General features: G+C 70.0%; 58 protein-coding genes (2 of these 58 cut by a window edge). 22 read left to right on the top strand and 36 right to left on the bottom strand.

The window, feature by feature from the left end:
- Positions 1-599, bottom strand: the 5' portion of a protein-coding gene (gene moaA, locus PKE84_RS15260) for a GTP 3',8-cyclase MoaA (RefSeq protein WP_271178123.1). It extends 502 nt beyond the left edge of the window; 599 of the gene's 1101 nt are visible here — the first part of the coding sequence; its start codon is at positions 597-599; the stop codon falls past the left edge of the window.
- 46 nt (positions 600-645) lie between these two features.
- Here moaA and PKE84_RS15255 point away from each other — a divergent pair, with 46 nt between their 5' ends.
- The 5 genes from PKE84_RS15255 (at position 646) to PKE84_RS15235 (ending at position 5919) form a co-directional block, all read left to right on the top strand.
- Positions 646-1239 carry a sulfite oxidase-like oxidoreductase gene (locus tag PKE84_RS15255; RefSeq protein ID WP_271178122.1) on the top strand — a complete coding sequence of 198 codons (594 nt, stop codon included), beginning with the start codon at positions 646-648 and terminating at the stop codon, positions 1237-1239.
- Entirely contained in the window at positions 1236-1976 is a 741-nt protein-coding gene (locus tag PKE84_RS15250) for an FAD-binding oxidoreductase (protein WP_271178121.1), read from the top strand. Before PKE84_RS15255 ends, PKE84_RS15250 begins: the two co-directional genes overlap by 4 nt.
- A complete protein-coding gene (locus tag PKE84_RS15245; RefSeq protein WP_271178120.1) occupies positions 1973-2248 on the top strand; it encodes a DUF6510 family protein in 276 nt (91 codons plus the stop codon). The genes PKE84_RS15250 and PKE84_RS15245 overlap by 4 nt, the downstream gene beginning before the upstream one ends.
- 67 nt (positions 2249-2315) lie before the next feature.
- The gene (locus tag PKE84_RS15240) at positions 2316-3875 is read left to right on the top strand and encodes an SDR family NAD(P)-dependent oxidoreductase (RefSeq protein WP_373877153.1); all 1560 of its coding nucleotides are present in this window, start codon (positions 2316-2318) and stop codon (positions 3873-3875) included.
- A gap of 46 nt (positions 3876-3921) precedes the next feature.
- Positions 3922-5919 (top strand): APC family permease, encoded by a 1998-nt coding sequence (locus PKE84_RS15235; RefSeq protein ID WP_271178119.1) that lies wholly within the window; start codon positions 3922-3924, stop codon positions 5917-5919.
- Here the strand turns inward: PKE84_RS15235 and PKE84_RS15230 are convergent.
- Positions 5888-6607, bottom strand: coding sequence for a LysR family substrate-binding domain-containing protein (locus PKE84_RS15230; protein ID WP_271178118.1), 720 nt, complete (start codon positions 6605-6607; stop codon positions 5888-5890). The genes PKE84_RS15235 and PKE84_RS15230 overlap by 32 nt on opposite strands.
- Before the next feature lie 43 nt (positions 6608-6650).
- On the opposite strand from PKE84_RS15230, the gene PKE84_RS15225 reads away from it, so the two are divergent.
- Complete coding sequence (locus PKE84_RS15225) at positions 6651-7046, top strand: DUF5997 family protein (RefSeq protein ID WP_271178117.1); 396 nt, start codon at positions 6651-6653, stop codon at positions 7044-7046.
- A gap of 69 nt (positions 7047-7115) precedes the next feature.
- On the opposite strand, the gene PKE84_RS15220 is transcribed toward PKE84_RS15225, so the two are convergent.
- Positions 7116-7517 (bottom strand): DUF1622 domain-containing protein, encoded by a 402-nt coding sequence (locus PKE84_RS15220; RefSeq protein ID WP_271178116.1) that lies wholly within the window; start codon positions 7515-7517, stop codon positions 7116-7118.
- A 41-nt stretch (positions 7518-7558) separates the two neighbouring features.
- Here PKE84_RS15220 and PKE84_RS15215 point away from each other — a divergent pair, with 41 nt between their 5' ends.
- Positions 7559-8902 (top strand): alpha-hydroxy-acid oxidizing protein, encoded by a 1344-nt coding sequence (locus PKE84_RS15215; RefSeq protein ID WP_271178115.1) that lies wholly within the window; start codon positions 7559-7561, stop codon positions 8900-8902.
- Here PKE84_RS15215 and PKE84_RS15210 read toward each other — a convergent pair.
- The 5 genes from PKE84_RS15210 to PKE84_RS15190 all read right to left on the bottom strand — a co-directional run bounded on the left by PKE84_RS15210 (position 8857) and on the right by PKE84_RS15190 (position 12437).
- On the bottom strand, positions 8857-9264 hold the full coding sequence (locus tag PKE84_RS15210) for a hypothetical protein (protein ID WP_271178908.1): 408 nt from the start codon (positions 9262-9264) through the stop codon (positions 8857-8859). The two genes, PKE84_RS15215 and PKE84_RS15210, sit on opposite strands and share 46 nt — an antisense overlap.
- Entirely contained in the window at positions 9261-9689 is a 429-nt protein-coding gene (locus tag PKE84_RS15205; RefSeq protein WP_271178114.1) for a DUF1761 domain-containing protein, read from the bottom strand. Before PKE84_RS15205 ends, PKE84_RS15210 begins: the two co-directional genes overlap by 4 nt.
- 51 nt (positions 9690-9740) lie before the next feature.
- Positions 9741-10667, bottom strand: a complete 927-nt coding sequence (locus PKE84_RS15200; protein WP_271178113.1) for an NADP-dependent oxidoreductase — start codon at positions 10665-10667, stop codon at positions 9741-9743.
- Positions 10668-10710: 43 nt separating this feature from the next.
- Positions 10711-11739 carry a 6-phosphofructokinase gene (locus PKE84_RS15195; RefSeq protein WP_271178112.1) on the bottom strand — a complete coding sequence of 343 codons (1029 nt, stop codon included), beginning with the start codon at positions 11737-11739 and terminating at the stop codon, positions 10711-10713.
- A 77-nt stretch (positions 11740-11816) separates the two neighbouring features.
- The gene (locus PKE84_RS15190) at positions 11817-12437 is read right to left on the bottom strand and encodes a CYTH domain-containing protein (protein WP_271178111.1); all 621 of its coding nucleotides are present in this window, start codon (positions 12435-12437) and stop codon (positions 11817-11819) included.
- Between the two features lie 75 nt (positions 12438-12512).
- On the opposite strand from PKE84_RS15190, the gene PKE84_RS15185 reads away from it, so the two are divergent.
- Positions 12513-12905 carry a DUF3224 domain-containing protein gene (locus PKE84_RS15185; RefSeq protein WP_271178110.1) on the top strand — a complete coding sequence of 131 codons (393 nt, stop codon included), beginning with the start codon at positions 12513-12515 and terminating at the stop codon, positions 12903-12905.
- A 72-nt stretch (positions 12906-12977) separates the two neighbouring features.
- Positions 12978-13181 carry a hypothetical protein gene (locus PKE84_RS15180; RefSeq protein ID WP_271178109.1) on the top strand — a complete coding sequence of 68 codons (204 nt, stop codon included), beginning with the start codon at positions 12978-12980 and terminating at the stop codon, positions 13179-13181.
- A 9-nt stretch (positions 13182-13190) separates the two neighbouring features.
- Here the strand turns inward: PKE84_RS15180 and PKE84_RS15175 are convergent, their stop codons facing one another.
- The 5 genes from PKE84_RS15175 to PKE84_RS15155 all read right to left on the bottom strand — a co-directional run bounded on the left by PKE84_RS15175 (position 13191) and on the right by PKE84_RS15155 (position 19133).
- Positions 13191-15350 carry a DEAD/DEAH box helicase gene (locus PKE84_RS15175; RefSeq protein ID WP_271178108.1) on the bottom strand — a complete coding sequence of 720 codons (2160 nt, stop codon included), beginning with the start codon at positions 15348-15350 and terminating at the stop codon, positions 13191-13193.
- A gap of 183 nt (positions 15351-15533) precedes the next feature.
- Positions 15534-15875 (bottom strand): DUF6804 family protein, encoded by a 342-nt coding sequence (locus PKE84_RS15170; RefSeq protein ID WP_271178107.1) that lies wholly within the window; start codon positions 15873-15875, stop codon positions 15534-15536.
- 132 nt (positions 15876-16007) lie between these two features.
- The gene (locus PKE84_RS15165) at positions 16008-16433 is read right to left on the bottom strand and encodes an RbsD/FucU domain-containing protein (RefSeq protein ID WP_271178106.1); all 426 of its coding nucleotides are present in this window, start codon (positions 16431-16433) and stop codon (positions 16008-16010) included.
- A gap of 256 nt (positions 16434-16689) precedes the next feature.
- Entirely contained in the window at positions 16690-18912 is a 2223-nt protein-coding gene (locus PKE84_RS15160) for a heavy metal translocating P-type ATPase (protein ID WP_271178105.1), read from the bottom strand.
- Positions 18909-19133, bottom strand: coding sequence for a heavy-metal-associated domain-containing protein (locus PKE84_RS15155; protein ID WP_271178104.1), 225 nt, complete (start codon positions 19131-19133; stop codon positions 18909-18911). The genes PKE84_RS15160 and PKE84_RS15155 overlap by 4 nt, the downstream gene beginning before the upstream one ends.
- A gap of 61 nt (positions 19134-19194) precedes the next feature.
- On the opposite strand from PKE84_RS15155, the gene PKE84_RS15150 reads away from it, so the two are divergent.
- The 3 genes from PKE84_RS15150 to PKE84_RS15140 are packed head-to-tail and all read left to right on the top strand — an operon-like array spanning position 19195 to position 21375.
- Positions 19195-19473 carry a metal-sensitive transcriptional regulator gene (locus PKE84_RS15150; RefSeq protein ID WP_271178103.1) on the top strand — a complete coding sequence of 93 codons (279 nt, stop codon included), beginning with the start codon at positions 19195-19197 and terminating at the stop codon, positions 19471-19473.
- A gap of 2 nt (positions 19474-19475) precedes the next feature.
- The gene (locus PKE84_RS15145; RefSeq protein ID WP_271178102.1) at positions 19476-20003 is read left to right on the top strand and encodes an O-acetyl-ADP-ribose deacetylase; all 528 of its coding nucleotides are present in this window, start codon (positions 19476-19478) and stop codon (positions 20001-20003) included.
- A gap of 4 nt (positions 20004-20007) precedes the next feature.
- A complete protein-coding gene (locus PKE84_RS15140) occupies positions 20008-21375 on the top strand; it encodes a M20/M25/M40 family metallo-hydrolase (RefSeq protein ID WP_309297491.1) in 1368 nt (455 codons plus the stop codon).
- A gap of 28 nt (positions 21376-21403) precedes the next feature.
- Here the strand turns inward: PKE84_RS15140 and PKE84_RS15135 are convergent, their stop codons facing one another.
- The gene (locus tag PKE84_RS15135) at positions 21404-21982 is read right to left on the bottom strand and encodes a GDSL-type esterase/lipase family protein (protein WP_343881204.1); all 579 of its coding nucleotides are present in this window, start codon (positions 21980-21982) and stop codon (positions 21404-21406) included.
- 91 nt (positions 21983-22073) lie between these two features.
- On the opposite strand from PKE84_RS15135, the gene PKE84_RS15130 reads away from it, so the two are divergent.
- Positions 22074-22631, top strand: coding sequence for a P-loop nucleotide/nucleoside kinase family protein (locus PKE84_RS15130; protein WP_271178100.1), 558 nt, complete (start codon positions 22074-22076; stop codon positions 22629-22631).
- On the opposite strand, the gene PKE84_RS15125 is transcribed toward PKE84_RS15130, so the two are convergent.
- The 4 genes from PKE84_RS15125 to PKE84_RS15110 are packed head-to-tail and all read right to left on the bottom strand — an operon-like array spanning position 22628 to position 27031.
- Positions 22628-23488, bottom strand: coding sequence for an aldehyde dehydrogenase family protein (locus tag PKE84_RS15125; RefSeq protein ID WP_271178099.1), 861 nt, complete (start codon positions 23486-23488; stop codon positions 22628-22630). The genes PKE84_RS15130 and PKE84_RS15125 overlap by 4 nt on opposite strands.
- Positions 23485-24984 carry an aldehyde dehydrogenase family protein gene (locus tag PKE84_RS15120; RefSeq protein ID WP_271178098.1) on the bottom strand — a complete coding sequence of 500 codons (1500 nt, stop codon included), beginning with the start codon at positions 24982-24984 and terminating at the stop codon, positions 23485-23487. Before PKE84_RS15120 ends, PKE84_RS15125 begins: the two co-directional genes overlap by 4 nt.
- Positions 24985-24998: 14 nt before the next feature.
- Positions 24999-26024 (bottom strand): deoxyribose-phosphate aldolase, encoded by a 1026-nt coding sequence (gene deoC / locus PKE84_RS15115; protein ID WP_271178097.1) that lies wholly within the window; start codon positions 26022-26024, stop codon positions 24999-25001.
- A complete protein-coding gene (locus PKE84_RS15110; protein WP_271178096.1) occupies positions 26021-27031 on the bottom strand; it encodes a sugar-binding transcriptional regulator in 1011 nt (336 codons plus the stop codon). The genes deoC and PKE84_RS15110 overlap by 4 nt, the downstream gene beginning before the upstream one ends.
- A gap of 91 nt (positions 27032-27122) precedes the next feature.
- On the opposite strand from PKE84_RS15110, the gene PKE84_RS15105 reads away from it, so the two are divergent.
- On the top strand, positions 27123-28064 hold the full coding sequence (locus PKE84_RS15105) for an ROK family protein (RefSeq protein WP_271178095.1): 942 nt from the start codon (positions 27123-27125) through the stop codon (positions 28062-28064).
- A gap of 110 nt (positions 28065-28174) precedes the next feature.
- Here PKE84_RS15105 and PKE84_RS15100 read toward each other — a convergent pair whose 3' ends face one another.
- From PKE84_RS15100 to PKE84_RS15075, 6 genes are read right to left on the bottom strand one after another with little or no spacing between them, the layout of a single operon-like run.
- Positions 28175-29395, bottom strand: coding sequence for an MFS transporter (locus tag PKE84_RS15100; RefSeq protein WP_271178094.1), 1221 nt, complete (start codon positions 29393-29395; stop codon positions 28175-28177).
- Complete coding sequence (locus PKE84_RS15095; protein WP_271178093.1) at positions 29395-30336, bottom strand: bifunctional riboflavin kinase/FAD synthetase; 942 nt, start codon at positions 30334-30336, stop codon at positions 29395-29397. Before PKE84_RS15095 ends, PKE84_RS15100 begins: the two co-directional genes overlap by 1 nt.
- A complete protein-coding gene (locus PKE84_RS15090) occupies positions 30333-30830 on the bottom strand; it encodes a hypothetical protein (RefSeq protein ID WP_271178092.1) in 498 nt (165 codons plus the stop codon). Before PKE84_RS15090 ends, PKE84_RS15095 begins: the two co-directional genes overlap by 4 nt.
- Positions 30831-30855: 25 nt before the next feature.
- On the bottom strand, positions 30856-31224 hold the full coding sequence (locus PKE84_RS15085; RefSeq protein WP_271178091.1) for a hypothetical protein: 369 nt from the start codon (positions 31222-31224) through the stop codon (positions 30856-30858).
- On the bottom strand, positions 31221-32129 hold the full coding sequence (gene truB, locus PKE84_RS15080; RefSeq protein WP_271178090.1) for a tRNA pseudouridine(55) synthase TruB: 909 nt from the start codon (positions 32127-32129) through the stop codon (positions 31221-31223). The genes PKE84_RS15085 and truB overlap by 4 nt, the downstream gene beginning before the upstream one ends.
- Complete coding sequence (locus PKE84_RS15075; protein WP_271178089.1) at positions 32126-32740, bottom strand: TetR/AcrR family transcriptional regulator; 615 nt, start codon at positions 32738-32740, stop codon at positions 32126-32128. Before PKE84_RS15075 ends, truB begins: the two co-directional genes overlap by 4 nt.
- Before the next feature lie 104 nt (positions 32741-32844).
- Between PKE84_RS15075 and PKE84_RS15070 the strand changes: the two genes are divergently transcribed.
- Together PKE84_RS15070 and PKE84_RS15065 are read left to right on the top strand one after the other, a co-directional pair.
- Entirely contained in the window at positions 32845-34332 is a 1488-nt protein-coding gene (locus tag PKE84_RS15070; protein WP_271178088.1) for an MFS transporter, read from the top strand.
- A gap of 49 nt (positions 34333-34381) precedes the next feature.
- The gene (locus PKE84_RS15065) at positions 34382-35383 is read left to right on the top strand and encodes a ketopantoate reductase family protein (protein ID WP_271178087.1); all 1002 of its coding nucleotides are present in this window, start codon (positions 34382-34384) and stop codon (positions 35381-35383) included.
- A 50-nt stretch (positions 35384-35433) separates the two neighbouring features.
- On the opposite strand, the gene PKE84_RS15060 is transcribed toward PKE84_RS15065, so the two are convergent.
- Entirely contained in the window at positions 35434-36021 is a 588-nt protein-coding gene (locus tag PKE84_RS15060; RefSeq protein WP_271178086.1) for a nucleoside/nucleotide kinase family protein, read from the bottom strand.
- Positions 36022-36144: 123 nt separating this feature from the next.
- Here PKE84_RS15060 and PKE84_RS15055 point away from each other — a divergent pair, with 123 nt between their 5' ends.
- Positions 36145-37008, top strand: a complete 864-nt coding sequence (locus PKE84_RS15055) for an iron-sulfur binding domain-containing protein (RefSeq protein WP_271178085.1) — start codon at positions 36145-36147, stop codon at positions 37006-37008.
- Between the two features lie 48 nt (positions 37009-37056).
- Here PKE84_RS15055 and PKE84_RS15050 read toward each other — a convergent pair whose 3' ends face one another.
- The 4 genes from PKE84_RS15050 to PKE84_RS15035 all read right to left on the bottom strand — a co-directional run bounded on the left by PKE84_RS15050 (position 37057) and on the right by PKE84_RS15035 (position 41082).
- Positions 37057-37347, bottom strand: a complete 291-nt coding sequence (locus PKE84_RS15050; protein ID WP_271178084.1) for a YciI family protein — start codon at positions 37345-37347, stop codon at positions 37057-37059.
- A 35-nt stretch (positions 37348-37382) separates the two neighbouring features.
- Positions 37383-37823 (bottom strand): 30S ribosome-binding factor RbfA, encoded by a 441-nt coding sequence (gene rbfA, locus PKE84_RS15045; protein WP_271178083.1) that lies wholly within the window; start codon positions 37821-37823, stop codon positions 37383-37385.
- A 71-nt stretch (positions 37824-37894) separates the two neighbouring features.
- Complete coding sequence (gene infB / locus PKE84_RS15040) at positions 37895-40720, bottom strand: translation initiation factor IF-2 (RefSeq protein WP_271178082.1); 2826 nt, start codon at positions 40718-40720, stop codon at positions 37895-37897.
- Positions 40721-40803: 83 nt separating this feature from the next.
- Positions 40804-41082 carry a YlxR family protein gene (locus PKE84_RS15035; RefSeq protein ID WP_271178906.1) on the bottom strand — a complete coding sequence of 93 codons (279 nt, stop codon included), beginning with the start codon at positions 41080-41082 and terminating at the stop codon, positions 40804-40806.
- Positions 41083-41211: 129 nt separating this feature from the next.
- On the opposite strand from PKE84_RS15035, the gene PKE84_RS15030 reads away from it, so the two are divergent.
- Positions 41212-43695 (top strand): cell wall-binding repeat-containing protein, encoded by a 2484-nt coding sequence (locus PKE84_RS15030; RefSeq protein WP_271178081.1) that lies wholly within the window; start codon positions 41212-41214, stop codon positions 43693-43695.
- Positions 43696-43842: 147 nt separating this feature from the next.
- Here the strand turns inward: PKE84_RS15030 and nusA are convergent, their stop codons facing one another.
- Positions 43843-44850 carry a transcription termination factor NusA gene (nusA, locus tag PKE84_RS15025; RefSeq protein ID WP_271178080.1) on the bottom strand — a complete coding sequence of 336 codons (1008 nt, stop codon included), beginning with the start codon at positions 44848-44850 and terminating at the stop codon, positions 43843-43845.
- A gap of 105 nt (positions 44851-44955) precedes the next feature.
- Between nusA and PKE84_RS15020 the strand changes: the two genes are divergently transcribed.
- Positions 44956-45741: a DUF1206 domain-containing protein gene (locus PKE84_RS15020; RefSeq protein ID WP_271178079.1), complete on the top strand. Its 786-nt coding sequence runs from the start codon at positions 44956-44958 to the stop codon at positions 45739-45741.
- A 67-nt stretch (positions 45742-45808) separates the two neighbouring features.
- On the opposite strand, the gene PKE84_RS15015 is transcribed toward PKE84_RS15020, so the two are convergent.
- Complete coding sequence (locus PKE84_RS15015; RefSeq protein ID WP_271178078.1) at positions 45809-46684, bottom strand: endonuclease domain-containing protein; 876 nt, start codon at positions 46682-46684, stop codon at positions 45809-45811.
- Between the two features lie 150 nt (positions 46685-46834).
- Positions 46835-48598 carry a proline--tRNA ligase gene (locus PKE84_RS15010; RefSeq protein WP_271178077.1) on the bottom strand — a complete coding sequence of 588 codons (1764 nt, stop codon included), beginning with the start codon at positions 48596-48598 and terminating at the stop codon, positions 46835-46837.
- Positions 48599-48632: 34 nt separating this feature from the next.
- Here PKE84_RS15010 and PKE84_RS15005 point away from each other — a divergent pair, with 34 nt between their 5' ends.
- Both PKE84_RS15005 and PKE84_RS15000 read left to right on the top strand, forming a co-directional pair.
- Positions 48633-49334 (top strand): YoaK family protein, encoded by a 702-nt coding sequence (locus PKE84_RS15005; RefSeq protein ID WP_271178076.1) that lies wholly within the window; start codon positions 48633-48635, stop codon positions 49332-49334.
- Between the two features lie 9 nt (positions 49335-49343).
- Complete coding sequence (locus PKE84_RS15000) at positions 49344-50771, top strand: RNB domain-containing ribonuclease (RefSeq protein WP_271178075.1); 1428 nt, start codon at positions 49344-49346, stop codon at positions 50769-50771.
- Positions 50772-50832: 61 nt separating this feature from the next.
- Here PKE84_RS15000 and ispG read toward each other — a convergent pair whose 3' ends face one another.
- From ispG to PKE84_RS14980, 4 genes are all read right to left on the bottom strand, one after another.
- Positions 50833-51987, bottom strand: a complete 1155-nt coding sequence (gene ispG / locus PKE84_RS14995) for a flavodoxin-dependent (E)-4-hydroxy-3-methylbut-2-enyl-diphosphate synthase (RefSeq protein ID WP_271178074.1) — start codon at positions 51985-51987, stop codon at positions 50833-50835.
- Between the two features lie 109 nt (positions 51988-52096).
- A complete protein-coding gene (locus PKE84_RS14990; protein WP_271178905.1) occupies positions 52097-53419 on the bottom strand; it encodes a M50 family metallopeptidase in 1323 nt (440 codons plus the stop codon).
- Positions 53420-53524: 105 nt separating this feature from the next.
- Positions 53525-54604, bottom strand: a complete 1080-nt coding sequence (locus PKE84_RS14985; RefSeq protein ID WP_271178073.1) for a 1-deoxy-D-xylulose-5-phosphate reductoisomerase — start codon at positions 54602-54604, stop codon at positions 53525-53527.
- A 54-nt stretch (positions 54605-54658) separates the two neighbouring features.
- A complete protein-coding gene (locus tag PKE84_RS14980; RefSeq protein WP_271178072.1) occupies positions 54659-55636 on the bottom strand; it encodes an FKBP-type peptidyl-prolyl cis-trans isomerase in 978 nt (325 codons plus the stop codon).
- A 91-nt stretch (positions 55637-55727) separates the two neighbouring features.
- On the opposite strand from PKE84_RS14980, the gene PKE84_RS14975 reads away from it, so the two are divergent.
- Positions 55728-55910, top strand: the 5' portion of a protein-coding gene (locus PKE84_RS14975; protein WP_271178071.1) for an aminotransferase class III-fold pyridoxal phosphate-dependent enzyme. It continues 1155 nt past the right edge of the window; 183 of the gene's 1338 nt are visible here — the first part of the coding sequence; it begins with the start codon at positions 55728-55730; its stop codon lies off the right edge, out of view.

Raw genomic sequence — 55910 nt, 5'->3', positions numbered from 1 at the left:
ACGGCGTTGATCTTGAGTGGACTGAGCCCGGCCTCGTGCGCGGCACGGATGCCGGCGAGAACGGCCGGGAGGCGATCCCGGCGGGTGAGGGCGGCGAAGTGCTCGCGGTCGATCGTGTCGAGCGAGACGTTGACCCGCGTGAGCCCCGCCTGCACCAGCTCGCCGATGCGGTGGTCGAGCCCGATCCCGTTGGTGGTGATCGAGAGGTCGACCCCGGGCGCCGCGTCGGCGGAGCGGCCGATGATCTCGGCGAGGTCCGCCCGCATCAGGGGCTCTCCCCCCGTGAATCGCACTTCGCGCACCCCGAGGTCGCGCGCACCGATGCCGACGAGGCGGGCGATCTCCGCCGCGCTCAGCAGGTTCTCGCGCGGGATGGCAGGCAGTCCCTCCGCCGGCATGCAGTACGTGCAGCGCAGCGAGCACTTCTCGGTCACCGACACCCGCAGGTCGCGCGCCACGCGGCCGAATCGGTCGACGAGTTCGGCGGTCTCCGGTCGGCCCGCCGTGTCCGGCGGTCCGTACGGGCTGTCCGGGCCGGCCACACCGGCCGCGCCGGCCGCGCCGGACCGAAGCGGCAGTCCGAGATTCACGGCGGTCATCTGTTCACCATAGACCGGTGCGCCGGCCGAGGAATATGCTGCGGCCATGGGAATCATCTCTTCCGGCTTCTCCGGCCGCCGACGCACCGATGACCCGCGACTTCCTCCGGGTCAGTACAAGACCGACGGGTTCCCCGTGCTCTCCGCCGGTCCGACACCACGGGTCTCCCACGACGAGTGGGCCTTCACGATCACCACCGAGAAGGGGACCGTGCACCGCTGGAGCTGGGACGAGTTCCTCGCCCTCCCCCAGGACGACGTGAGCACCGACATCCACTGCGTCACGAGCTGGTCGAAGCTCGGAACGTCGTGGCGCGGCGTGAAGCTCGACACGCTCTTCGAGGGCGTCGACACCGACTACGAGTACACGATGGCGCACTCGTACGGCGGGTACACGACGAATGTGCCGCTGGCCGACCTGCTCGACGGCAAGGCCTGGGTGGCGCACACCTTCGACGGCTCTGCGCTCGCTCCCGAGCACGGAGGACCGGCCCGGCTGCTGGTGCCGCACCTGTACTTCTGGAAGAGCGCCAAGTGGGTTAGTGGCCTCGAAATGCTCCCGAAGGACGCTCCCGGCTTCTGGGAGAGCAACGGCTACAACATGTACGGCGACCCCTGGCGCGAAGAGCGCTACTGGTGAGCACGGTCTGGCACGTCGCCGATGTCGTGGGCGCCCACTTCGAGACGCCCACCGCCCGCACCCTGCGGCTGCGCATCCCCGGCCTGCACGGCCACCTCGCGGGTCAGCACGTCGATGTGCGCCTCACCGCGCCCGACGGCTACCAGGCGGTGCGGTCGTACTCGATCGCCTCGGCGCTGGGCGGCGACGAGCTCGAGCTCACGGTCGAGGAGCTCGCCGACGGCGAGGTGTCGCCCTACCTCGTGCGCGGGGTGGCCGTCGGCGATCAGCTCGAGGTGCGCGGGCCTGTCGGCGGCTGGTTCGTCTGGCGCCCGGGCGACGAGACCCCCGTTCAGCTCATCGCCGGCGGCTCCGGCGTCGTGCCGCTGATGTCGATGGCGCGCGCACATGCGGCGGCGGCCAGTTCCGCAGACTTCCGCCTGCTGTACTCCGTGCGCACCCCGGAGTCGGTGTACTACCGCGACGAGCTCGGGATGCTCGAGCACGACGAGTCCGCACCGTTGCGGGTCTCGTACGTGTACACCCGCGAGGCGCCGTCCGGCTGGCCGGTCGCCGCCGGGCGCCTGACCGAGCAGACGCTGTCCGACAGCATCCTGCCGGCATCGACGATGCCGACCTTCTTCATCTGCGGGGCCACCGTGTTCGTCGAGACGGTGTCCGACTGGCTCGTGGCCGCCGGGCACGACCCCGCCCGCATCAAGACCGAACGCTACGGCGGAATCGGAGGCGCGCCATGAGCGACCTGACCGACATGGGCTATCTGGACGGCAACGCGGCGGCGGGGCTGCTGTCGGAACTGTTCGCCGTCGACGTCACGAGCGCGCGCGGCCGGTGCGCGCACTGCGGCGACATCGCGGTGGTGGCGCGGGCGCGCGTGTACCCGAACGACCACGGCCTCGTGCTGCGCTGCTCGATCTGCGGCGACGTCCTGGCGAAGGCCGTCGAAGAGCCCGGCCGGGTGTGCATCGACCTGCGCGGCCTCGAATGGCTGGAGCTCGCGGTGGAGTGAGCCGGCACCACGCCGCCTGATCGCCGCTCACGGACTGCTCCCACCCGCGATCGCCTAGAATTCTCCGGTGCTCCCCGACTCCCCCTCCTCGAACGCCGACGCCTCCGATCTGACCGTCGACGCGCTGACCGCTGCGGCGAACTCCGCGTCCATCGACCCCGATGACCTCGCGACGACCCTCCGCGTGCTGGCCGACCTCCACCTGCTCGACGAGGAGCACCCCGACTTCGTGAGCGTGCGCCACGCCACCGCCCGGATGTTCAAATCCGTCAAGCAGGAGCGCCGTCGTCAGATCCGCGCGGCCGTCGCCGAGAACGACAAGGCCGTCGTGGCGGCGACCGCCACCGGCGCTCCCGACCGCATCGACGACGAGACGCGCGGCGCCGACCTCACCACGAGCGCCAGCGGATCGTCGGCGGGCACCCTGCTCAAGTCCCGCGCCTGCTACATCTGCAAGCAGCACTACACGCTCGTCGACGCGTTCTATCACCAGCTCTGCCCCGACTGCGCAGCGCTCAGCCACGCGAAGCGCACCGCTCGCACCGACCTCACGGGCAAGCGCGCGCTGCTCACGGGCGGCCGCGCCAAGATCGGGATGCACATCGCCCTGCGCCTGCTGCGCGATGGTGCCCACCTGACCATCACCACCCGGTTCCCGCGGGATGCCGTTCGCCGGTTCTCCTCGCTCCCCGACGCGGGCGACTGGCTGCACCGCCTGCGCGTGGTCGGCATCGACCTGCGCGACCCCGCCCAGGTGATCGCCCTCGCCGACTCGGTCGCCACGCAGGGCCCCCTCGACATCCTGATCAACAACGCCGCCCAGACGGTGCGGCGTTCCCCCGGCTCGTACTCGTTGCTCGCCGAGGCGGAGTCGAAGCCCCTGCCCGACGGCCCGCTGCCCGAGATGGAGACCTTCGGTCACACCAACGACCCGCACCCGCAGGCGCTCGAGGCCAGCGTGGCGTCGCATCCGCTGCTGTCCGTGGCGAGCCTCGCGGGCACCATCGCGGAACAGGCGGCGCCGTCCGCACTCACCGCCGACGACCTCGCCGCCCTTGCGATGGCTCCCGGCTCGTCGTCCCTCGCCCGTCACGCCGACGGCAGCGCGATCGACGCCGGCGGTCTCGTGCCCGACGTCAACCGCGTCAACAGCTGGACGCAGGCCGTTCAGGATGTCGACCCGCTCGAGATGCTCGAGGTGCAGCTCTGCAACACCACAGCGCCCTTCCTGCTGATCAGCCGCCTGCGAGCATCGATGGCCGCGACCGAGGCCGGGCGCGCGTACATCGTGAACGTCTCGGCGATGGAGGGCGTGTTCAGCCGCCGTTACAAGGGCCCGGGACACCCGCACACCAACATGGCGAAGGCCGCCCTCAACATGCTCACGCGCACGAGCGCCGGCGAGATGTTCGAGACCGACGGCATCCTGATGACGAGCGTCGACACCGGCTGGATCACCGACGAGCGCCCGCACTACACGAAGGTCCGGCTGGCCGAGGAGGGGTTCCACGCGCCCCTCGACCTGGTCGACGGCGCCGCCCGGGTGTACGACCCGGTCGTGCGCGGCGAGGCCGGGGACGACCTCTACGGCGTCTTCCTCAAGGACTACCGCATCTCCCCCTGGTGAACGGGTACGCTGAGGCTCAGTTGTAGGCCGGTCGACGAAGGATCTCATGTCCAGCACTTCCACGGGCCAGCGGCCCGAGGTCCCCGTTCCCGGCCAGGCGCACAATGTGGCCCGGCCGGCCAAGGTCGGCGTGTTCCGGCACTGGCTCCTCTCCGGCCTCATCGACGAACGCGGCGAGCACCAGGGCCCGCACGCCCGGCGTCCTGAGCGCACGCACTCGTGGTGGCAGGTCATGTGCCTCACCGGCGTCGACTACTTCTCGACGCTGGGCTACCAGCCGGCCATCGCGGCTCTCGCAGCCGGACTGATCTCGCCCTTCGCAACGGTGGTGCTGGTGGCGCTGACGCTGCTCGGCGCCCTCCCGGTGTACCGCCGCGTCGCCCGCGAGAGCTTCAAGGGCTCCGGATCGATCGCGATGCTCGAGCGCCTGCTGCCCTGGTGGGCCGGCAAGCTGTTCGTGCTCGTGCTGCTCGGGTTCGCCGCGACCGACTTCATGATCACGATCACGCTGTCGGCGGCGGACGCCTCCGCGCACGCCATCGAGAACCCGTACACGCCCGAATGGTTCCACGGCAATCAGGTGGGCATCACTCTGTTCCTGCTCGCCCTGCTGGCCGCCGTGTTCCTCAAGGGCTTCCGTGAGGCGATCGGCATCGCCGTCGTGCTCGTCGCGGTCTACCTCGCACTGAACGTCGTCGTCGTGACCACCTCGATCGTGCAGGTGTTCCAGCACCCCACCGCCGTCACCGACTGGTGGTCGGCGCTCTTCACACAGCACGGCGACCCGATCATGATCGTGGCCATCGCTCTGCTCGTCTTCCCCAAACTGGCCCTCGGCCTGTCCGGCTTCGAGACCGGCGTCGCCGTCATGCCTCAGATCAAGGGCAAGGCCGACGACGATCCTGCGCGCCCGGCCGGCCGCATCCAGGGCGCCCACCGCCTGCTCACCACCTCGGCGCTGATCATGAGCGTCTTCCTGATCACGTCGAGCTTCACGACGACGCTGCTCATCCGGCAGAAGGACTTCCAGCCCGGCGGCCCGGCGAACGGCCGAGCGCTCGCGTACCTCGCCCACGAGTACCTGGGCAACATCTTCGGCTCGGTCTACGACCTGAGCACCATCCTGATCCTGTGGTTCGCCGGCGCCTCGGCGATGGCCGGCCTGCTCAACCTGGTGCCGCGCTACCTGCCCCGCTACGGGATGGCACCCCAGTGGGCGCGGGCCGTGCGACCGCTCGTGCTGGTGTTCACCGCCATCGCGTTCATCATCACCCTGGTGTTCCAGGCCAGCGTGGACGCCCAGGGCGGGGCATACGCGACCGGCGTGCTGGTGCTCATCACGTCGGCGTCGCTCGCGGTCGCCCTGTCGGCCTATCGCAAGAAGCAGCCGAGGCGCACGGTCGTCTACGCGATCATCACCGCGATCTTCGTCTACACGACCATCGTCAACATCTTCGAGCGGCCCGACGGCCTGCGCATCGCGACGCTCTTCATCATCGGCATCCTGGTGATCTCGATCGTCTCGCGCATCGGTCGCTCCTTCCAGCTGCGCGCCACCAGTGTCACCTTCGACGTGACGGCCCTCGACTTCATCCTCGAAGACGCCGAGGAGGGCGAGATCCGCATCATCGCCCACGAACCCGACGTCGACACCGACAAGGAGTACGCGCAGAAGAACAAGGACGAGCGCAAGTTCAGCCACATCCCGCAGCGGGCGCGCACGATCTTCCTCGAGGTCTACCCCTCCGACTCGTCCGACTTCGAAGAAGACCTGGAGGTGCACGGCGTGGTGAAGCACGGCTACCGCGTGCTCCAGGTGAAGAGTGGCAATGTGCCGAACACGATCGCGGCGGTGCTGATGGAGATCCGCGACGTCACCGGGGTCGTACCGACCATCTACTTCGAGTGGGCGAAGGGGAACCCGATCTCCAACATGTTCCGCTTCCTCATCACGGGTGTCGGCGATGTGGCGCCCGTGACCCGCGAAGTGCTGCGCGAGGCGGAGAAGGACGTCAAGCGCCGCCCCGCCGTGCACGTCTCGTGACCTGACCGCGCGGCGAGCCCGGCTTCTTTCCGCCGCGCGCTGCTGCGCCTTTCGTGCCGCCGCTCTTGCTGCCGCCCTTCGGCTGCGCGGCCGCCTTCGCGGCTTTCTTCGCGCCCTTCTTGCCCTGCGCTGCCTCCGTCGCCGCCACCTCCGGATTGCGGGAGCTGTGCGCCGTGCGGCCGCGGACGATCCCGATGAACTCGTCGACGAGCGGATGCTGACCCTCGCGCGGCCACGCCAGCCCGACGCTGCTCGGCTCGGCGTCCTCGAGCGTCATCGCGACGACATCTCTACGCCGGAACACCTTCGCGACGGACTGCGGGAGCACGGCGACCCCGGTGCCTCCCGCGATCGTGCGGAACAGCCCCTCCGAGGGGTCGTCGTCGAGCACCGTCTGGTCGGCGAGGTCGGCACGATGCAGCTTCTTCTCGAGCGTGAGGAGGTGCTCATGGCTCATCGCCACGACGATGTCCTCCGCATACAGCGGGATGAGGTGCAGTCCGTCGGTGTCGAGCGGTTCGCGCACGAACGCCATGTCGGCGTCGCCGCTGACGAGCATCCGGTGCTGATCGGCGAGCTCCATGCGCACGACCCTGAGTTCGACGGAGGGGTGCCGCTGCTCGAACACCCTGGTCCATTTGCCGACCGTCACGCCGAGCGGGAAAGCGATCGTGAACGTGGACACCATGCTCGTAAGGGTACCGGCCCCGCCGGACGATACCCTTGGAGTCATGAGCGCGGAGAAGAAGTCCCAGACGATGAAGGCGGCCACGGCGGCCAAGAAGCTCGGGATCTACCTCCCTGCGGCCCCCGAGGAGTTCCGCGACCGCGAGGTGAGCCGCAGCGAGCTCGCCGAACTGACGGCTGCCCCTCCCGCGTGGCTCGCGACCTTGCGCGCCGACGGCCCGCACCCGCGCGAGGTGGTCGCTCAGAAGCTGGGCATCTCGATCAGCGGTCTGGCACGCTCCGGCGTCGACCAGGCGCTGACCACGGCGGAGATCAAAGACCTCCTCGCCGCTCCCCCGGCCTGGCTCGTGCAGGAGCGCGCGACGCAGGCGGCGGTACGCGCGGAGAACGCCCGCGTGAAGGCCCGCAACGCCGAACGCGCGGCTCGCACCGAGAGCTGATATCGGCGCCGGCTGACCTGGGCGCGGGCTGAGCCCGGCGCCGGCCGGCATCGGCGCCGGCCGATCGGTTCAGGCCGTCGCGTCGCCCGACCGCTTCGCAGCCCTGGCCATGACCTCGGGGCCGGTGACGAGCGCGCGCCGCCATGGCGCCACCCCGTCGATCTCGATCTGAAGCGAGAAACTGAGCACGGTCCTGATCAGCACGATCAACGCGAGCACGAAGGCATCGGTCAGCGAGGGCGTCGACGTGACGGTGCGCACGAGATCGGCGGCCACCAGGATCTCGAGCCCGAGCAGGATGACCCCTCCGAAGCTCTCCCGCAGGGTGCGGAAGCCGATCGCCCCGTCCTTGGTGCGGATCCACGCGCGCAGCGCGATGGCCACGGCGACGACGAACCCGATGACCATCGCACTGACGCCGACGATCTCGAAGCCGATGGCGATCGCCTGGAAGAACGGTTGAGCGGTCATGGGTTCATGGTGACACATGCGCGGCGGTGCACAATGGTGCCATGACCGCCAGTGCCGGACGCGATGCCCAATCGGAGATCTATCGCGCCGGCGTCGCCGGCCGCACCCCGCGCATCCCGACCGGGTTCCGCGAACTCGAGCGCCTCGCACGGCGCCGGATGTCCCGCGCCGCGTTCGCCTACGTGGCGGGCTCGGCCGGGCTCGAACGCACAGACGGCGCCGATACCGCCGCGTTCGGGCGCCACCGGATCGTGCCCCGCGTGCTCCGCGACGTGGCCGACCGCGACCTGAGCATCGACCTGTTCGGCCGTCGCCGCGCGACCCCGCTGCTGCTCGCGCCGATCGGCGTGCTCGACCTGGCGCATCCCGGTGCGGATGCCGCCGCCGCCCGCGCTGCCGCCTCACTGGGCGTGCCGGTGGTGCTGTCGAACCAGGCCTCGACGCCCATGGAGACGGTCGCCTCCGCGATGGACGAGGTCTCCCCCGGCTCCGCCCGCTGGTTCCAGCTCTACTGGAGCTCGTCGAGCGATCTGGTCGCCAGCCTCGTCGAACGCGCGGAGCGCTCCGGCTGCGAGGCCATCGTCGTCACCCTGGACACGCACGTGCTCGGCTGGCGACCCCGCGATCTCGATCTCGGCTACCTGCCCTTCAGCCGCGGCCGCGGCATCGCGCAGTACACCAGCGATCCGGTGTTCCGGCAGCTCGTGAAGGCGCGCGTCGACGCCGGCTACACCCGCGCGCGCACCGCGGTCACACCGGCGACGATCGGCTCGTTCGCGAGCATCCTGCGCCGCCATCCCGGAACCATCAGGCAGAACCTGCGCTCGCCCGAACCGTTGGCCGCCGTCGAGACCTTCCTCGATGTCTTCGCGAACCCCGCGCTCACCTGGGGCGACCTGGCGTTCCTGCGCGAACGCACCCGCCTGCCGATCATGCTGAAGGGCATCCTGCACCCGGATGACGCGGAGCGCGCGATCGACGCCGGGATGGATGCAGTGCAGGTGTCGACGCACGGCGGACGGCAGATCGACGGCGAGGTGGCCTCGCTCGACGCCCTCCCCGCGATCGTCGAGCGGGTCGCAGGGCGGCTCCCCGTGCTGTTCGACAGCGGGGTGCGCGGCGGTGCCGACGTGCTCATCGCGCTCGCGCTCGGGGCCACGGCGGTCGCGATCGGCCGCCCCTACGTCTACGCGCTCGCGGTGGCAGGCGAGGCCGGCGTGCGCGAACTGCTGCGCAACCTGATCGCCGAGCTCGACATCACGCTCGGGCTCGCGGGCGGCCGTGCCGTCGCAGAGCTCTCGCCGGCGGTCCTCGCCCCGCCCCGGCATCCCGTCTCCCGTCAGGAGACGGTGGCCCCGATCAGCGAGAGCAGCGCGCGGCCGTAGGCTGTCGCGGCGTCCTCCTCGTCGAAGTACCGATCCTCTCCGGCCAGCAGGATGGTCACCCGATAGCCGTCGGACGTGCGGGCGAGATGACGGAACGATCCGCCCAGCAGCTCCCGCAGCTGGTCCTCGCGCGGGATCCAGAGTGCGTCCTCCAGCGCGAGCGAGTCGAGCGCCCACTCGGTCGTGCCGTTGAAACCGAGGATCGTGCCGGTGTCGAATTCGTGGGGCTCGATGGTCATCTCGCTGACGGTGAAGCGGTCGCCCGCCAGCTCGGAGCGATCGATCGCGAAGGTGTCGCCGGAGACCGGGTGCCAGCTGAGCCCGGCGGCCCGCAGCTCGCGGGCCAGCTCGTCGGCGATCATGCGCCCGCGGGCGGCCACACGCCGATGATGATCGCCATCACGACGACGGTCACCAACTCGTGTGCCAGGTTGAGAACGGTCAGGCTGCTCGGCCTCCGGTCGAACGCGTCATGGGTGACCATCCTGGCCGCGGTGAAGCCGGCCCACAGCACGCCGGCGGTGAGTACCGCATTCCAGAAGAACGAGCCGCCGTAGAAGTGGAAGGAGATGTCGGTCGCACCGGCGAGCACCCACGCCGTGATGAAGCTCACGACCACGGTGATGATGAGCGGGAACGCCGCCCCGCGCCGCATCGACTCCTCGTCGTGGCCGACCAGCCGCATCCAATAGGCGCCGAACACGCCGCGTGCGTACCAGATCGAGCCGACCACCATGCTGGAGGCCGTGGCGATCAGGACCGCCCAGTAGTTGATGGCAGGTACCATTCGTGCTCCCTCTTCGAGACTGCTCGGAGTCTAACGCCGCGCTCCGACGCGCTACTCGGTGACGACGACGATCTTGCCGCGCACGTGGCCCGCCTCGAGTCGGCTGTAGGCCTCGATGACGCGCTCGATCGGGAAGATCGAGTCGATCGGGAGCACCAGTTCGTTCTCGGCGAGGAGCTCGGCGATCTCGCTCATGTCGTCGTTCGTGGCGGAGGACCCCCCGACGGTGTGCGCACCGCGTGCGGCGGGCCCGAACGCGGCGATCGTGTTGATGCGGTCGACGGGAACGCCGAGCTCGATCGCCGTGTCGATCGTGTCGGGGCCGTGGTTGTCGAGCACCGCCGTGACCCGGTCGCCGTCGTCGAGCACCTCGCGCACCCGGTCGGCGAGGCCGTCGCCGTACTCGACGGGGATGATGCCGAGCCCCTCGAGGAACTCGTGGTTCTCGACGCTCGCGGTTCCGATCACGGTCGCTCCGGCGCGCACGGCCAGCTGCGCGGCCAGGATGCCGACCCCGCCTGCCGCCGCACTGACCAGCACGGTGTCATTCTCGCCCAGTCCGAGCGAGCGCGCACTCGCCATCGCCGTACGCGCGACGACGCCGAGCGAGCCGCCGACCTCGAACGTGACCGGATCGGGCTTCACCACGACCTGACCGTCCTCCTGCACGATCGCGAAGTCGGCCATCGAGGCGAACGGCGCCGTGCCGAACACGGACTGCCCCACCGTGAAGCGGGACACACCGTCGCCGAGCTCCTCGACGAAGCCGGCGAAGTCCTGACCCATGCCGCTCGGCACCGTGACACCCATGCGCCCGGCCGCGCGTTCATCCCGATACGCCTTCGTGTCCATCGGATTGAGACCCGCCGCCATGACCCTCACCAGGATCTGGCCGGGCCCCGGCCACTGTCGCGGCCGGTCGACCACCTTCAGGGCATCGCGCGAACCGAACTCGTCGAACTGAACGACTCTGGGCACAGGAGCTCCTCTCGTCTGTGACGGTGAGCCTAGTCCCCTGCGATCAGCCGAAGAGCAGTGCAGCCTCGTCGTACCGCGCCTGCGGAACGGTCTTCAGGCCGCCGGTCGCGTCGGCGATCGAGACGTTGACCACGTCCGTGCCACGCAACGACACCATCGAACCCCAGCGGCCCTCGTACACGGCGTCGATCGCGGCCATGCCGAGACGCGTCGCGAGCACCCGGTCGTAGGCGCTCGGCACTCCGCCGCGCTGCATGTGACCGAGCACGGTCGCCCGCGACTCGATGCCGGTGCGCTCCTCGATCATCGGAGCGAGCATCTCGCCGATGCCGCCCAGGCGCGGCCGGTTGAAGGCGTCGAGGCCCTTGTGCGAGTGCGCCTCCTCCATCGTGTCGAGGTGGAAGCCCTCGGAGACGACGATCACCGGAGCACGCCCGCGGTCGCGCACCGATTCGACCCACTCGACGATCTGCTCGATCGACTGCGGCTGCTCCGGGATCAGGATGGCGTGGGCGCCGCCGGCCATGCCGGAGTGCAGCGCGATCCAGCCGACGTGGCGTCCCATGACCTCGACCACCATGCAGCGCTGGTGCGATTCCGCGGTGGTGCGCAGCCGGTCGATCGCCTCGGTCGCGATCTCGACCGCCGTGTCGAAGCCGAACGAGTAGTCGGTGGCCGCCAGGTCGTTGTCGATGGTCTTCGGCACGCCGACGATCTTGAGACCGGCGTCGGTCAGCCGACGCGCGGCGGTGAGGGTCCCCTCGCCGCCGATGGCGATGATGGCGTCGATACCGTGCTGGTCCATCATGCGCTGGATGTTCTCCGGCCCGCCGTTCTCGCCCTCGAAGGGGTTCGTGCGACTCGACCCGAGGATGGTCCCGCCCTGCCGCGAGAGCCCGCGCACGCTGTGACGGTCGAGCGTCATGATGTCGCCGTCGACGACACCGCGCCAGCCGTAACGGAAACCGGCGAACTCCGAGTCGAACACGCGGTCGCCCTTGAGGACCGCTCCGCGGATGACCGCGTTCAGTCCGGGGCAATCGCCGCCGCTGGTGAGGATGCCGATCTTCATGCTGCTCCCTGGGGTGTTATTCCTACGTGTGAATCATGCCCGACGCCTCGCCCCCAGCACAAAAGCGCCGGATGGCGTCAGAGCCCGAGCGCCCGGGCGAGCTTCGACGAGCTGGCCGAGACGACCGCGCCGGCGTCGAGGAGACGCTGCTCGATCTCGTCGAGAAGAACCGTCCTGCCCTCGCGGGTGTCCGGCGCCCCTCCGAGCAGCTCGACCTCCCACTCTCTCCACTGCCGCACCCCGCCCGTACTTAGATTCTCGCTGGCTACGTGGTCGTCGCAGAGTTCTGCGACGGCGAAGCCGGCGGCATCCTGCAGAATCACGGTGGTGCGCAGATTGGTGACGCGGGCGATCGGCTGAAGGCGTGCATCCCCGATCCTGTCGCGGAGCGTGGCCAGCAGTTCCGCCGGCGGATCGTCGCTGTCACCGGCGCCGAGCGGCCAGTGCAGTTCGGTGCGGCCCTCGTCGCCGGGGAGCTTGACGTGCCAGCCCTCGTCGCCGCCTCCATGACGCACCCGCACGGCGATGCGATCGCGCGCGAGAGCGAGGTCGGCGGTGTCGATGTAGACCGCGACGAGCTCCGCCGTCGCCGGGTCGCTCTCGATGGCGACGGCGCCTGCGCCCACCAGACGCGGAGGCACGGCCGAGTCGTCGACGTCGTACTTCCGCTCGATTTCGATCTGGGAGTGGTTCGGCATCCTCCTTGTCTAGCCCAGATCGCCGCTGTCGCGAAATTACAAGACGGGCGCTCCCGGCGCTCCTAGGGTGGGCAGATGACCGAGCACGAGATCATCAACGCCCGCTTCGACGTGACCGGATGGGACCCTGCCGCACTCCCCGGCATCGACGGGGACTGGGCCGGTGCGGTGACCATGCGCAAGACCTACACCGATGCACTGGTCGGCGAGTCCGTGGCGCACTTCGTGTCGTCGGGCACCGAGGTGAGCCGCGGCTACCTGGCGGCGGAGCGCATCACCGGCGAGCTGCCGGACGGACGGCGGGGGTCGTTCACCGTGCATCACGGCGCGCTCCAGCACCCCGGCGACGATTCGGCGTTCGGCTACATCGTGCCGGGGACGGGGACCGGCGACTTCGCCGCGTTCGCCGGCACCGCCAGCATCCTGCACGATGAGAACGGGCCGTACTTCGTCTTCACCATCGGGTGACGCCCAGCCGATGCCCGAGCGGCTCGCCACCGTCTCTCGACCGTGGCTGCCGTCAGGCGTACCCTGGGCTGCATGAGCGAGAGCGACCCTCGCCGCGACGGTGACAGCGACGAGCCTGACGAATTCATCGAGTCGCAGGACGGCGACTACGAACCGGCGCCGCGCATCTTCGACGAAGACGACCTTCCGATCGTCGACGACGAATCGGACGACGAGGTCGTGCCGGACGACGAGCGCCGGGTCCCCCTGGATCCCGACGACGCCGAGATCGCCTGACGCGCCCCGCTAGCCCAGCGCCTCTTCGAGCACGTGGATCAGTGCTGCGAGCTGCACCGAGTCCTCCGACCCGAGCTCGACATCCGAACCGTCGAGCGCGCGGGAGGCCAGGCCCGCCTTGGAGTCGATCAGTTCGGCGATCTTGGCGTCGATGGTCTGCGCCGCGATGATCCGCCACGCCGTGACGGGCTCCTCCTGGCCGATGCGGTGCACGCGGTCGATCGCCTGGGTCTGCTCGGCGGCCGTCCACGACAGCTCGGCGAGCACGACGTTCGACGCCGCCTGCAGGTTGAGGCCGACGCCGGCAGCGGTGAGCGAGCACACGGCCACTGCGACATCCGGATCGTTGTTGAACGCGTCGATCTCTTTCTGACGCGCCAGCGCCGACTGGTCGCCGCGGATCGAGATCGTGCGCAGGTCGCGGGCGGCGAAGGCCTCTTCGGCCGCATCCATCACGTCGATGTGCTTGGCGAAGAACACGACCTTGCCGACGGACCGGGCGAGCTGGGCGGCGTAGTCCGAGGCGAGGTTGGCCTTGGCCTGACCGATCTTGCGCACCATGGTGAACACGTTCTCGCCCGACTTCGCCGACTTCGACTCCTCGAGCTCCGACTGGGCGACCAGCCGGATGAGGTGCCTGCGGTGCGCTTCGTCGTCGCCGTCGAACGAATCCGGGCGGCCGGCGGCGGACGCACGCTCGTACTTGGCCACCAGCCGCGCGGCGAGTTCCTTCTCCGCCTGGCGGATGGAGCGGCCGAGGTCGTCGTCGAGCTCGACGGGCAGGTCGACGACCCGCCGGCTCGGCAGGTCGGCCGCGACGTCGATCTTGCGGCGGCGCACGATGCCCATGTCGATGACCGCTTCGCGAGCGGCGGCGTAGAAGCCGAAGTCCGCCGGGGTGAGCTCGGTCTCCTCGAGCCTCTCCATCAACGCCGGCGTCGGTTTGTTGCCGTCGATCCAGCCGAGCAGCTGCCAGATCGCCTTGAAGTCGTCGATGTCGTTGATCAGCGGCGTACCGGTGAGCGCCATCATCAGCGGGTCGCCGGTGGCGCGGATCGCCTCCGCGAGTCCGAGAACGTACTTGGAGCGCTGCGAGTGCAGGTTCTTGATGAAGTGCGCCTCGTCGACGACCATCCCCTTGAAGCCGAGCGTGCTCAGCCAGGCGAGGTGGCGGTCGAGTACCTCGTAGTTGACGATGACCACGTCGGCGAAGGCGTCCAGGCCCTCGCCGTCGCCGTGGATGACGGTCGCGCGGCGGTGCGGCGTCCAGCGCTCCACCTCACGCGCCCAGTTCATCTTGACGACGTTCGGCACGACGGCCAGCAGCGGGTAGGCGCCGGCGACGGAGGCGGCGAGCACGGACTGCGCCGTCTTGCCGAGGCCGGGCTCGTCGGCGAGCAGGAACGACCGGTGGCCGAGGCGCACGCTCTCGACGAACCGCGCCTGGTGGTGCATCAGCTCGAGTCCGGGAGGCGAGTAGCGGTCGATGGCGGGCGCCGGCGGAAGGTCCATGCTCGCCGCCTGGCCGCCCGAGCCGTACTCGAACGACTTGAACAGCGGGCCGAGCAGTTCCCAGGAGTCGAGCCGGCGGCGTGGCGTCGGTGCCGTCGCCGCGCCGCGCGAGAAGTCCGGCGCGAGGAACGGGTTGGAGAGCTGGCGCGCCCGCACCGACTGCGGGATGACCTGCTTCTCCGCCAGCTCGGGCGGGATGACGCTCTCCTGCTTCGGCGCGATGCGCTCGGTGGTGATGATGAGGTCGTCGGGGCTCAGCTCCGTGCCCGACTCCAGCAGCCAGTCGCGACGCATCTTCTGCGCGGTGGCGGTGGGCGGCGCCTCGCTCTCGAGCAGGGAGATCAGCGACGTGTCCCTGGCGGCCGTCTTCGCCAGGATCGTCGCGATCCCGTCGAGCCGTTTGAGCTGCTCAGCGCGCGCCGCATCGCTCAGTTCGGTGTCGGTCTTCGCCCGGGCGCGCTCCTCGCGCATCAGGAAGGCGATCACCTGGAACTTGGTGCGGTTGGTGGGTCCGAGCTTCTTGCCGTCGACGGCCTTAGCCTCCACCTCGCGCACCTTGCGCGCGAGCACGGGGATGAGCCCGTCGTTGTTCGCGTGCCGGGCGCGACGCTGCTGCTGCGGGCGCGACGAGGCGGTGCGCTGACCGGAACGAGACATGGTCCTCCAGTGGGTGCGTCGCGCGCCTCGACGGGCGGGACGCCGTGTGGCGTGAGAAATCGGACGCGGCGACCGGACACAGAATCCGGATGCGGAACGCCGACGTGCGCGCCACTTCTGAGGTGACGCACCACCAGTTTACGCGAGGATGAGCGCGCGGGCCACGATCAACACAGGGCGCCGCTAGCGACGCTGGTCGGTCGGCACCTTGACGTTGACGGCGACGGCCACGAACAGCACGGCGCCCGCGAGGTGGAGCACTCGCAGCAGGTCGTCGGGCATCGCGATCGGCCACACCGGATTCCAGACGACGGCGACCGGGATGAGGCCGGCGAACCACCACCACGCCTTGGCCTGTCCGGCGAACACGCAGAGGATCAGCGCGAGGATGCTGACGACGTAGCGCACGTAGAGGTACCAGTCGCTGCCGATCAGAGCGAGACCGGCGACGAGCACGATGGCGCCAAGGATTCCGGGCGCGAGCGCTGTGCGATTGAAGGCCGGCTGTGCGGCGGGACGTGACACGACACCGAAGTCTACGTCAGGCTCCTGGCTGCTCCTGCGTTCGGGCGCAGCGCAGCCGGGAGGCCGGCGCAGTTCTGCTGTACCGCCCCGCCCGGACGAGAGATCGTCGGGCGGGGCGGCATTCGGGAATGGTCAGCAGAAGCCCTTCCGCAGCAGGAACGCGCACGGCGGGGCGTCCGACCCCACACGCACGGTCACAACGGAATGGCGGGCAAGCGCGACGAAGTCGTCGAACTCGAGACGTGTCATCGCGACGCGACGAAGTTCGGCATCAGATGCAATGCCATTCACCGCGAACGCCACGTCCGGTACATCGTCGAGGGACCCGGTGCAATCGAGGAACATGATCGGTGCCGGGATCTCGTTGTCGAGGGGCAGCACACTGAGGATCGCGTCCGCCGCGGCCTCTGTGGTCACCTCTCCGAGATGTATGACGGGTGAAACAATTTCTTCTTCTGGATAGCCGCTGCCGACAAGGGTAAGCATGTCGCCATCGTGCATGGCATCCAGCGCACTTAAAAGCGCACCAGAAAGCAGCGGGCTGAGGTTCTTCAGCAAAGTCGGGCCTTTCCTGTAAAACGAATATTTCTCAACCCCTATGTGGAGGATAGACCCACCGGTATGTCCTCCCCCACCCCCCGTTGTGGGGTAATCCGCGCGGCGCGCCGGGAATCCGCGCGTCCACTGGCATCCCGGACTGCTATGCGCTGTATCCCCGCGCGCGTATATGTCGTCCCGTGACGGCCACCCAGCCCCGGCAGCCGCCCGATCGGAGCCCACTTCGGGCGGCGGCCGGAGCCCGATCGGAGCCCGATCAGACCGCGCGACGCAGACGCAGGCTGTTGAGCACGACGAAGACGCTGGAGAACGCCATCGCCGCCCCCGCGATCATCGGGTTGAGCAGCCCCAGAGCAGCGATCGGGAGGGCGGCCACGTTGTATGCGAACGCCCAGAACAGGTTGCCGCGGATCACCCGCACGGTCGCGCGCGAGAGGCGGATCGCATCGGCGACGAGAACCGGGTCGGAGCGCAGCAGGGTGAGATCGCCCGCCTCGATCGCGATGTCCGAGCCGGAGCCGATCGCGATCCCGAGATCGGCCTGCGCGAGAGCCGCGGCGTCGTTCACTCCGTCTCCCACCATCGCGACGATCCGACCCTCTCCCTGAAGCCGCACGACCTCCTCCGCCTTGCCGGCCGGTGTCGCCCCGCCGATCGCGTTCCGGATCCCCAGCGGGGCGAGCACCGCTCGCACCGTGGCAGCATGGTCGCCACTGAGCACCATCGGCTCGAGGCCCAGTGACCGGATGCGCGAGACGGCGAGCACCGCATCCGGCCGCAGCGGGTCGGAGACGCTGAGCGCAGCGAGCACGCGGCCGTCGACACCGACCAGCACCACGGTCGCACCGGAGGCGCGGATCCCTTCAATGGCGGTCGCGAGGTCCGCGTCGAGCGCCGTGCCGAGCATCCGGAGCACGTCGTCGGGGCGGCCGACGACGACCGCGCGCCCTTCGACCGTGCCGGTGACGCCGAACCCGGCGATGGCGCGGAAGCCCGTCACGGCCGGGGCGCTTCCGAGTCCATCTGACGCGTTGTCCGACGCGGCACGGGCGACCGCCCGGCCGATCGGATGCTCGGAGCCGCGCTCGACCGCCGCCGCGAGCCGCACGATCTCGACCGCGTCGGCACCGGCCGCGGTCGCCACCGAGTCCACGCTCATCCGGCCCGTCGTGAGCGTGCCCGTCTTGTCGAAGACGACCGTATCGATGCGTCCGACCCGCTCCAGCACCTCGGGGCCCGTGATCAGGATGCCGAGCTGCGACGCGCGACCTGTGCCGACGAGCAGCGCCGTCGGGGTCGCCAGCCCCAGCGCGCACGGGCAGGCGACGATGAGCACCGCGATCGACGCGCTCAGCGCCGCCGAGGTGCCGCCGCCCGCGAGCATCCAGATCGCGAACGTCGCAACCGCGAGTCCGATGACGATCGGCACGAAGATGCTCGAGATGCGGTCGGCGAGCCGTTGGATGCCGGCCTTGCCGAGCTGGGCCTGCTCGACGATGGCGCCCATCCTGGCCAGCTGCGTGTCGCGGCCGACCCGGGTTGCGCGCACGACGAGGGAGCCGCCGAGCGCGATCGTCCCGCCGGCCACCGCGTCACCCTGCGCCACCTCGACCGGCACCGACTCTCCCGTCATCGCGCTCGCGTCGACGGCCGCCGTCCCGTCGACGACGGTTCCGTCCGTCGCGATCTTCTCCCCCGGTCGCACCACGAACAGGTCCCCGACCGCCAGCGCCTCGATCGGCACCAGGGTCTCGGCCCCATCGGGTTCGAGCCTCGTCACGTGCTTCGCCGCCGCCTCGAGGAGATCGCGCAGGGCGGCGCCCGCCCGGCGCTTCGACCGCTCCTCGATGAACCGTCCCAGCAGGAGGAACGTCGTCACTCCGGCAGCCACCTCGAAATAGACGGCGCCGGATGCCGCGCCCGGCTCGGCGACCAGCGTGAACGCGTGCCGCATCCCGAGCTCGCCGGCCGTCCCGAACACCAGCGCGCCGACGGACCAGAGGGAGGCGGCCGCGGTGCCCAGGGTGACGAGGGTGTCCATCGTCGCGGCGCCGTGCCGCAGATTCACCAGCGTCGAGCGGTGGAACGGCCAGCCGCCCCAGAGCACGACGGGGGTCGCCAGCACGAGCGACACCCACTGCCAGCCCCAGAACTGCCAGGCGGGCACCATCGCAAGCAGCACGATGGGCACGGTCAGGGCGGCGCTCACCAGCAGCCGGATGCGCAACCCGCCGCCGCGTGAGACGGCCGGCGCCGGCGCGTCCGGCTCGATCAGCGTGGCGCCGTAGCCCGCCGTCTCGACCGCGGCGATCAGGGCAGCAGGGTCAAGGTCGGCCGGATACGAGACCCGTGCCCGCTCCGTCGCGAGGTTGACGCTCGCGGTGACGCCGTCGAGGCGGCCCAGCTTCTTCTCGACCCTGGCGACGCAGCTCGCGCACGTCATCCCCTCGATCGCGAGGTCGAGCTCCGCGACGGTCACAGGAGAGGGAGCAGTCCGGGACGGGCGAGCACGTAGCCCGCCTCCTCGATCGCCGCACGCACGGCGTTCTCGTCGAGGATGGACGCGCTGGCCACGGTCGCGGTGCCGGCAGCGACGTCGACCGCCACCGAGGTGACGCCGTCGATCGCGGAGAGCTCCTCGCTGACGGAACGTGCGCAGTGAGCGCAGGTCATGCCCTGGATGTCGTAGCTGGTTTCCATATCGTCCACCGTATCACGTACCCCATAGGGGTATATGGGATCGGCGGGTTATCCTGGAGGGGTGATCGCAGACATCAAGAAACGCGCCATGCACCGCACGCGCATCCTCGAAGGCCAGCTGAGAGGCCTCGAGAAGATGATCGAGAACGAGGACTACTGCGTCGACATCATCACGCAGTCCCTCGCCATCCAGAAGTCCCTCGGCTCGCTCAACAAGCTGCTCGTCGAGAACCATCTCAAGACGCACGTGTCGGAGATGTTCGAGGAGGGCGGCAGCCAGCGCGACGACGCGATCCTCGAACTGCTCAAGGTGTACGAGCTCTCGAACAACCGGGGCTGATGATGAGCGACCCCATCGAGATCGTCCGCGGCGACATCACCGAGCAGCACGTCGACGCGATCGTCAACGCGGCCAACAGCTCCCTGCTGGGCGGTGGCGGCGTCGACGGCGCCATCCACCGCCGCGGCGGACCTGCCATCCTCGACGCGTGCCGCGAACTGAGAGCGACGACCCTGCCCGACGGTCTGCCGACGGGACAGGCCGTCGCGACCACCGCGGGCGACCTGCCGGCCGAATGGGTCATCCACACCGTCGGCCCCGTCTGGTCGTCGACCGAGGACCGCACCGAGCTTCTCCAGAACGCCTACCGCTCGTCGCTGCGGGTCGCCCGCGAGCTCGGCGTCACGACCGTGGCGTTCCCCGCGATCTCCGCCGGCGTCTACGGGTGGCCGATGGACGACGCCGCTCGCGTGGCGGTCAGCACCGTGCGCGCCGTGCTCGCGGCATCGATCGGTCCCGTCGAGACCGTGCGATTCGTCCTGTTCTCCGACGAGGCGTACGCGGCGTTCCGTTCGGCTGCCGGAGAATAGCCGGGTGCCGATCCCTCCCTCCTCCGCCGCGATCGACGACGACGCGGCCCTCGAACGCTTCCGCGCGCTGCTGCGCGTGCCGACCATGTCGCGCAACGATGTCGACTCCACCGACTGGGAGAGCTTCGACCGCTTCATCGCGCTCCTGCCCGTGCTCTACCCCGCGTTGCACGCCACGCTCGAACGCGAGTTGCATGGCCGTTCGATGCTCTACCGTTGGGCCGGCCGCACCCCGGGCGCACCGACGGTGCTCATGGCGCACTACGACGTCGTCCCCGCGACCGATGACGGCTGGGAGCATCCCCCGTTCGCGGCCGACCTCACCGGTGACCTCCACGACGGCGTCGACGGCCGGGTTCTCTGGGGACGCGGCACGCTCGACGACAAGGGAGCCCTCGCGGCCGTGCTGGAGGCGGTCGACGGCCTGGTCGCCGAGGGATTCACTCCGGAGCACGACGTGTACCTGAGCTTCGGCCACGACGAGGAGACGGTCGGCTCCGGCGCGCAGGCCATCGTCGCCGCGCTGCGCGAGCGCGGCGTGCGACCCGCCCTGGTCGTCGACGAGGGCGGCGCGGTGGTCGAGGGCATCTTCCCCGGTGTTGCGAAGCCGATCGCCGTCGTCGGTGTCAGCGAGAAGGGCATCACGAGCATCCGGATGAGCGTCGAGCAGAACGGCGGCCACGCCTCGACGCCGCCGAAGCTCACAGCCACCGTGCGGCTGGCCCGCGCGATCACCCGGCTCAACGCCCGGCCGTTCCCCGCCCGTCTCAGCGAGACCAACCTGCAGATGGTCGAAACGCTCGGCGCGCACGCGACCGGCCCCCTGCGCGCGGTGTTCACCCGCGCCCGCCGGCTGAAGCCGGCACTCGTCGCGGTGCTGGGCCGGGTCAGCGACGAGACGCGCGCGATCGTGCGCACGACCACCGCCGTGACCCAGCTCAGCGGCAGCCTCGCGGCGAACGCGCTCCCCGAGCGCGCGGAGGCGATCGTCAACGTGCGCATCGCGGTCGGCTCCTCCGTGGCCGAGACGATCCGGCACATCCGCCGCGCCGTACGCGATCCCCTGGTGTCGATCGAGGCGATCGACCCGAGCGAACCGTCGCCCGTGTCACCCACGACCGGACCGGAGTGGTCGGCGGTGGCCGCGGGCATCGGCTCCGCGCATCCGGATGCCGTTGTCACGCCGTACGTGATGCTCGGCGCCAGCGACAGCCGGCACTTCACCGCGATCTGCGACGCGGTCTACCGCTTCACTCCGTTCGAGATGAGCGGGGACGAGCGGGGAACGCTGCACGCCCGCAACGAGCGGATGCACGTGCGCACCTGGCTGCGCGGGATCGGCTTCTACGCCGCCCTGCTGCGTCAGCGATAGGCGCGGGCTCTCCGCAGTCGCGCTCCGACTAGTAGGTGCCCCCGAGGTCGGGGAGCTGGATCGCACGGCTGCTCGGCGGCAGCTCCCTGGCGCGTTCCAGTCCGGGGATCAGCTCATCGAGCCACGCCTTGTAGCCGTCGACGTTGAGGTGCAGGCGATCGTCGCTGAAGCGCGGGTTGAGTTCGCCGTCGTCGAGCGCGAGCGCCGGCCAGAGGTCGAGCCACTGCGCGTGCACGGTCGGCGCGAACTGCCAGAGGTGGCGGTTGATGTCGCGGATCTGGTCGGCGAACTCGTGCCCGCGCGGCAGCACCGACTGCACCAGGATGTGCGCCTCCGGCAGCTCCCGGCGCAGCGTCACCAGGATGGTCTCGATGTTGCGCACGACGTGCTCGACCGACCGCCGCCAGGCGAGGTCGTTCGTTCCGATCAACAGCGCCACGAGCGTCGGACGCGCGTTGATCACATCCCACAGCCGCGCGATCACGTCATCGGTGGTGTCGCCCCCGACTCCGAAGTTGTAGATGATCTCATCCGGTAGCCACGCCTGCCAGTCCCCGCCTTGAATGAGACTGTCCCCGACGAGGGCCGTCGGTCCATGATCCGACATCGCACCTCCATTCGTCTGTCCCCCCATCCTCCCCCGCGAGAAGGGGACGCGCCAGTCGTTCCCAGCTGCCGTGCACTTCTAGACTGCGGGAATGGCAACACTCGCTCTGATCAACGGCGCTCCGTCGGCAGGCAAGTCGACCATCGCCGAACGGTACGCCGAGGAGCATCCGCTCGCGCTGGTGCTCGACATCGACGTGGTGCGCGGACTGCTCGGGCACTGGCGCGGCTCCCCCACCGAGGCCGGGCTGCACGCCCGCGATCTCGCGATCGGGATGGCGCGCACGCACCTGCTCGCCGGGCACGACGTGGTGGTCCCCCAGCTTCTCGCCCGAATCGACTTCATCGAACGACTGGAGGCGCTCAGCCTCGAGGTGGGCTGCCCGTTCGTCGAGGTCGTGCTGCTGACCGGCCCCGACGAGGCCGAGCGCCGGTTCGAACGCCGCTCGGCCGCGCCCACCGACGACCGGCACCGCGATGCGAGCGCGCTGCAGAGCACGCCCGGCACCCCGAGCATCCGCGAGTACTACGAGCGGATGCTCGGGGTGGTGGACCAGCGGCCCGGCACGGTGCGCATCGACGCCGCGGACGGCGATGTCGACGGCACCTACCGCGCGTTCCTGGCCGCGATGGACGCGGCGACCCGCTAGATCAGCGACTTGGTGTGCCAGACCGTCTTGGTCTCGGTGAAGAACGCGATCCGGTCGAGCGACGGCGCCGCCGCATCCGGGCCGTTCTCGGGCTGAAGCACGCGCTTGAGCGTGTCCGCGGCGGCGATCTGCAGATCGACCCACTCGAGGTCGCCCGCGCCGACGAGGTCGAGCGCATTGACGTCGGCGTGCGAGGCGAGCCACGGCGCGATCTCCGCCGGTGAGCCGGTGAGGATGTTGACGACACCGCCGGGGACATCGCTGGTGGCGAGCACCTCGCTCAGGCTGACCGCCGACAGCGGGAACCGTTCGCTGGCGACCACGACGACCGTGTTGCCGGCGACCAGGGCGGGCGCCACCGCGCTGACGAATCCGAGGAGGCTGTCGCGCTGGGGAGCGATGACGGCCACCACACCCGTCGGCTCGGGCACCGAGATGTTGAAGTATGGTCCGGCCACCGGGTTCGCGTTGCCCGCGACCTGGGCGAACTTGTCGGCCCAGCCGGCGTACCAGACCCAGCGGTCGATCGCCTCGTCGACCTGCGCACCGGCCGCCGCGACGGAGACGCCTTCTGCCTGCACGATCTCGTCGACGAACTGCGCACGGCGGCCCTCGAGCAGCTCCGCGATGCGGTAGAGCACCTGCCCGCGGTTGTACGCCGTCGCTCCGGCCCACCCGCTGAGCGCCGACCGTGCGGCGACGACCGCGTCGCGGGCGTCCTTGCGGGAGGCCTTCGCCGCGTTGGCGAGGAAGGCGCCCTTCGCCGACACGACCTCGTAGGTACGACCCGACTCGCTGCGCGGGAACTTGCCGCCGATGTACAGCTTGTAGGTCTTCGGCACGGTCAGGCGGCTCATTTCTTTGCTCCCTTGCGGGTCGTGGTGGTGGGTACGCCGGCCAGCGAGGCCTGAGCTGTGCGTCCGGGCTTCAGGTACGCCGCCAGCCCGTGCACGCCGCCTTCGCGGCCGTAGCCCGACTCCTTGTACCCGCCGAACGGGCTGGCCGGGTCGAAGCGGTTGAAGGTGTTGGCCCACACGACGCCGGCCCGCAGCTTGTCGGCCACGGCGAGGATGCGGCTGCCCTTGTCGCTCCAGATGCCGGCCGAAAGGCCGTAGGGCGTGTTGTTCGCCTTCGCGATGGCCTCGGCCGGGGTGCGGAAGGTCAGGACCGACAGCACGGGGCCGAAGATCTCCTCGCGGGCGATGCGGTCACTGGTCGACACGTTGTCGAAGATGGTCGGCGCGAACCAGAAGCCGCGCTCCGGGATCTCGCACTCGGGGCTCCAGCGGTCGGCGCCCTCGGCCTCGCCGATGTCGGAGAGCTCGCGGATGCGCTGCAGCTGCTCGGCGCTGTTGATCGCGCCGATGTCGGTGTTCTTGTCGAGCGGGTCGCCGAGACGCAGCGTCGAGAGCCGCGTCTTGAGGCGGTCGACGACCTCTTCGTGGATCGACTCCTGCACGAGCAGCCGGCTGCCGGCGCAGCACACGTGACCCTGGTTGAAGAAGATGCCGTTGACGATGCCCTCGATCGCCTGATCGATCGGCGCGTCGTCGAACACGATGTTCGCCGCCTTGCCGCCGAGCTCGAGAGTGAGCTTCTTGTCGGTGCCGGCGACCGAGCGCGCGATCTCGCGGCCGACCGCCGTCGATCCCGTGAAGGCGACCTTGTTGACATCCGGGTGGTTCACCAGGTCGCGACCCGTCTCACCTGCGCCGGTGACGATGTTCACGACGCCGGCGGGGAGGTCGGCCTGCTGCACGATCTCCGCGAAGAGCAGCGCCGTCAGCGGGGTGGTCTCGGCCGGCTTCAGCACGACCGTGTTGCCGGCCGCGAGCGCGGGGGCGATCTTCCAGGCGAGCATCAGCAGCGGGAAGTTCCACGGGATGACCTGGGCGGCGACGCCGAGCGCGCGAGGCGCCGGACCCATACCGGCGTGGTCGAGCTTGTCGGCCCATCCGGCGTAGTAGAAGAACCAGGCGGCGACCAGGGGGACGTCGACGTCGCGGCTCTCCTTGATCGGCTTGCCGTTGTCGAGGCTCTCGGCCACCGCGAGCTCCCGCGCGCGCTCCTGGACGAGACGGGCGATGCGGAACAGGTACTTGCCGCGGTCGCTTCCGCTCATCCGCGACCAGACGCGGTCGTACGACCGGCGGGCGGCCGCGACGGCGGTGTCGATGTCGGCGGCGCTCGCGGTGGCGATCGTGGCGATGCGCTCCTCGCTGGCCGGCGAGATGGTCTGGAACGGGGTGCCGTTGCCGTCGACGAACTCGCCGTCGATGAAGAGGCCGTACTGGTCGCGCAGGTTCAGGATCGACCGGGACTCGGGCGCTGGTGCGTATTCGAGGAAACTCATGATTCTGCCTTCGTTCAGTCGATCGTGACGTAATCTGCGCCGGAGTAGTGCCCGGTCGCCAGCTTCTGGCGCTGCAGCAGCACATCGTTCAGCAGGCTCGAGGCGCCGAACCGGAAGAGGTGCGGCTGCAGCCAGTGCTCGCCCGCCACCTCGGCAACGGTCACGAGGTACTTGATGGCGTCTTTCGACGAGCGGATGCCGCCGGCCGGCTTGACGCCGATGTACTCGCCGGTGAGGGCGTGCCAGTCGCGCACGACCTCGAGCATGCTCAGCGTCACCGGGAGCGTCGCAGCCGGCGAGACCTTGCCGGTCGACGTCTTGATGAAGTCGCCGCCCGCGAGGATCGAGAGCCAGGATGCCCGGCGCACGTTGTCGTACGTGTTCAGCTCCCCGGTCTCGAGGATCACCTTGAGGTGAGCGTAGGAGCCGTCGGCACGGCGGCACGCCTCCTTGACCGCGACGATCTCGTCGAAGACGAGTCCGTACCGGCCGGAGAGGAACGCGCCGCGGTCGATCACCATGTCGATCTCGTCGGCACCGGCCGCGACCGCGTCCGCCGTGTCGGCCAGCTTGACGGCGAGGGAGGCCCGCCCGCTCGGGAACGCGGTCGCGACGGCCGCGACGGCGATGCCGCCCGGGGTCTTCGCCGCGTGGGCGGCGCCGAGGGCCTCGACCGCGTACGGCACCATGTCGCCGTAGACGCACACCGCCGCCGGCCGCGGGGTCGACGGGTCGCCGGCATCCGGGGTGAGGGCCTTGGCCACGAGCGAACGCACCTTGCCGGGGGTGTCCGCACCCTCGAGGGTGGTCAGGTCGATCAGGCTGATGATCGTGTCGAGCGCCCAGGCCTTGCTGGTCGTCTTGATCGAGCGCGTGCCGAGCCCGGCCGCGCGCTGCTCCAGGCCGACGGCGTCGACTCCGGGGATGCCGTTGAGGTAGCGGCGCAGGCTGGCTTCCGTGAGGTCGCCCCCCAGCACATCCACTGCTCTGGCCGCCGGTGCGAGGGTTCGCACGGGCGGGGTCGTCGTTTCGATGGTCACGACACTCCTTCGTTCTGTCGGCTGAGCTGCTCGAGGTCCGGCAGCTCCGTGGTCTGCTGCTCGGTGCGCCCGAGAAGATGGTTGGCGGTCGCCTCGTCGGTGATGAGAGCGGTGCACAGGCCGCTCGACACCACGGCGTGCGCGACCCGGTGCTTGGTCTGGCCGGCGATGACGGCGATGCTCGTGCGCGCCGCGCGGAGCTCGTCGAGGGAGATGCCGAGCGTGCGGTTGTTCAGCTCCTCGTCGGCGACCTGGCCGTCTTCGGTGATGAAGCGGCCGACCACGTCGCCGACCGCGCCCTTCTCGGCGAGGGAGCGCACGTCATCCGGGGTGAGGTAGCCGCTGTCGACGTGCACGGAGCTCGTGTCGACGACGCCGGCGCTGAAGAGGTACGCGGACGCGTTGCGGGCGAGTTCGAGCACGCTCTGCACCGAGCGGTCGGCCTCGATGGCGCGCCGGGTGGCGGCCTGCTCGAAGATCGCCGGGCTGGGCAGCAGGGTCGCGGTGCCCTGCGCCTTGCGCGCGATCACCACGGCGGTGTCGGCGGCGGCGGTGGCCTGACGGGTGCTCGAGACGCTGCCGTTGATCTGCACGGGGTTGACGCCGACCGCCCACCCGGGGCGCAGGCGCGCGGCGACGGCGTGCAGGGTGCGGCCCCAGCTGACGCCGAGCGTGCGCGGTACGGGACGGAGCGTGGTGAGGTAGTCGGCGGCCGCCTGAGCGACCCGGGCCTGCACATCGGAATCGGAGTCGATCGACGGGACCACCACCGCGTCGGTGAGGTCGTAGAAGCCGCACAGCTCGCGCTCGAGCGAGAACCGGCGGGCGCTCGGGTGCACGATCTCGATGCGCACGAAGCCGTGCTCACGTGCGGCGACGAGGAGCCGCCCGACCTTCCACCTGCTCACGCTGAGTGCGAGACCGATCTCGTCTTGCGTCTTGCCGGCCTCGTAATAGAGCTCCGCGGCTTTGACGGCGAGGATCTCGTCGTTGTCATTCAGGGCCACGCTTCCAGCTTAGGAAGGCTCGCGCGCCTGAGCAACGCGTGCGCACCTGTTGCTCATATGAGCAGGCCGGCTTTCCTTTAGGGTATTGAGCGTGCCAACTCCCCTCGTAGTCGCCGTCGATTTCGGCGGAACCAAGGTCGAAGCCGCGCTCGTCGATACCGACGGACGCCTGATCGAAGGCTCGCGCCACCGGCGTCCGACCGGACGCACTGCGAAGATCCCCGATCTCGAGGCCTCGGTGGGCGGAGTCGTGCGCGACACCATCGCGGCACTTCCCGCCGGCGCGGAGCTGGTCGGTGTCGGCATCGGCTGCGCGGGACCGATCGACCGCATCCTCGGCCTGGTGTCACCCCTGAACGTGCCCCACTGGCGCGACTACCCGCTGCGCGACTTCATCGCGGGCGTGATCGCGGATGCCGGACTCGACATCCCCGTGACGCTCGAGATGGACGGCGTGGCCATCACCATGGCGGAGCACTGGGTGGGAGCCGCGCAGGGCGTCGACAACGTGATGGGCATGGTCATCTCGACCGGGATCGGCGGCGGCCTCATCGTCGGCGGCCGGGTCATCACCGGGCCGACGGGCAACGCCGGCCACATCGGCCACGTCGAGGTGGGCGACATCATCGGGGACGACACGTTCGGCAACCCCAGCGCGCTCGAGGCGATGGCATCCGGACCGCACACCGTGTCGTGGGCGCGTCGCCAGGGCTTCACGGGCACGACCGGCGAGGACCTCGCGGCGGCCTACGCTGCCGGCGACCCGGTCGCGCGCGCGGCGATCGGCCGCACCGGAGAGGCCGTCGGCCGGGCGATCGCGTCGGCGACCGCGCTGCTCGACCTCGAGCTGGTGGCGATCGGCGGCGGCTTCTCGCACGCAACGCCCGACCTCTTCGACCACATGCGCGCGGTCATCGCGGCGCACTACTTCCCGTACGTGCGCAAGGTGCGCATCGTGCCGAGCGCCCTCTCGTCCGAGGGCCCGCTCATCGGAGCGGCCGCCCTCGTGCACCGCGCGCACCTGCTCCCCTAGCGCTCCGCGCCCCGCCCCCGCACCCGCACCCACGCAATCGAGTCCGAACTTGTTGCGCTGAATCGCGGCGTGTCGTCGCAGCAACTTCGGACTCGATCGTGTGCGGGCGGTCAGGGGTGGGTGGTGTCCTCGAGGAAGCGCGGGCGTGCGACGATCGTGCCGGCAGCCGCAGCCGCCAGGGCGGTCGCGGTGAGCACGATCAGGGCGATCGTCCAGCCGCCGGTCGCCTGGTGCAGCAGGCCGACGACGAGCGGCCCGAGGGCCCCGAGCGTGTAACCGACGCCCTGCGTGAACCCGCTCAGGGCGACCGAGCCCTCGTGCGTGCGGGTGCGGACATTGATCAGCACCAGGCAGAGCGGGAACAGCAGCGGGCCGAGACCGGCGAAGGCGACCCACAGCCAGGTGGCCGTGCCCGGCACGAGGATGAGCCCGAGGTAGCCGATCACGAAGCTTGCGACGCCCGCGTAGATGAGCAGGGCGACGTTCTTCATGCGCGCTGCGAGCAGCGGCACCAGCAACCCGGCCGGGATGCCCATGCCGGCGTACAGCGACAGCAGTGCGCCGGCCTGCACCGGCGTCGATCCGGCGATGTCGGTCAGGATCTCGGGCAGCCAGGCGAACATGGCGTACGCGTTCAGGGATGACGCCGCGAAGACCACGGCCAGCGCCCAGGCGATCGGCGCGTGCCAGACCCGCCGCAGCGCTTGCGGCCGCGCCTCGTCGACCTCGACGTCGTGATCGGGGTGCGCCGGCTTGTGCCGGATGAGGATGGCCAGCCACGGCAGGATCGCCAGCACAGTGACGGCGGCCCACATCCCGACCGAGACGTGCCAGCTCGTCGCGTCGGCGACCGGCACCGCGAGCAGCGGGGGCAGCAGCGTGCTGACCGACATGACCGTGGCGTAGAGCGACGTGACCAGGCCGATGCGGTCGGGGAAGTACCTCTTGACCAGCGGCGGCAGCAGGACGTTCCCGACGCCCATGGCGGCGAAGGTGATCGCCGAGCCGATCGCGAGCGCCGCGAACGATCCGGCCGTCGCACGCACCAGATGACCGGCGAGCATCACGCCGAGCGCGATCACCAGCACCGACTCGAGGCTCGCCTTGCGGGTGAAGGCGGGAGCGATCAGTCCGAACAGCGCGAAGCAGACCGGCGGGAGCATCCCGAGCAGTCCGACCCCGACGCTGGACACATCGAACTCGAGACGGATCTCGGCGAAGATCGGCGACAGCGCGGCCACCGCGGTGCGGAGGTTGGAGGCGACCAGCAGGATCCCGAGCAGCGCGATCGTGCGGCCGCGCCAGAGCGGGCGGCTGGGGGCGTCGGTCATCAGGCGGGCTCGACAGCGAGGATGCGGCGGGCCTGCGCCACGTCGTCGCCGATCTGCGCGATCAGCGGGTCGATGCCGGCGTACGCCACCATGCCCCTGATCCGTTCGACGAACGCGATCTCGACGTGATGGTCGTAGAGGTCGAGGTCGCGGTCGAGCACGTACGCCTCCACCTGCTTCTGCGGCACACCCTCGAACGTCGGGTTGTTGCCCACCGAGATGGCGGCCGGATAGCGTTCGCCCCCGTCGGTGAGCCAGCCGGCGTACACGCCGTCTGACGGGATGAGCCCCTCGGAGTCCGGCGACAGATTCGCGGTCGGGAAACCGAGCTCGCGGCCGCGCTTGGCGCCGTGCACGACGACCCCGCGGAGGGTCGGAACGTGGCCGAGCAGGGTCGCGGCGTGCGCGACGTCCCCCTGCGCCAGCAGCTCCCTGATCCAGGTGGACGACACGCGGCGGCCGTGCTCCGGCCGCACGTCGTCGATCAGGTGCACGACGAAGCCGTACTCGCCACCCAGCTCGCGCAGCATCGCCACATCACCGGCGCCACGGTGCCCGAACCGGAAGTCGCTGCCGACCAGCACAGCGGACGCATGCAGCCGATCGACCAGGATCTGGCGCACGAAGTCACGCGGCGCGAGGTCGGCGAGCTCGCGATCGAACGCGATCATCAGCGTGGCGTCGACACCGGTCCCGGCCAGCAGATCGAGCTTCTGCTCGATGCTCACCAGCGACGGCGGGCATTTCTCGGGCGCGAGCACCTCGAGCGGATTGCGGTCGAACGTGATCACTGTGGAGACCAGCCCGCCCTCGGCCGCCACCTCGCAGAGCCGCTGGATCACGGCACGGTGCCCGGAGTGCACGCCGTCGAACTTGCCGATCGTGACAGCGCTCGGCCCGAACCCGTCGGGGACCTCGGCGAGCCCGCGGAAGACCCTCACGCTCGATCTCCATCCGCCACGGCCTCGGCGGCGCTCCGCGGCCGGTGCGCCCGCAGGTAGAGGAGCCCGAGGATCGGGAGGGCGAGCGGAATGAACAGGTAGCCCATGCCGTAGACCGACCACACGGTCGCGTCACGGCCGAACGGGTCGACGTCGTGCAGTCCGAGCACGGCGGGAGCGAAGAGGCTCAGGGAGCCGATCACCAGCACGCCGACGAGCTCGAACGAGATCGTGATCCACGCCACGCGGTACCAGGCGCGCCCCGGCGCCACGAGGGCGATGGTCGCCACGATGTAGACGACGGCGGCGACCGCCGAGAGGGTGAAGGCGATGGGCGCCTCGTCGAACCGGTCGATGATCTGGAAGACGCTGCGTCCGGTCGCTGCGAGCGCCAGGACGCCGTAGACGAAGACCAGCAGCCGCCCGATCCCGGTGACGCGTCTCCGGCTGTCGGTGGTGCCTCGCTCGCGCGCGGACATGGTGTGGTGTGACATCACCTTCGATTCTATTCGCGCGCGCTCAGACGCCCTGCACGAACCAGATCTGCCCCATCCGGTAGACCATCACGGCGATGGCGAGGCAGACGGCGCCCAGGATGACCGTGCTCCAGCGGTTGCGCTCGATCAGGGCCCAGAAGCCGCCGGCGAGCGGCAGGATCAGGGCGGAGATCAGGTAGATGTAGAACTCGGCGAGGCTGCCGGAGGGGCCGTTCCCCACCAGCGGCGCGATGATCGCGATCACGAGCTGCACCACCAGGAGCAGTTCGACCAGTGCGACCGCGCCCATGCTGACGTCGCCGGGCACCCGCTTGGCGAGTCCGAGCACGATGCAGAGCACGCCCGCGAGGCAGGCGACGGTCACCTGGACCGTCGTGTACCACTCGATCATGCGGTCGCGATCTCGTCTGTCGGGAAGTTCACGAGACTCCTGGCTTCCTTTCCACGGAATTCGATGAGGCCGACCAGATGCCCGGTCGGCGAGACGGCCGCCACGGGCACGCCGCCTCCATTCTCCCTATCGGGCACGTGGATGCGCTTGCCGTGCATGAGGTCGATCGCCTGCTGGTCGCTCAGTTCGAACCGCTCGAACAGGATGCTCGCCGCCTCCGCCGCCGGGATCAGCCGGTCCGCGGGGTCGATGTCGTCGATCGGGCGGGCGTCCTCGACCGAGAACGGCCCGACGCGCGTGCGGCGCAGAGCGGTGAGGTGTCCCCCGACGCCGAGCCCGGCCCCCAGGTCGCGCGCGAGCGACCGGATGTACGTCCCCGACGAGCACACGACCCGCACGTCGAGGTCGACGGCGCCGTCGAGCCGCGTCGTGCCGAGCAGCTCGAACTCCGAGATCGTCACCGGCCGCGCGGCGAGCACGACCTCCTCGCCGGCGCGGACCCGAGCGTATGCGCGCTTGCCGTCGACCTTGATGGCGCTGACGGCGCTCGGGATCTGCTCGATCTCGCCCGTGAGCGCTGCGATGCCGTCGGCCACCGCGTCGTCAGTGATCGCGCCGACCGCAGCCGCCGGTGCCTGCACCAGGATGTCGCCCTCGGCATCATCGGTCGTCGTGGTCGCCCCGAGCCGGATGGTCGCCCGGTACTCCTTGTCAGTGCCGACGATGTAGGTCAGCAGCCGGGTCGACGAGTTGAGGCCGAGGATGAGCAGCCCTGTCGCCATCGGGTCGAGCGTGCCGGCGTGCCCGACCTTGCGGGTGCCCGCGAGGCGGCGCGTGCGCGCGACAACGTCGTGGCTCGTCCAGCCGCCCTGCTTGTCGACCAGGAGGATGCCGCTGCCGGTCATGCGCTCTTCTCGCCGACGACGTCGAGCACCATCTGGAGCTTGGTCTGGAAGGTGCACTCGAGCAGTTCGGTCGCCGCCTCGTCGAGGCCGTACTCCTCCGGCAGCCGCAGCCCCAGCAGCGTGTTCAGCAGCATGCCCTCGGCCAGGAAGGTGCGCACGCGCTCCGGTTCGAAGCCTGCATCGTCGCGCAGCAGCGTGTAGATGGCGATGAAGCCCTTCCGGGCCTGCGCCCCGATGACCGGATCGTGCCCCATGCTGAACGCCTGCATCAGCGACAGCAGGATGCCGCGGTCCTCGATCAGGTTGACGTAGGCGGTTCCGAGCAGCCGGCCGATCTGGTCCGCCGGGGAGCCGTCGGCCTTCCAGCCGTCGATCGTGGCGTTGAAGGTGACCAGCAGCTTGTCGAGGGCGCGTGCGAGGACCTCGACGAAGAGGTTCTCCTTGCTCCCGAACATGCGCACGACGTAGGGCTGGCTGATCCCCGCCGCCTTCGCGATCTGGTCGGTCGTGGCGCCGAAGTAGCCGCGCTCCCCGAACACCAGGCTCGCTGCCGCGAGGATCTGTTCGCGCCGCTCTCCCGACGGGATGCGGTCGCTGATTTTCTCGGTCACGCTTGACAGGTTATCAGTTGATTACTAATGTCGCCCTCGTAGTAATCATTCAATTACCAACAAGTGACCCGATCCTCTCCGAATCCACGACAGAAACGGCTTTCATGTCCTCCAGCACCCGGCGCGTGCCCGTCTGGCTCGCGATCATCGCCGCATCCCTCCCGATGTTCATGGCGACCCTCGACAACCTCGTCGTCACCAGCGCCCTCCCGGTGATCTCCCGCGACCTCGGCGCCTCCATCGAAGAACTGCAGTGGGTGGTCAACGCCTACACGCTGAGCTTCGCCACGTTCATGCTCATGGCCGTCGCCCTCGGCGACCGCTTCGGCCGGCGCTCGGTCTTCCTCGCCGGCATCGTCATCTTCACCCTCGCCTCCGCGGCGAGCGCCCTTGCGACCGAACCCTGGATTCTCATCCTGGCCCGCGCCGTGCAGGGCGTCGGCGCCGCCGCGTTGATGCCGCTCTCCCTCACACTGCTCGCCGGCAGCGTCAGCGAACGCCTGCGCCCGGCCGCCATCGGCATCTGGGGCGGCATCTCCGGCCTCGGCGTCGCGACCGGCCCGCTGATCGGCGGCGCGGTCGTCGAGGGCTGGAACTGGCAGGCCATCTTCTGGCTCAACGTGCCGCTCGGCGTCATCGCCGTCCCGCTGGTGCTCGCGGCCCTCCCGAACAGCTTCGGCAAGCGGGTCCGTGCCGACGTCGTCGGCCTGGTGCTGGTCGGTCTCGGCGTGCTCGGCGTCGTCTTCGGGATCGTGCGCGGCAATCCCGCCGGATGGGACAGCTTCGAGGTGGTCGGCTCGCTGGTCGCCGGCGCCGTGCTGCTCGGGGCCTTCATCGTCTGGGAGCAGCGCACACCGACACCGCTGCTTCCGCTCCGGCTGTTCCGCGACCGCAGCTTCACCGTCGCCAACCTCGTCGGCATGACCTTCAGCTTCGGGATCTTCGGGGCGATCTTCATCCTGATCCAGTTCCTGCAGGTCGTGCAGGGCCACACTCCGCTCGAAGCGGGCGTGATGACGATGCCGTGGACCTTGGCGCCGATGGTCATCGCCCCGCTCACGGGACTCGTCTCCCCGCGCACCGGCACCCGGCTCCCGATCCTCGTCGGGCTCAGCATGCTCGCCGTCGCCATGGGATGGATCGCCGCCACGCTGTCGGCCACGCTCCCCTACTCGGCGATGTGGCCCCCGTTCCTGCTGGCGGGCATCGGCATGGGGTTGGTGTTCGCTCCGAGCTCGACCGCCGTGCTCGTGAACATGAAGCCGGAGGACCACGCCAAGGCGTCGGGCACCAACTCGACGCTGCGCGAGATCGGCGTCGCACTCGGCGTCGCGGTGCTCACCGCGGTGTTCACGGGAGCGGGCGGAACGCTCACCCCCACCGGCTACGTGGACGCGGCCATCCCCGCCGTCTGGGTCGGAGCGGGCGTCCTCGCCCTCGCGGCCGTCATCTCGGTGGCGCTCCCGTCGGGCATCCGGCGGACGCGTCGCGCGGCAGCCGGCCCCGACGCCGCCGAACTGATCGCACAGGCCGAAGCCGGCGAGGGATCGGCGGAAGCGGTCGCTCTAGCGGAGGGCGAGCGGATCCGCTAGCCCCCGGCCGCGAATTGGCCTGACCCGGTCGCCCCCGTACGCTGAGACAATGCGTATCGGGGTGATCGGGGCGGGAGCCGTCGGCGGCACGATCGCAGCGCTCCTCGACCGCGTCGGGCACCTCGTCGAGGTCACGGCGCGCGGCGAGCACCTCGAGACCATCCGTCGCGACGGTCTGCGGCTGAGCGGCGCCTGGGGCGAGCACGTCGCCCAGGTCGAAGCCGCCGAGACGCTCCAGGCCGCGCCGGAGCTCGTCTTCCTCTGCACCAAGGCGCAGGATGCGGCGGCGGCGATCCGCGAGAACCAGCACCTGCTGGCCGGTCTCACCGTGGTCGTGGTGCAGAACGGCCTCAACGGTCTCCGCCAGGCGGCGCTCCTCCTCCCCGACTCCGAGTGCGTCGGGGCTCTCGCGCTCTACGCAGCGAGCTTCCTCTCCCCCGGCCGGGTCAGCGTCACGACCGCGGCCAACACCTACCTCGGCGCCGGCGACGGCGAGCCGCCGGCGGCAGCTGTCGCGGCCACGAAGGTCCTCGACGCCGCCATGCCCGCCTTCGCGGTCGCGAACTTCACCGGCAGCCAGTGGACCAAGCTCATCGTGAACCAGATCAACGCGATGCCGGCCATCACGGGTCTGAGCGCGCAGGACACCCTCGGCGACCGCCGGCTGCGCCGCATCGTCACGGCCAGCATGCGGGAGGCCGTGCGGGTCGGGTTCGATGCCGGCGTGCGCTACGGGTCCCTCCAGGGCCTGACGAACGGAATCCTGCGATTCGTGTCCATCGCTCCCCTGTGGGCCGGGCAGCTCGTGCCCCTCATGATGAAACGCCGGATGGGCGCGACGCCGAATCCGGGATCGACCCTGCAGAGCATCCGGCGCGGCCAGGCTACAGAGATCGACTATCTCAACGGAGCCGTGGTCGGCGAGGCGCACGAACTCGGCCGCGAGGCGCCGATCAACGCCGCCATCGTCGACCTCGTGCACGAGGTCGAGCGCACCCGCGCCTTCCTGCCGACGGATGCCGTGGTCGAGCGGATGCGCGCCGTCAGGTAGCAGCCCGGTGGCCCGCCCTCAGCAGCTGTCGGCCTCAGCAGCTGTCGGCCTCAGCAGCTGTCGGCGAAGACCCGACGGGGACGCTCGGGATCGGCGTCGGACACGAGGGCGCTCGCCCACAGCCGGGGACTCGCGTCGGCCTCGTAGATCGGGTTCTCCTCGCGGTCGACCAGTTCGATCGAGAAGTTCCAGCTGCCGCGGAGCTCCGGGCGCAGCAGGAACTCGCCGTCGATGATCAGGATCGCGTCGGCCTGCGCCGTCTCCCACCTGCTCTCGATGGGGGCGTCTCGTCGTTCGTCGAACGCAGCGGTCTGGAAGCCGGTGCTGCCGGCCATCCGGAACGGGTCGATGAGCACGCGGCGCAGTGTTCCATAGTCGTAGGCGCCCTCGTAGTAGCGCTGCGCCGTCTCCTCGCCGAGCCGGGTGCGTTCGGCGCGCGACCGGTGGAAGTCGACGATCGACGCGCGGAACGCGTCGTGTCCGGCCTCCCGGAACACGGCGGCGAGGTCGTCGGCGAAAACGGCCGTGTACGACGGGCCGTCGACGGCCACGATGGTGCGCCCATGACCGTAGTTGTGGGCGATCTCGCCCGCCAGTTCTCGCAGGAACAGCACGCGCGGTGTGGGAGGCAGCTTCATGCCACGAGCCTAGGCCGCGGCGCGGTCGCCGTCACGCGCTCGTCGAGCGCTCACGTGCGTTCGCAGCGATTACGCTGGGATGATGCTCGACGGCCCGGTCTTCCGCGACTCCGCGGCGCACGCGTGACGGTCGCCACCGCCGTCGTCGACTGGTACCACGCCAACCGTCGCGACCTCCCCTGGCGGCGCGACGGCTTCACGGCCTGGGGCACCCTGGTCAGCGAGTTCATGCTGCAGCAGACGCCGGTCTCGCGCGTCATCCCGCGGCTCGAGGAGTGGCTCACGCGGTGGCCGACCCCGGCCGACCTCGCGGCCGTCCCTCCCGGCGAGGCCGTGCGCGCCTGGCAGTCGCTCGGGTACCCCCGCCGCGCCCTCTGGCTGCACGCCTGTGCGGTGGCGATCACCGAACGGCACGGGGGCGTCGTCCCGGATGACGTGGATGCGCTGCTCGCCCTCCCCGGGATCGGGGACTACACGGCGCGAGCCGTCGCCGTGTTCGCGTACGGTGAGCGCCACCCGGTGGTCGACACGAACATCCGGCGGGTGATCGCGCGCGCCGTCGACGGCCAGGGCGAGCCGGGTCCGCCGAGCGCCAAGCGCGACCTCACGGCGATGGAGGCCCTCCTGCCGCACGAGCGCTCCGCCGCTGCCGCGTTCAACGCCGGGATGATGGAACTCGGCGCTCTGGTGTGCGTCGCCAGGACCCCGCGCTGCGAGGAGTGCCCGGTCCGCGACGCCTGCGCGTGGCGGCTGGCCGGCTATCCGGTGTACGAGGGCCCGCGCAAGGCGGTGCAGAAGAAGTACGAGGGATCCGACCGGCAGGTGCGCGGACTGATCCTCGCGGAACTGCGCGCGTCGCACATCCCGGTGACGCAGGCCGAGATCGACGCCCTCTGGCCGGATGCGCCGCAGCGCGATCGCGCGCTGGCGGGGCTGCTCGCCGACGGGCTGGCGATCGCGGTCGACGGCGGCTACGTGCTCCCCTGACGGGGCCGCACGGCCCACGCACGGCGGCTGCTGCTCGGCGCCCGGCGATTACTGCTCGGCGAACACCAGCGGGTCCCAGTCGAGGATGCGCGATCTGTGCACCAGCCCCTCCGTCCAGAACGGATCGCCCTCGCGGAAGCGCTCGGCGGCCTCCCTGGACCGGAAGATCGCCATCGAGCCCTGCGTCGCGGGCTCGCCGAAGGTGCCGATCATGAGCACCTCACCACCGGCGGCGAACTCGTCGAGGTAGGCGCGGTGCCGGGGGTAGGTGTCGACCAGCTTCTGGAAGTGCTCCGGCCCGGCATCCGGGTCGGCGTCATAGAACGAGACGGCGTACATGCCCCTCATTCTGGCCCTTCGTTGAGGGCAGCGGGCTAGTCTTCGTCGTCCTCGAACTCGCGCGGCTTGACGTAGGGGTCCTCGTCGCCCGCGTACTGTGCACTCGCGGCGAGGCCGGCCACCTCCGTGTCGCGTTCCCGCGCCTCGCGGAGCAGGTCTTCGATGTGCGCGGCGTTCTCGGGGATCGCGTCGGGGATGAACTCCAGCGTCGGGGTCAGGCGGGCGGTGATGTTCTTGCCCACCTCGGTCCGCAGCATCCCGGTCGCCGCCGTGAGGGCCGCGGCCGTGTCGGTGCGCTCCTCGTCGGTGCCGTACACCGTGTAGAAGACCGATGCGTGCTGCAGGTCCCCGGTCACCTGGACATCGGTGATCGTGACGAAGCCGAGGCGGGGATCACGCATTCCGCGCTCCAGGCGCTTGGCGATGATCACCTTGATTCTGTCGGCGAGCTTTCTCGCGCGTGCCGGATCAGCCATGTTGTCTCTCCTTCACCTGCCGTGATGGGAGGAGGCCCGGAAGGCTGAGCTTCCGGACCTCCTGTTCACGCCTAGACGCGGGGCTTCTCCCGCATCTCGGTCGTCTCGATCTCGTCGCCGATCTGGATGTCGTTGTACTTTCCGAGGCCGATACCGGCTTCGAAGTCGGTACGGACCTCGGTGACGTCGTCCTTGAAGCGACGCAGCGACTCGATGGCCAGGCCATCGGCGATGACCACGCCGTCGCGGATGACGCGAGCCTTGGCGTTTCGCGTGATCGTTCCCGACCGCACGATGACACCGGCGATGTTTCCGAACTTGGAGGAACGGAACACCTCGCGGATCTCGGCGACACCCGACTGGATCTCTTCGAACTCCGGCTTGAGCATGCCCTTGAGCGAGCTCTCGATGTCGTCGATCGCGTTGTAGATGACCGAGTAGAACCGCACATCCACACCCTCGCGGGCCGCACGCTCACGGGCCTTGACGTCCGGACGGACGTTGAAGCCGATCACAATCGCGTTGTCGATGGTCGCCAGGTCGATGTCCGACTCGGTGATCGCGCCGACACCGCGGTGCAGGATGCGCAGCTGGACCGAGTCGTCGACCTCGATCTTCATGAGCGACTCCTCCAGCGCCTCCACGGCACCGGACACGTCGCCCTTGATGATGAGGTTGAGCGCCTCGACCTTGCCCTCTTCCAGAGCACGGGTGAAGTCCTCGAGCGAGATGCGCTTGCGGGCCTTGGCCAGCTGTGCGTTGCGCTCGGCGGCTTCACGCTTCTCAGCGATCTGACGTGCCGTGCGGTCCTCCTCGGTGACGAGGAAGGTGTCGCCGGCTCGCGGAACACTCGACAGACCCTGGACCTGCACCGGACGCGAGGGGTAGGCCTCGTGCACGGTGTCGCCGTTCTCGTCGACCATCGCACGGACACGGCCGTAAGCCGTGCCGGCCACGATCGGGTCTCCGACGCGCAGCGTTCCCGACTGGATGAGCACGGTCGCGACAGCACCACGGCCCTTGTCGAGCTTGGCCTCGATCGCGATACCGCGAGCATCCTTGTTGGGGTTGGAGCGCAGGTCGAGACCGGCGTCGGCGGTGAGCAGCACCGCATCCAGGAGGTCCTGGATGCCGATGTCGTTGCGCGCCGACACGTCGACGAACATCACGTCGCCACCGTATTCCTCGGCCACGAGGCCGAACTCGGTGAGCTGCTGACGCACCTTGGCGGGGTTCGCATCCGGCTTGTCGATCTTGTTGACCGCGACCACGATCGGCACGTTGGCCGCCTGGGCGTGGTTCAGCGCCTCGATGGTCTGCGGCATGATGCCGTCGTCCGCCGCGACCACCAGGATCGCGATGTCGGTGACCTGGGCACCGCGGGCACGCATGGCGGTGAACGCCTCGTGACCAGGGGTGTCGATGAAGGTGATGGCGCGCTCGATGTTCTCGTGCTCGGTCCACACCTGGTAGGCACCGATGTGCTGGGTGATGCCGCCGGCCTCGCCCGCAACGACGTTCGCGTTGCGGATCGCGTCGAGAAGACGCGTCTTACCGTGGTCGACGTGACCCATGACGGTGACGACCGGGGGACGGATCTCGAGGTCTTCGTCGGTCTCGTCCTCGAGCTCCTGCTCCAGGTCGATGTCGAAGCCTTCGAGCAGCTCCTTGTCCTCGTCCTCCGGCGAGACGATCTGCACCTTGTAGCCGAGCTCGTCGCCCAGGATGCCGAACGTCGCCTCGTCGAGGGACTCGGTCGCCGTCGCCATCTCACCGAGGTGGAACAGCACGGTGACGAGGTTTCCGGGGCTGGCGTCGATCTTGTCGGCGAAGTCGGAGATCGAGGCTCCACGACGCAGGCGGACGATCGTGTTGCCGTCGCCGCGGGGTACGCTCACGCCGCCCAGCGACGGAGCTTCTCTGAGCTCGAATTCCTGCCTCTTGGCGCGCTTCGACTTGCGGGCCTTGCTCTTGCCGCCACCGCGACCGAACGCACCGGCGGTACCACCACCGGGACCACGGCCACGACCGCCGCCACCTGCGGGACGGGGGCCGCCGAAGCCGCCACCGGGACGCTGGAAGCCGCCGCCTGCGCCGGCGCCTGCACCAGCACCGCCGCCGCTACCGGGACGCTGCTGGAAGCCGGGACGCGCGCCGCCACCCTGGCCGGGACGACCAGGACGGTTGCCGCCGCCGGCACCGGGGGCGCCGGGACGGGGCGAACCCGGACGCGGAGGCGTCGGGCGCGGGATGTTGCCGGGCGACGGGCGCTGGCCCATGCCCTGCGAGCTGGCGAACGGGTTGTTGCCCGGACGCGGGGTGGTCGGGCGCTGGCCCATGCCCTGGTTGGAGGCGAACGGGTTGTTGCCCGGACGCGGCGCACCGGGGCGCGGGATGCTGCTGGCCGCGTTGTCACCGCTCGCCGCACGCGGGGTCGCGGGCTTGGCAGCGGCGTCACCGGCAGCCGGGCGCGACGGAGCGGCCTCGGCGGGCTTCTCTGACGCGGCCTTCTCGGCCTCGGCCTTCTTCTCGGCGGCCTCAGCGGCGGCCTTCTGCTCGGCGAGAGCCTGACGCTCTGCCACCGACATCGGCGCGCTGGGCACCGGTGCGCCGGCGGGGCGCGGAGCAGCGGGCGCTGCAGCGGGGGTGGACGGACGCGCGGCGGCGGGGGCCGGAGCCGACGCCTTCTGCTCGCTCGCACCGGCCGACGCTGCGGCCTTGTCGGCCGTGAAGCCTTCCGCCTCGAGCGCAGCACGGAGCTTGCGCGCGACGGGCGGTTCGATGCTGGAGGACGGTCCCTTGACGAACTCGCCCATTTCCTTCAATTTCGCAAGGGCTACCTTGCTGTCGACTCCGAGTTCGCTAGCGACCTCGTGTACGCGTGGTTTTGCAGCCACAATTCTCCTGTCTAGGGGGCCTACCCCTAGCAGGGCAGACCGTTAGTTACGGACGGGTCTCATTTCGAGCCGCTCATTAGTTGTCACTCATTTGAGTTCACTGTGCCGTTCAGCCTGTTCTCTCGTAGTGCGTCCTGGATGGCCTGGGTTCCGAGCATCCCGTCGACCCGCAATGCCCGCCCGAAGGCGCGCCTCTGCAGGGCTTTGTCGAGACACTCGCCAGTCGGATGAAGCCACGCGCCCCGCCCGGGCAGAGTGGCGGACGAGTCCACCACGAGTTCTGAATCTTGGGCGACGACCCTCAGAAGTGAGGATCGGGGAGCGCGAGAACGGCAACCGACGCACGTTCTAACAGGTTCCATCTTACCCCTCCTGAGGTGCCACCGCCGAACCAGGCGGCGCGAGTCCATCCTCCAGGCTATCCCGCGCTCAGCGCCGACGAGGATTGCGCACCGCTTCGGGTGGGTGGAAACTGCGCCTGGGGAGGACTCATGGACGAGACACGGACCGGCACGACACCGACCGAGGGACTCGCTGAGCGGAGGTGGAGGGGAACGGCCTCGCGCACGGCGGCCTGGGCCGTCATCACGGCGCTCGCGCTGGTCGCGGCCGGCATCCCGTCGGCGGCGGTGGCGGCATCGACGTCCTGGCTCCAGTACGGCAATGGCCCGACGCACTCCGGTGCGAACGCCGCTGAGACGGTGCTCACCCCCTCGACCATCGGCGGCCTGCAGAAGCAGTACACGGCGACGTTGCCCGGGATCGCCGACAGCCCGCCGGTCTACCTGGCCGCGGCATCCACCCCGGGCGGCATCAAAGACCTGCTGTTCCTCACCACGAAGGACGGCTGGACCGTCGCGGTCGACGCGGCCACCGGCTCGACGCTGTGGAAGCATCAATACGGTCCAGGCAGCTGCCGAATCAACAACGGCGCCCAGCCGTGCTACACGACCTCCTCGCCCGCGGTGGACCCGAACGGGACGTCCGTGTACTCCTACGGGCTCGACGGGCGCGTGCACAAATACGCCGTCGGCACGGGAGCGGAGACCACCGGGGGCGGCTGGCCCGAGCTCGCGACGGCCAAGCCGTACGACGAGAAGAGCTCCCCCGCGCTCACGACGGCGAGCGCGGGCGGCCACACATACCTGTATGCCGCAAACGGCGGCTATCCGGGCGATCGCGGCGACTATCAGGGCCACGTCACGACGATCGACCTCGCCACCGGGACCCAGAAGGTGTTCAACACGCTCTGCAGCGACAAGACGGTCCACTTCACGCCCGCGAACGACTGCCCGCAGGTGCAGTCGGCGGTGTGGGCGCGCCCCAGCGTGAACTACGACCCGGCGACGAACCTGATCTACTTCGCCACGGGCAACTCGGTCTTCGACGGCACGCACAACTGGGGCGACACGGTGCTGGCGCTGAAGCCCGACGGCTCCGGCGTCGGCGGCGGTCCCGTCGACAGCTACACGCCCTCGAATCAGGCGGCGCTCAACTCCTCCGACCAGGATCTGGGCAGTTCCTCGCCCGAGATCGTCGCGGCGCCATCCGGTTCGGCCGTCAAGAACCTGGGCGTGCAGGGCGGTAAGGACGCCAAGCTTCGCCTGCTCGATCTGAGCGACCTCAGCTCGCAGGGCGGCCCCGGCCACCTCGGTGGCGAACTGCAGCTCATCGCGGTGCCGCAGGGCGGCCAGGTGCTGACGCAGCCGGCCGCGTGGGTGGACCCGGCGAGTGCGACGCCGTGGGTCCTCGTCGCGAACAACAGCGGGATCTCCGGGCTGAAGGTCGTGACCGGCGCCGGCGGACGACCTCAGCTCAGCCCTGTGTGGAAGACAGCCGTGGCGGGCACGTCCCCGATCGTCGCGAACGGCATCGGCTACTACCTGACCAACGGAGGGGTGCGTGCGTTCGAACCCACGACCGGGCGGCTGCTCTGGAGCGACACCTCCGGCACGGTCGGGCTGCACTGGCAGAGCCCGATCGTAGTGAACGGGCACCTGTACTACGCCGACGGGTCCGCGAGACTCCGGGCCTTCGGGCTGCCGGGCGCCGCCCATCCGGTGGCGCGCGTGGGCGGCGCCGACCGCTACGCCGTGAGCGCCGCACTCTCGGCGGCCACCTTCTCCCCCGGCGTCGGCACGGTCTACGTATCGTCGGGCGCCCTGTTCCCCGACGCGCTCTCGGGCGGCCCGGCCGCCGGTCGCGCCGGCGGCCCGCTGCTGCTGGTGCAGCCGAAAGCCATCCCGTCGACGATCGCCACAGAGCTCAGGCGGCTGCATCCGGCGAAGATCGTCGTGCTCGGCGGGGCGGGGAGTGTCAGCGACGGGGTGAAGACGTCGCTGGGGGCGTTCGTCTCCGGTGGCGCCGCCGCGGTCTCACGAATCGGCGGCTCCGACCGGTACGCGGTGAGCGCCGGCGTCTCGCGGCTGACGACTCCGGTGGCCAACCCCGTGCTCTACGTCGCGTCCGGCGAGAACTACCCGGATGCCGTGAGCGGCGGGGCGATCGCCGCCGGCTCGGCGAAGGGTCCGCTCCTCCTCGTTCACCCGACGAGCATCCCGTCGGTCATCCGCGCTGAGCTCGGCCGCGTGCACCCCGCACGGATCGTCGTGTTCGGGGGGACCGGCTCCGTGAGTGCGTCCGTCGCGACTGCGCTGAAGGCCTACACGACCGGGGCGGTGACGCGGCTCGGCGGTGCTGACAGATACGCGGCCAGCGCGCAGATCTCAGGATCGGTGGTCACGCCGGCAGCCAGGGTCTACGTGGCGACGGGCACGGTCTTCGCGGATGCTCTCTCGGCCGACCCCGCCGCCGGCACGGCGAAAGGTCCGACGCTGTTGGTGACTCCGCACGGCATCCCGTCGGCGGTCGCGCAGGCGTTGACTCGACTGCGGCCGTCATCGATCGTGATCGTGGGCGGCACGGGATCGGTGGACAACGCGGTCCAGGCGGCGCTGCAGGCGTACATCCGCTGAGCGGGTGACGAGCTGCATCCAGCGCTTGGGCCTACTCTCTGTCGAGAATCGAGTCGGGCTGGATGCTGCGCTGACGGGCTGCGCCACCGGGTCGTCACCGCTGCGCGGCGCCGGCCCGGCGCGAAGATCGCCATCCAGCCCCGAGGCCTACTCTCTGTCGAGAATGGAGTCGGGCTGGATGTCGATCTTCGCGCCCGTCAGCTTCGCGGCGAGGCGGGCGTTCTGGCCCTCCTTGCCGATCGCGAGCGACAGCTGATAGTCGGGCACCAGTGCGCGCACCGCCTTGAGTGACTCGTCGATCACGAAAGCACTCGTCACCTTCGCCGGCGACAGCGCGCTCGAGACGAACGTCGCCAGATCGGGCGAGTAGTCGACGATGTCGATCTTCTCGTTGTTCAGCTCGGCCGTGACCGCACGGACCCGCTGTCCCAGCTCTCCGATGCATGCGCCCTTGGCGTTGACGCCGGGCTCGGTCGCGCGAACGGCGATCTTCGTGCGGTGTCCGGCCTCGCGGGCCAGCGACACGATCTCGACGACGCCGCTCGCGATCTCGGGGACCTCGAGCGCGAACAGCTTGCGCACCAGCGCGGGGTGCGTGCGCGAGACCGTGATCGACGGGCCCTTCAGCCCCTTCGACACGCTCGTCACGTACACCCGGATGCGCGACCCGTGCGTGTACTCCTCGCCAGGAACCTGCTCCTCCGGCGGGAGGATAGCTTCGACGCTGCCGAGGTCGATGTGGATCATCCGGGGATTGGGACCCTGCTGGATGATGCCGGCGACGATGTCGCCCTCGCGCCCCCGGAACTCGCCGAGCACCGCGTCGTCCGCGATGTCGCGGAGCCGCTGGTTGATGACCTGCTTGGCCGCGAATGCGGCAATGCGGCCGAAGTCGCTCGGGCTGTCCTCGGCCTCGCCGATGATGTTGCCTTCGTCGTCCTTCTCCGGGACGTACACCGTGACATGACCGGTCTTGCGGTCGAGGTGCACGCGGGCGGCCGGCGGCTCGTCGGTGTGGCCGTGGCGGTGATCCGCCTGATTGGTGTGCTTCAGGTAGGCGGTCAGAATCGCCTGCTCGATAATCTGCACCAGTTCGTCGAACGGGATCTCCCGTTCGCGCTCCATGAGACGTAAGACGCTGAGGTCGATGTCCATGCCGGCCTCCTCTATTCAGATCTTGCCGCCGCGAACTGCGCGACGGACTCAGCTACCTACGGTACCCGATCCTGACCTGCCCGGGAACGGGGTACCGTGAGCGCCATGCCCGACTCCGAAGTCCTCGCGCGCCGAGCCGAGAACAATCCGATCGTCCGCACCCTCGCGCGCGTGGGGAACGCCGCGATCGGCCTGCTGCACATCCTGATCGGCGTGATCGCGATCGCGATCGCCCTGCGCACCGGCGGCGGCAACGCCGACCAGTCCGGCGCCCTGCAGGCGCTCGTGAAGGTGCCTGGCGGTCTCTTCGTCGTCTGGGCCGTGATCGTCGGCCTGATCGCGCTGACGCTCTGGCAGATCCTGCAAACCGTGGTCGCGCGCAAGGCATGGAAACGCGTCTCGGAGATCGCGAAGGGCGTCGTCTACCTCGTACTGGCGATCACCGCGATCACGGTCGCGTTCGGCGGCGGATCGAACTCGTCCGCATCGGAGAAGTCGGCGAGCGCGAAGCTGCTCGGCACGCCCGGCGGCGTGTTCGTGCTCGCGCTGATCGGTCTGATCGTCGTCGCGGTCGGGATCGGCTTCCTGGTCAGCGGCATCCGCAAGACCTTCGAGCGCGGGATGCGGCTCCCCCCGAACGCGCTCGCGCCGGCGACCGTCACGCTCGGTCGCGTCGGCTACATCGCCAAGGGCATCGCGCTGGGCATCGTCGGCGGCCTGATCGTGGCGGGCGCCGTCACGTACGACCCGGGCAAGGCATCCGGACTCGACGGCGCCCTCAAGTCGCTCACGCAACTCCCGTACGGCGTCTTCCTGCTGCTCGCGATCGGCCTCGGCCTCATCGCGTACGGCGTCTTCTGGTGCGTGCGCGCCGTCGCCATCCGCCTCTGACGCCCACCGGTCTCTCCGCCTCTCCGCCTCTCCGCCTCTCCGCCGAGAGGTGCCGAATGGCGGTCATTCAGGTCGTTTGACGCACATTTCGCACCCGTCGCGCCAGGCCTTCGGGGTCGTCGAAGAGTTGGCGCGAGGTCACTCTCATCACGCGCCAGCCCGCCGCAGCGAAAGCGTCGTATCTCGCCAGATCGTGATTCCATTGGTCGCGCTCCACGCGATGATGGTCGCCCTCGTACTCGAGGATCAGCGACCTCGACGGAACCAGCAGATCGGGATGCAGCGTGCGGCCGCCGACCGTCAGAGGATGGTTGATCAGGACATCGCCGACCTCGAGGTCTTCCACGAGCAGGCGCAGCAACGACTCCGGCCGTGAGTCGCTCCCCCACCGCGCCCGAGCCATCGCGTCGCGACGCGCACGGGCGCCGCGACCGCGGGCGTGCCGGCGTGCAGCGAGGTCGAGTTCATCGACCGACGCGATCGCCGGTCGGCCTCTGGCGCCGAGAAGATGGTCGGCCGCCGCAACCAGGTCCGATGTGCTGAGCGCAACAGCCAGCTGACACCAGGTGTCCGCCGCTGAGCACACGGGGGTTCCGTCGGGCAACGTCACCACCTCGACGTCGGCCGAAACCCGGTGGCCGACGACGCCCGATGCGCGGGGCGGGGTTCGCGGCGCCACGACCGCGACGTGGACTGCGCGCCCCGTCCGAGGAAGGGGAATCCCGTGAACGATCGCGGCCGTGTGATGGCTGAAGAACTGCCCTGGCAGCATCCGGTGCCGATACGCCTCGACCGCGCTGACGTCGCCGATGGCGTTCACCCCGTGGAACGGGTGCTGCACATCCCGGGCACGAAGCCGCCGGGGTGCGACGCCGTGCTCAGAGGCGACGCTCGTCGCGAAAGCCCTCGGAAGGGTTGCGGGGAGTGGAACGGTGCGGCGCATCCCGCCATCCTCGCCGCGCGCCTCCCCTCAGAACGACCCTCCGCGCGAATCTGTGGAAAACCAATCGCGCGAGAGGTGCCGAATGTCTGTCATTCGGTGTGAATGAGCGACATTCGGCACCTCTCGCGCGAAACGGAGCGGGCGCGCGCGTCAGCGCAGCGCGGCGACGGCGTCGGCGACCGGGAGCTGCGTGCGCTCGCCGGTGCGGCGGTCCCACAGCTCGACCACGCCGTCGGCGGCGCCGCGGCCGACGATGACGATCTTCGGCACGCCGATCAGCTCCGCGTCCCCGAACTTCACACCCGGCGACACCTTGGGGCGGTCGTCGAGCAGCACGTCGAGCCCTGCGCCCTCGAGCGCGGCCGTCAGCTCCTCCGCGACCTCGAACACCACCGGCTCGCGACCGGCCGCGAGCACGTGAACATCGAACGGCGAGACCGACGCCGGCCAGATCAGGCCTTTGTCGTCGTTGTTGTTCTCGGCGATGATCGCCAGGATGCGCGTCACGCCGATGCCGTACGAGCCCATCGTGACCGTGACGAGCTTGCCGTTCTCGTCGAGCACCTTGAGGCCGAGCGCGTCCGCGTACTTGCGGCCGAGCTGGAAGACATGCCCGATCTCCATGCCGCGGGCCAGCTCAACGGGGCCGGAGCCGTCGGGCGCGGGGTCCCCCGGCAGAACCTCGGCGACCTCGACCGTGCCGTCCCAGCCGAAGTCGCGCCCGGCGACCAGGCCGAACACGTGCTTGCCGTGGATGTTCGCGCCGGTGATCCAGCCGGAACCGTCGACGACGCGCGGGTCGACGACGTACCGGATGCCCGTCGCTCCGTCTTCGCCGAGAACCTGTCCCTCGGCAGACCAGGGACCGATGTAGCCCCTGACGAGCCCGGGGTGGCGCGCAAAGTCCGCCTCCGTCGCAGGCTCGATCTCGGCCGGGGCGAACGCCACCTCGGCGCGCTTGAGGTCGACCTCGCGGTCGCCGGGCAGGCCGACGACGACGATCTCACGGGATCCGTCGAGGTGCGTCAGCGCGAGCACCACGTTCTTGAGGGTGTCCGCCGCCGTCCAGGCGCGGCCGTCGGGTCGCGGGTGCTTCGTGTTGGCCACCTCGACGAGCGTCTGGATCGTCGGCGTGTCCGGCGTGTCCAGCACCTCGAGCGGGGTGAGGTGCTCGTACGAGCGGGTGGGCGGCGCGAGGGTCGTGAACGCCTCGACGTTGGCCGCGTAGCCACCGGCCGAGCGCACGAACGTGTCCTCGCCGACGGGAGTCGGGTGCAGGAACTCCTCGCTGCGGGAGCCGCCCATCGCGCCCGCATCCGCCTGCACGATCACGTACTCGAGCCCGAGACGGGTGAAGATGCGCTCGTAGGCGTCGCGCTGCGACTGGTAGCTCGCATCCAGCCCAGCGTCCGTGTAGTCGAACGTGTAGGCGTCCTTCATCGTGAACTCGCGCCCGCGCAGCAGGCCGGCACGCGGGCGGGCCTCGTCGCGGTACTTGTCCTGGATCTGGTAGATCGCCAGGGGCAGGTCCTTGTAGCTCGAGTACAGGTCCTTCACAAGCAGCGTGAAGGCCTCCTCGTGCGTCGGCGCGAGCAGCATGTCGGCGCCCTTGCGGTCCTTCAGACGGAACAGGCCGTCGCCGTACTCCTCCCAGCGGCCCGTGACCTCGTACGGCTCGCGCGGCAGCAGCGCGGGGAAGTGCACCTCGTGGGCGCCGGCCGCGGTCATCTCGTCGCGGATGATCGCCTCGATCTTGCCTTTCACACGCAGCCCCAGCGGCAGCCAGGCGAAGATCCCCGGCGCCTGCCGCCGGATGTATCCGGCGCGGACCAGCAGCCGGTGGCTGATGACCTCGGCGTCGGAGGGGTCTTCTCGAAGGGTCCGCAGGAAATAGTTCGTCAGGCGTGTAGGCACCGTTCCATGTTAGAGGGCACGGCACACTGGGTTCATGCCCCGCAGAGACCCCGCTCGCCTCCACCTGTTCATCATGCTCGGACTCACGTTCACGACCGGCATCATCGACGCCGTCGGCTATCTCGGTCTCGACAAGGTCTTCACGGCCAACATGACCGGCAACGTCGTCATCCTCGGCATGGGTCTCGCCGGCGCCGACGGGCTCCCGATCGTCGGGCCCGCGCTGGCGCTCGGCGGCTTTCTGCTCGGCGCCGCCATCGGCGGGCGCGCTCTCTCGACCTCCCGCACCGGATGGGGACGCGCGACGACCGCCGCGCTGGTCGTCTCCGCCTCCGTCACCCTGGCTCTCGGCGTGATCTCCATCGTCGTGCCCCCGACGCACGGGACGGCGTGGGGCTTAACCCTCACCACGATCCTGGCGACGACGATGGGGCTCCAGGCCGCGACCGCCCGGCGGCTCGCGGTCGCCGACGTCACCACCGTCGTCGTGACATCCACCATCACGGGGCTCGCCGCCGACTCCCGGCTCGCCGGCGGCAGCGGAACACGGTGGCCGCGACGGGTGCTGGCCGTCGTGCTCATCCTTGCCGGCGCGGCGGTGGGCGCCCTCCTCCTGCGCGGGAGCGTCGCGCTCGGCCTCACGGTCGCCGGCGCCATCGCCCTCGCGCTGGCGCTCTTCGGTCACGCCCTGCGTGAGAGCCGCCTCTCCCCCGACGAGGCGACAGCGGCCGATTAGGCTTTCGGCATGCCGGACCGCCGCACGCATGTCACCGCATCCGTCGCCCAGAGCGAGCTCGCCGAATCGCTCGCAGCGCTCCGTTCCGAACTCGGCCTCCCCGGGGACTATCCGCACGACGCCGTGCGCGAAGCCGAGCGCGCCGCCGCAGAGCTGACGCTTCCGCCCGTCGACCTGACCGCGATCGAGTTCCTCACGGTCGACCCCGCCGGCTCCACCGATCTCGACCAGGCCGTGCACATCGTACGGGATGGCGGCGGCTTCCGCGTGCGGTACGCGATCGCCGACGTGCCCGCGCTCGTGCGACCGGACGGCGCCGTCGACGCGGAGACCCGCCGCCGGGGGCAGACCATCTACGCCGCCGACGGGCGCGTACCGCTTCACCCGGACGCCATCGGCGAGCGCGCGGGCTCGCTCCTGGCCGGCGTCGACCGCGGCGCGTTCGTCTGGGACATCCTGCTGGACGCCGAGGGCCGCGAGCAGTCGGTCTCCGTGACGAGAGCGCGCATCCGGTCGCGGCGGCAATGGACCTACCCGGAGGCGCAGGCCGCGATCGACGACGGGACCGCGCCGGAGACGCTCGCCCTCCTCGAATCGGTCGGTCTGGCCCGGATCGAGCGCGAGCGCGAGCGGGGCGGCGCCAGCCTCAACGCCCCGGATGAGGAGATCGTGCTCCGTGACGGGGCGTACACCCTCGAGCGGCGCGCACCGCTGCCGATCGAGGACTGGAACGCGCAGATCTCCCTTCTGACCGGGATGGCGGCCGCCGAGCTGATGCTCGGAGCGCGCGTGGGCATCCTGCGCACGATGCCGCCGCCGACCGACGACGCGATCACGGCCTTCCGGGCGCAGACCGCGGCGCTCGGACTCCCCTGGCCCGACGACGAGCCGTACGGCGAGTACCTGCGGCGGCTGGATCACCACGACCCCCGCGCGCTCGCGGTCATGCAGGCGGCGACGGGGTTGTTCCGCGGCGCCGGCTACGTGGTGATGGACGGCGAGGCTCCCCGCGACCCGCTGCAGTCCGCCGTCGCCGCCCCGTACGCGCACACCACGGCCCCGTTGCGCAGGCTCGTCGACCGCTGGGTGCTCGTGATCTGCGAGGCGATCTGCGCCGGAACGGAGATCCCGCCCTGGGCGCGCGCGTCCCTCGGCGAGCTGCCGTCGATCATGGGCGCGTCGTCGCGGCTCGGGTCGCAGCTGAACGCGGCGTCCATCGACCGCGTCGAGGCCGCGCTGCTCGTCGATCGCGTCGGCGACGCCTTCGATGTCACGGTCCTGGCGGTCCGCGGCGACACCATGACGGTGCAGCTCGCCGATCCGGCGGTCGTCGCCTCGGCCCCGCGTCCGGATGACGTGCAGCCGGGCACCGTCGTGCGCGTGCGTCTCACGGCCGCGGACATCCCGACCGGTCGCGTGACCTTCGCCGCCGCCTGACGCACCCGGAGTCGGAGTCGGCAGTCCGAGCCGGCAGCCCGAGCCGGCAGTCCGCGTCGGCTCAGTGCGCGCCGACGGTGACGACCGGCTCGCCCGACTCGACCGGCGGCATCTCCGCGGCGAGCCGGTTCGCCTCGGCGATCAGCGTCTGCACGATCTCCGCCTCGGGAACGGTCTTGATGACCTCGCCCTTCACGAAGATCTGGCCCTTGCCGTTGCCGGACGCCACACCGAGGTCGGCCTCGCGGGCCTCCCCCGGTCCGTTGACGACACAGCCCATCACGGCGACGCGCAGCGGAACGCTCATGCCCTCGAGTCCGCTCGTCACGTCGTTGGCCAGCTTGTAGACGTCGACCTGGGCACGGCCACAGCTCGGGCACGAGACGATCTCGAGCTTGCGCTCACGGAGGTTGAGCGACTGCAGGATCTGCAGTCCCACCTTGACCTCCTGCGCCGGCGGGGCCGACAGGGAGACGCGGATCGTGTCGCCGATGCCCTCGGAGAGCAGGATGCCGAAGGCGGTCGCCGACTTGATGGTGCCCTGGAACTCGGGCCCGGCCTCGGTGACACCGAGGTGCAGGGGCCAGTCGCCGCGCTCGGCGAGCAGCCGGTAGGCCTTCACCATGACGATGGGGTCGTTGTGCTTGACCGAGATCTTGAAGTCGTGGAAGTCGTGCTCCTCGAACAGGCTGGCCTCCCAGACCGCGCTTTCCACGAGCGCCTCCGGGGTCGCCTTGCCGTACTTCTGGAGGAGGCTCGGCTCGAGGGAGCCCGCGTTGACGCCGATGCGGAGCGAGACGCCCGCGGCCTTGGCCGCCGCCGCGATCTTGCCGACCTGGTCGTCGAACTTGCGGATGTTGCCGGGGTTCACGCGCACCGCCGCGCATCCGGCGTCGATGGCCGCGTACACGTAGTTCGGCTGGAAGTGGATGTCTGCGATCACCGGGATCTGGCTCTTCTTGGCGATGATCGGCAGCGCCTCTGCGTCGTCACGGCTCGGCACCGCGACACGCACGATGTCGCATCCGGATGCCGTCAGCTCGGCGATCTGCTGCAGGGTCGCGTTGATGTTCGTCGTCGGCGTCGTCGTCATGGACTGGACGCTGATCGGAGCGTCGCCGCCGACCAGGACTTTGCCGACCTTGATCTGACGGGACTTGCGTCGCGGTGCGAGGGTCTCTGGAACCTTGGGCATTCCCAAATTGATTGCTGCCACGGATGCAATCCTACGCGGCCGGGTGAGAGGTGGCTGGGTCCCCGGTGTGCGCGGACCGACCGGATGCCCGAGCGCCCCGTCGACGCCCCGCCGAAGCCCGGCCGCGCGGCTAGCCGAAGAGGTTGACCGGCTTGACGATGTCGGCGTACACGAGCAGCACGCTCATTCCGCCGAGCACGATCACGACCGCGAAGGTGAGCGGCATCAGCTTGGCCATGTCCACGGGACCGGGATCGCGCTTCTTGAACAGCTTGGCCCACGTGCGCCGGATGCCCTCCCAGAGCGCCCCCGCGATGTGTCCGCCGTCGAGTGGGAGCAGCGGGATGAGGTTGAAGACGAAGAGGGCGATGTTCAGCGAGGCGAGCATCCCGATCATCGTGTAGACCTTGTCGACCACCGGCACCCCGTTGAGCGCGGTGAGCTCGCCGGCAGCGCGGCCGATGCCGACGACGCTGATGGGGCCGTTGGGGTCGCGCTCGCCCGAGCCGAAGGCGGCGTTCCACACGTCGACCATGCGCTGCGGCAGGTGGATGATCACGCCGACGACGGCGCCCGTCTGCGCGCCGACGGCCGGGAGCACCGAGGTGACCGGCTGCGGGACCAGCTCCTGCACGGTTCCGATCCCGACGAAGCCGACGCTCTGCGTGAGCACCGTGCCCGACGAATCCTTGAGCACCGCACCGCTCGCGTCAGTCTTGGCGACCGTGTTCGCGCGGGGGGTGATCGTGAGCGTCCGCTCCGCCCCGTCGCGCTTGACGACGACGGTGAGCGGACGATCGACCGACTGCCGGATGATGCCCGTCGACTGCGCCCAGGCGGTGATCGGCGTGCCGTCGATGCTCATGATCGTGTCGCCGGGCTGGAGCCCCGCTGCCGCCGCCGGGCCCTCCGGATCCCCGGACTGGCACGTCTGGCGGGCGCTGGTCGACGGCAGCACGCACTGGCTGACCGTTCCGACCGTTGTGGACGCCTGCGGCGTTCCGAAGCCCATCAGCAGCACCCCGAAGAGCAGGACGCCGATGAGCAGGTTCATGAACGGGCCGCCGAACATGATGATGATGCGCTTCCACACCGGGAGCTTGTAGAAGGTGCGCTCCTCCTCGCCGACCGCGACGGTCTCCATGCTGGCGACGCGAGCATCCTGCGCCATCGACTGCATGAAGCCGGTGGTGGCGTTGCGACCGGCCGTGCCGTCTTTGCCGGGAGGGAACATCCCGATCATCGAGATGTACCCGCCGAGCGGAATGGCCTTGAAGCCGTACTCGGTCTCCCCGCGCTTGAACGAGAACAGCGTCTTGCCGAACCCGATCATGTACTGCGTGACCTTGACGCCGAACAGCTTGGCGGGGACGAGGTGGCCGACCTCGTGCAGGCCGATCGACAGCGCGAGGCCCACCAGAATGATGAGCACGCCCAGGATGAACAGCAGCACGGAATCCACGGGTCAAGGCTAGCCGGGGTCAGCTTGGAACGAGCCGCACAAAGGCTCGGTGTGAGCTATCAGCCGGATGTCCGCCCGGCGTCCGTGGGAGCCGGTTCAGCGCGCGATCAGGCGATCGGCCTCGCCGCGGGCCCAGCGCTCCGCGGCGTGCAGCGTCTCACGGCTCAGCTCGTCGTCCGGTTCGTGCTCGTCGACCACCCGTTCGACCGTGTCGACGATGTCGAGGTAGCCGATCGCGCCGGCGTGGAACGCTGTCACGGCCTGCTCGTTCGCCGCGTTGAACACCGCGGGATACGTGCCACCGGCGCGTCCGACGCGCTTGGCGAGCGCGACTGCGGGGAACGCCTCGTCGTCCAGCGGCTCGAACGTCCAGGTGTGCGCCGTCGTCCAATCCAATGGCACGCCGACGCCGGCCACACGGTTCGGCCAGTCGAGGCCGAGAGAGATCGGCAGGCGCATGTCGGGCGGCGAGGCCTGCGCGATGGTCGACCCGTCGACGAACTCCACCATCGAATGGATGACGGACTGCGGATGCACGGTGACCTCGATGTCGTCGTACGGCACGTCGAACAGCAGGTGCGCCTCGATGATCTCGAGCCCCTTGTTCACGAGGGTCGACGAGTTCGTTGTGACGACGAGCCCCATGTCCCAGGTCGGATGCGCGAGCGCCTCGCGCGGCGTCACGTCAGTGAGCGAGGCGCGACTGCGCCCGCGGAACGGCCCGCCGGACGCCGTGAGGACGAGGCGACGCACCTCCTGGGGCGTGCCGGAGCGCAGCGCCTGTGCGATCGCAGAGTGCTCCGAGTCGACCGGCACGATCTGCCCGGGCGCCGCGGCCCGCTTCACGAGCTCGCCGCCGACGATGAGCGACTCCTTGTTGGCCAGCGCGAGCGTCGCGCCCGTCTCGAGGGCGGCCAGGGTCGGGCCGAGGCCGACCGAACCCGTGATGCCGTTGAGCACCACGTCGGCCTCGACGGAACGCACCAGCCGTTCGGCATCGTCGGCGCCGAGCGCCGTCTCGGTCACGCCGAACCGCTCTGCCTGTTCGGCGAGCTGCTCCGCAGCGGTGCCCGCGGTGAGCCCGACCACGGTGAAGCGGTCGCGGTTCGCCGCGATCACGTCGAGGGCCTGCGTACCGATCGAGCCGGTGGAACCGAGGATGACTACTCTGCGCACGCCTTCATCGTACGCAGGCGGCGGCCGGCGGGGATCAGCGGCGGCCGGCGGGGATCAGCGCGTGGTCTTGAGGATGTCGATCACGAAGACCATCGTGTCAGTGGCCTTGATGTCGCCCTGGCCGGTCTTACCGTAGCCGTCGGCCGGCGGGATGACCGCGATGACCTGGGTTCCGACCTTCTGCCCTTCGAGCGCCTTCTGGAAGCCCTTGACGACACCGGTGGTCTGCAGAGGGGTGGGGGCGCCGCGGCTCCAGCTGGAGTCGAACATCTGCCCGTTGCGCCACAGGACGCCCTTGTACTGCACGGTGACGGTGTCGCCCGACTGCACGACCTCGCCGTCGCCCTGCTTGAGCACGGCGATCTGGGTGGTCGTGGGGGGGTCGGCCTTCGGGATGGTGATCGTGGGCTCGCCGGTCTTGGAGAGCGTGACCGTCGGGAATCCGGCCTTCGGCGCGACGGGCGTGCCGTCGGCGCGCGTCGGAGCCTTGTCGATGCTGTCGACGACGAAGACGACCGGGTCCGTCGCCTTGATCGAGAGCTGGCTGATGTCGGCCGCGCCGAACATCTCCTTGGCGCTGCCTGCGATCACGACACGCGACTTGAGCGGGAGGCATTCGACGGCGCGCACGAGCCCGGGGGCGTACTTGGTGGCGTCGACGGGGATCGCCTGGGCGCCCGTGCCGCCGAACCCGGTCGCAGGGATGAGCTCCTTGCCGGTCGTGCCGTTGTAGGCCGCGATCGCGATGTCGACGGAGTCGCCGCCCTTGACCTCGGAGCCGTCGCCCGTGATCGCGACGCTGCGCTCCAGCGACGATGCCTTGAGCGGCGTCTTGATCGTCACCTTCGGAGTTGCTCCGAATGCGCCGGAGACGGTGACCGCCTTCGACGCGTCTCCCTCCTTCACGTTGATGCACGCGGTGGACGCCGCGGATGCCGATGGCGACGACGACGCCGTCGGGCTCCCGGAGCTGCACGCCGCCAGGCCGGCGACGACGAGGCCGGCGGCCAGGATGGAGAGGGTTTTACGCACGGTTGACACCTTCGTGATCGGGGGGATGCCGTAACAGTCTGCCGCATGCGGCTTTGCTGAAGCTGACAGCGAGGCGACCTACGATGGAACAATGACTCGCGACTTCTCCGTTCCGCAGACCCGTAAGCTCGTCACCGCCCTCCCCGGTCCCCGCTCCGTCGAACTGCAGGAGCGCCGCGTCGCCAGCGTGAGCCGCGGCGCGGGAACGCTCGCGAACATCTACATGGAGTCCGGCTCCGGCGCCATTCTGGTCGACGTCGACGGCAACCGGCTG

Origin of the sequence: Leifsonia poae (assembly GCF_027921845.1) — a bacterium.
GTDB classification, from domain to species: domain Bacteria; phylum Actinomycetota; class Actinomycetes; order Actinomycetales; family Microbacteriaceae; genus Leifsonia; species Leifsonia poae.
The sequence above is the reverse complement of the archived record's forward strand: the minus strand, read 5'-3'. Positions and strand labels throughout refer to the sequence as shown.

Coding starts and splice junctions, on each gene's coding strand:
- PKE84_RS15175 (WP_271178108.1), bottom strand. CDS start 15,350: ATGTCTCGTTCCGGTCAGCGCACCGCCTCGTCGCGCCCGCAGCAGCAG.
- PKE84_RS15090 (WP_271178092.1), bottom strand. CDS start 30,830: ATGTCACACCACACCATGTCCGCGCGCGAGCGAGGCACCACCGACAGC.
- PKE84_RS15120 (WP_271178098.1), bottom strand. CDS start 24,984: ATGAGTTTCCTCGAATACGCACCAGCGCCCGAGTCCCGGTCGATCCTG.
- PKE84_RS15185 (WP_271178110.1), top strand. CDS start 12,513: ATGACCGAGCACGAGATCATCAACGCCCGCTTCGACGTGACCGGATGG.
- PKE84_RS15100 (WP_271178094.1), bottom strand. CDS start 29,395: ATGACCGACGCCCCCAGCCGCCCGCTCTGGCGCGGCCGCACGATCGCG.
- PKE84_RS15255 (WP_271178122.1), top strand. CDS start 646: ATGGGAATCATCTCTTCCGGCTTCTCCGGCCGCCGACGCACCGATGAC.
- PKE84_RS15015 (WP_271178078.1), bottom strand. CDS start 46,684: ATGCGCCGCACCGTTCCACTCCCCGCAACCCTTCCGAGGGCTTTCGCG.
- PKE84_RS15230 (WP_271178118.1), bottom strand. CDS start 6,607: ATGGTGTCCACGTTCACGATCGCTTTCCCGCTCGGCGTGACGGTCGGC.
- PKE84_RS15215 (WP_271178115.1), top strand. CDS start 7,559: ATGACCGCCAGTGCCGGACGCGATGCCCAATCGGAGATCTATCGCGCC.
- rbfA (WP_271178083.1), bottom strand. CDS start 37,823: ATGGCTGATCCGGCACGCGCGAGAAAGCTCGCCGACAGAATCAAGGTG.
- PKE84_RS15125 (WP_271178099.1), bottom strand. CDS start 23,488: ATGAGCCGCCTGACCGTGCCGAAGACCTACAAGCTGTACATCGGCGGC.
- PKE84_RS15190 (WP_271178111.1), bottom strand. CDS start 12,437: ATGCCGAACCACTCCCAGATCGAAATCGAGCGGAAGTACGACGTCGAC.
- PKE84_RS15005 (WP_271178076.1), top strand. CDS start 48,633: ATGCCCCGCAGAGACCCCGCTCGCCTCCACCTGTTCATCATGCTCGGA.
- PKE84_RS15000 (WP_271178075.1), top strand. CDS start 49,344: ATGCCGGACCGCCGCACGCATGTCACCGCATCCGTCGCCCAGAGCGAG.
- PKE84_RS15205 (WP_271178114.1), bottom strand. CDS start 9,689: ATGGTACCTGCCATCAACTACTGGGCGGTCCTGATCGCCACGGCCTCC.
- PKE84_RS15035 (WP_271178906.1), bottom strand. CDS start 41,082: ATGGAACCTGTTAGAACGTGCGTCGGTTGCCGTTCTCGCGCTCCCCGA.
- PKE84_RS15060 (WP_271178086.1), bottom strand. CDS start 36,021: ATGAAGCTGCCTCCCACACCGCGCGTGCTGTTCCTGCGAGAACTGGCG.
- PKE84_RS15220 (WP_271178116.1), bottom strand. CDS start 7,517: ATGACCGCTCAACCGTTCTTCCAGGCGATCGCCATCGGCTTCGAGATC.
- PKE84_RS15065 (WP_271178087.1), top strand. CDS start 34,382: ATGCGTATCGGGGTGATCGGGGCGGGAGCCGTCGGCGGCACGATCGCA.
- PKE84_RS15085 (WP_271178091.1), bottom strand. CDS start 31,224: ATGATCGAGTGGTACACGACGGTCCAGGTGACCGTCGCCTGCCTCGCG.
- PKE84_RS15030 (WP_271178081.1), top strand. CDS start 41,212: ATGGACGAGACACGGACCGGCACGACACCGACCGAGGGACTCGCTGAG.
- PKE84_RS15245 (WP_271178120.1), top strand. CDS start 1,973: ATGAGCGACCTGACCGACATGGGCTATCTGGACGGCAACGCGGCGGCG.
- truB (WP_271178090.1), bottom strand. CDS start 32,129: ATGACCGGCAGCGGCATCCTCCTGGTCGACAAGCAGGGCGGCTGGACG.
- PKE84_RS15130 (WP_271178100.1), top strand. CDS start 22,074: ATGGCAACACTCGCTCTGATCAACGGCGCTCCGTCGGCAGGCAAGTCG.
- PKE84_RS15020 (WP_271178079.1), top strand. CDS start 44,956: ATGCCCGACTCCGAAGTCCTCGCGCGCCGAGCCGAGAACAATCCGATC.
- PKE84_RS15070 (WP_271178088.1), top strand. CDS start 32,845: ATGTCCTCCAGCACCCGGCGCGTGCCCGTCTGGCTCGCGATCATCGCC.
- PKE84_RS15180 (WP_271178109.1), top strand. CDS start 12,978: ATGAGCGAGAGCGACCCTCGCCGCGACGGTGACAGCGACGAGCCTGAC.
- PKE84_RS15225 (WP_271178117.1), top strand. CDS start 6,651: ATGAGCGCGGAGAAGAAGTCCCAGACGATGAAGGCGGCCACGGCGGCC.
- PKE84_RS15050 (WP_271178084.1), bottom strand. CDS start 37,347: ATGTACGCCGTCTCGTTCTATGACGCCGACCCGGATGCCGGGCCGGAG.
- PKE84_RS15235 (WP_271178119.1), top strand. CDS start 3,922: ATGTCCAGCACTTCCACGGGCCAGCGGCCCGAGGTCCCCGTTCCCGGC.
- PKE84_RS15195 (WP_271178112.1), bottom strand. CDS start 11,739: ATGAAGATCGGCATCCTCACCAGCGGCGGCGATTGCCCCGGACTGAAC.
- PKE84_RS15210 (WP_271178908.1), bottom strand. CDS start 9,264: ATGATCGCCGACGAGCTGGCCCGCGAGCTGCGGGCCGCCGGGCTCAGC.
- nusA (WP_271178080.1), bottom strand. CDS start 44,850: ATGGACATCGACCTCAGCGTCTTACGTCTCATGGAGCGCGAACGGGAG.
- PKE84_RS15155 (WP_271178104.1), bottom strand. CDS start 19,133: ATGGAAACCAGCTACGACATCCAGGGCATGACCTGCGCTCACTGCGCA.
- PKE84_RS15145 (WP_271178102.1), top strand. CDS start 19,476: ATGAGCGACCCCATCGAGATCGTCCGCGGCGACATCACCGAGCAGCAC.
- PKE84_RS15135 (WP_343881204.1), bottom strand. CDS start 21,982: ATGTCGGATCATGGACCGACGGCCCTCGTCGGGGACAGTCTCATTCAA.